This window comes from Bartonella tamiae Th239, from assembly GCF_000278275.1.
Classification (GTDB): Bacteria; Pseudomonadota; Alphaproteobacteria; order Rhizobiales; family Rhizobiaceae; genus Bartonella; species Bartonella tamiae.
Window position 1 is genome coordinate 1482077 of record NZ_JH725147.1, and the last position, 57671, is coordinate 1539747.

Sequence of the window (57671 nt, forward strand, 5' to 3'; positions counted from 1 at the left end):
ATTTTTCTTTATCCCAATTATAGGTAAGTTCTAACTCAGGAGCTTTATGATTCTTTGCCGTATCAACATCTTCGTCAGCAGCAAGATAGACAAGTGTAAAGCGTCCTTTTTCATTTTCAATGCGGCGTGTTTCTTTTAATCCAAAGATCGTGCAATAAAATTCCATTGATTTATCAAGATCTTCTACTCTAACCATTGTGTGCAAATAACGCATTGTGACCTCTTCATTTAAGTTTTGTATCTGGTTTGATTTTAGCTCTTTTTTAAATAATTCTAAATGACCATTTAGAATACTCACAAGGATTTTATAAAGTTTTTTACGACAATATGGGGAAATCTTTTGTAGACACTTGCGTGTTTGTACGTGATCACTGTTTACTCTTAAAAAGAGAATCATGTCAATCAAATGACATAATAAAGCATAGTCATTAAAAAGTTGAATCATGACTTTTTACATTGATGGGATTAGGCGGATTATGGTGAGCAAGGAAAAATCGCAAGACTATCTTTTGTCTCAAGATAGCTCTGATCTTAAAAAAGATGCACTTGACACCAATGACGTCATTGAAGTGAGTGGTGCGATTAAATGGTTTGATGTTAGCAAAGGATATGGTTTTATTGTACCAGACATTGCCAATTTGGGTGATATTTTGCTTCATATCACAGTTATGAGAAAAGATGGTTTTCAAACTGCGCTTGAAGGCGCACGTATAGTTTGTTTCGTTAAAAATGGCGAACGTGGTTTACAAAGCATAAAAGTTAAATCTATTGATTTATCAACTGCTATTCATCCATCACAAATTCCTGCAAAAACTCATGTGGTTGTTACTGCTGAAAGTGGTCTAGAGCGTGCTATTGTCAAATGGTTTAATCGTGAAAAAGGTTTTGGGTTTTTAACGCGTGGAGAAGGAACTGATGATATCTTCATTCATATGGAAACCTTGCGCCGATTTGGGTTAGCGGATTTGCGTCCTGGACAAGTTGTGCTTGTACGTTATGGACATGGTGAAAAAGGTATTATGGCTGCGGAGATTCATCCTGATATTGCAACACCCTTTTCAACGCATTAAAGTCTTTAATTTGACTTAATACATGTTGTTTCCTATGTGAACTTTTAGGGATTGTATCAAATTTTATAACAGGCGAATGCATATGCGCTTAATTTTTTGGTTTATTTTAGGTTTTGTAATTTTTGGTTTTTCACCTTCGCTCGCACAAGAACCAATGCATCTTCCTATTGATGCAAAGCCTTTAGTCATTACTACACCTAAAGGAAAATTTTCCTATGATCTAGAAATTGCTTTCACATCAGAGGAATCTGCTGCGGGGTTAATGTATCGTATAGATTTTCCTAAAAATAGAGCAATGTTGTTTAAATTTTCTAATATGCGAGTCATTGATATGTGGATGGCCAATACGCCTCTTCCATTAGATATGCTCTTTATTAATGAAAAAGGAAAAATCGTTGCCATTGCTGAAAATACAGTACCTTATTCCACTGATATCGTATCTTCCGGTGTTCCTGCAGCTTTTACAATTGAACTGAATGCAGGTGAAGTCAATGATAAACAAATAAAAGAAAACCAATATGTTGACCATCCTGCTATTTGTAATCCTTGTGAGGTGACACAACAATGAGCGTTGAAGATGTTGAATATTTTGATCATGATGGTTTTAAACTCGCGTTTCGCCAAAATGGAGATGGTGACCCAATTTTATTAATTCATGGCTTTGCGTCTTCTTCACTCATTAATTGGTATTCACCCGGGTGGTTTCGTACTTTAAATGAAGCGGGATACCGTGTGATTGCAATTGATAATCGAGGTCACGGACTTTCAGATAAAAGCCATGATCCGTCGGTTTATCTTCCTGAATTTATGGCAAATGATGCTTTAGCATTGCTGAATTATTTAGGAATAAATAAATCCCATGTTATGGGATATTCTATGGGTGCACGTATTAGTGCATTTATGTGTTTACACTCTCCTAGTCTAGTAAAAAATGTTATTTTTGGTGGTTTGGGTATCGGAATGGTGACTGGGGCAGGGCATTGGGAGCCTGTTGCCAAGGCATTATTAGCAGAAAATATTGAAACCATTGATGATCCTCGTGGTCTGATGTTTCGTAAATTCGCTGATAGAACGAAAAGTGATAAACAAGCATTGGCGGCTTGTGTCATAACATCAAAAAAAGAGCTTACTGCTGAGCAGGTTCATTCAATCAAACAGCCGGCCCTTGTTGCGGTTGGATCATTAGATGAAATATCAGGTGAGGCAGAACCATTAACTGCGTTACTGCCTCATGGTGAAACACTTGTTATTCCTAATCGAGACCATATGTTGGCTGTTGGGGATCCCATATATAAAAAGGGTGTCATTGAGTTCCTATCAAAACATCCCTTATAAATTTAAGAATATTACTAAAGGAGATACAAAGTGTCTGCGATTGAACATGAAACGGTTGATCGTGATCATATTTCAGTATGGACACAGATTAAAAATGAAGCGCTAAGCGCCAGCCAAGCAGATCCAGCTCTTTCTCCATTTTTTCAAGATGCAATTCATAAGCATGAAAACTTAAGCCAAATGATTGCTGGTCGTGTTGCTGCACGGTTATGGACACGAGAGTTAAGTGAAGAAAGATTATTTCAAATTTTTGTTGAGCAAACAAATAATATTCAGGACTTTGAAGCAAGGTTAATTGCTGACATATTAGCCGTATATGATCGCGATCCCGCCTGTCATCGCATGGTTGAACCAGTACTTTATTTAAAGGGCTTTTTAGCTATACAAGCGCATCGTTTTGCACATAGTTTATGGCATAAGGGGAGAAAAGATTTAGCATTGTTTTTACAAGGTAGATCCTCATCTGTTTTTCAGACTGATATTCACCCTGCAGCTGTATTTGGAAAGGGTATTTTTCTTGATCACGCAACGGGATTTGTTGTTGGAGAAACGGCTAATATCGGTAATAATGTATCAATATTGCAAGATGTCACACTTGGTGGAACAGGAAAAGGAAGTGGCGATAGACATCCAAAAATTCGTTGTGGCGTTCTAATTGGAGCTGGTGCAAAGGTTCTTGGAAATATTGAAGTGGGAGATTGTGCAAAAATTGCTGCTGGCTCGGTTGTATTAAAGCCCGTTCCAGCAAATGCAACCGTTGCAGGTGTACCAGCAAAAATGATCGGTGAATCATATAATGAAAAACCTGCTTTAAGCATGAATCAAAATTTAGAAGAATGAAATAAAACGCCTTAACTTCTTTACATCAGCGATAGAGTATCTTATCAGGCATACATATCTTAAGAAATTAACGAATTAGGAGAAAGCCATGAATCCAGAAGAAATTAAAAAGCTTGATTCCTATTTTAAGCGCGTTTTTCAAAATCTTTCACTACACGTTAAAGCACGTCCACGTAAAGATGACTCGTGCGAAGTTTATCTAGGAGATGAATTTTTAGGAATTGTTTATCGTGATGAAGATGAAGGTGAATTGTCCTATAATTTTTCAATGGCCATACTTGATATTGATCTTGACGAATAGAAAATAGAAAATACAAATATAGTGTAACAAATAAGTTATTAGACACTTTTTTCATTTAGATAAGTTTCAATGACCGAAAGCTGCTATATCCATTTCTTGCAATAATGATGTGATCATGTATTGCAATGCCTAAAGCATTTGCCACATCTTTAAGTCTGTGGGTCATCGAAATATCTTCTTGCGAGGGAGTGGGATCTCCTGAGGGATGGTTATGAACAAGAATAATCGCAGAAGCTGAAAGTTGTATTGCACGTCGTACAACCTCTCTTGGGTAAACAGGTGTATGATCAACAGTTCCCGTTTGTTGTATTTCATCGGCAATGAGTCCATTCTTTTTGTCAAGAAATAAAATCCGAAACTGTTCACGTGTTTCATGTGCCATTGCTGCTTTACAATATGCAATGACTTTATCCCATGATGAAAATACATCTCTTTTTCTAAGCTCTGAACGATTAACACGTTCAGCAATCCCTGCGATTATTTTCAAATCTTTAGCAACAGCTTCACCACAACCCTCAACTTCTAGTAAAAGAAAATAATCTGCTCCAAGAACATCAGCAAGACTTCCAAAACGTTTTATCAATGCTTTGGCAAGCGGTTTTGTATCTGCGCGTGGTATGGAACGAAACAGTAATAGCTCAAGATATTCATAATCGGCTAAACCAATGCCGTGGGTCTCAAAATAACGATTTCTTAACCGATCGCGATGACCCTTATGAGGAGAAATTATTGTGCTTTTCTTACTCGATAATTTTTTATTTATTTGATAATTTAATTCGCTTTCTTTTGCATTAAAATCTGCTGACAAAGAAAAGGACCCGCTTTCAGCAAAGGCATTTTTATTGCGGTTTTTCTTCATATTGATATAACCTTTTAAATGTTCCGATTTGGTACAAAAAAAGTATTTTTAGGAGAAAGTGTAAATATTTCACATCCGTTTTTCGTGACAGCTAAGGTATGTTCATATTGGGCAGTCAGAGAACGATCGCGTGTCACTGCCGTCCAACCATCATTTAATACTTTTACACCAGGTTTACCCAAATTTATCATCGGTTCAATCGTAAACATCATACCTTCACGCAATTGAATACCGTCACCAGGTCGACCGAAATGGAGAATATTTGGTGCATCATGGAACAATTGTCCAATGCCATGCCCGCAAAAATCTTGAACGACAGAACAACGTTCAAATTCAGCGTAGTTTTGTATCGCCGCACCGATATCTCCCGTCGTTGCACCCGGTTTTACAGCTGCAATACCACGCATTAAGCTTTCATGTGTAACTTCAAGGAGACGTTCTGCTGCACGTTTAATCTGACCGACTGGATACATACGACTGGTATCACCGTGCCAGCCATCTAAAATAAAAGTGACATCGACATTAACAATATCACCATCTTTTAAAGCTTTATTATCTGGAATACCATGACACACAACATGATTAATTGATGTGCAGCAAGAATGAGTATATCCACGATAATTTAAATCTGCAGGAAGTGCACCTCGATCTGCACCAAAGGCAAAAACAAAATCATCAATTTCTTGGGTTGTTGTCCCAGGTTTAATAATTTCCACCAAAGCGTCAAGACATTCAGCGGCTATGCGTCCTACTTTGCGCATTCCTGCAAAAGCTTCTTCATCGAACAAACGGATTTGTCCATTTTGTTTTGGGAGTGCTTTTTTATAATCGACGTAATTGGTCATGTATTTTTCTGTTCTCTATTGTGGTTATTGTTGTATTGGTTTTAGTTTTTGTATCGTTAATATTTCAAATTCTCTTTCAAATTATATATCATCATGCTCGATACATTCATTTTTTTTAATGTTCATAGCGAAATAATCTCATAACTATTTCCTCATGCCAATAATTAAAATCAACATATATGACTTTTGAATAAAAATTTTACCATGAGCTTGTTTTTAGATTTGTCTTTTAAGATCGTCATAAAAATATCATTTGTAAATAAATTCAGTTTTATTCTATCTGTGTTAATGCCTTTTTTATTGATCATACTTAAGGAAGAGCAAAATAAGAATTATGAAATAACGGATTGAAACATGGCAGGCACAAATAAAAAACAAAAAAATATAGAAAATGGTCCTGTAATTATTTTGGTAGAACCGCAATTGCCTGAAAATATTGGTATGGTAGCTCGAGCAATGGCAAATTTTGGGCTTTCTGAATTGCGTTTGGTCAACCCACGCGAAAAATTTCCTAATGCAAAAGCTACAGCCGCTGCAAGTAAAGCGGATCATATTATTGAAAAAACCAAATTATATGAAAATTTACGAGATGCCATAAGTGATATGCATTATGTTTTCGCAACAACTGCACGTGAACGGGATAGTTTTAAACCTGTTAAAAGCGCTGTGGAAGCTGCGCATTATTTGCGTTTACTTGCAGAAAAAAAACAAAAAACGGCAATACTATTTGGTCGTGAACGCTGGGGACTCAAAAATGAAGAAATAAGCTTGGCAGATGAAATCGTAACATTCCCAGTCAATCCAGCTTTTGCTTCGCTTAATATTGCACAAGCGGTATTATTGATGTCCTATGAATGGATGAAATCTGGTTTTGACGTTGCATCAGAAACAGTTTTTCGTGCTCCTTTAATGCCAACATCACAAAAAGAAACATTGCACAGTTTTTTCAATCAAATCGAAAATGCACTGGATATACGTGGTTATTTTCGACCAAAAGAACGTAAAAAAGTGATGGTTGAAAATTTACGCTCGGTATTAACACGTGCACAATTTAGCGAAGCGGAAGTTCGCTTGTTGCGTGGTGTTATTTCATCATTAGATCATTTTTCACCAAAACTTCCTCGTGGATCGGGTGCACCTGAAACCAGAAAACGCAAAATTCAACATAATAACGAACATGAATAAAAGACCTATTTTATTTTTTGATAGTGGCATTGGCGGTTTAACGGTTTTACGCGAAGCCCGAATTCTTATGCCTGAAAAACGTTTTGTTTATGTTGCTGATGATGCCCATTTTCCTTATGGTGCATGGAGTGAAGAGAATTTAACAAAACATATTCTTTCTCTATTTCATATTTTGATAGAAAAATATTCACCAATTTTATGTGTTATTGCATGTAATACAGCATCGACAGTTGTCTTAAGTGAATTACGTCAAACATTTCCTTCTATTCTTTTTGTCGGAACTGTCCCCGCGATTAAGCCTGCCGCTGAACAAACCCTTTCAGGGCTTATAACGGTATTAGCAACAACTGGCACAGTTAAAAGAGCCTATACGCGCGCACTTATACAATCATTTGCAAATCAATGTGATGTCCAATTGGTAGGCAGCGAAAAATTGGCAAACTGCGCTGAGCTTTATTTACGCGGTGTTCCTTTAGACAAAAAAACTCTAAAAGATGAAATTGAACCATGTTTTATTCATAAAAAAAATAAAAAAACTGATATTATAGTCCTAGCGTGTACACATTTTCCATTTTTAATTCATTCATTTCGAAAAATTGCACCTTGGCCTGTCGATTGGATCGATCCTGCTGAAGCCATTGCAAAACGCGTAAAATCGTTACTGATGAAAAATGAAAGAGAAAACACTTTATTTCATCATGAAGATCTGGCTTATTTCACCTCTCACCATAATGATTATGCGACAATACGTTTGCTTTATGGCTTTGGTTTGAAATGCGATTGGTGCGCTTGACTTTTGAAATAAAGAAAATTATTAAGACATCTTGTATCAAGATTGTCTTATACAAATTCATTAAACGTGTCCCGTGTACAATCGTGCAAAGCGTGCGCTGATTGTTCTGTCAGTCTTTTGTTTAAAAAGACAGAGGAGGGTGCGTTTCCTTAAAGGTAAGATTTCTTATCTTTTTATTTTTGAGAAGGAAATGCGATGAGCAAGCGCGAATCTGCAAAATATAAAATTGACCGACGTATGGGTGAAAATATTTGGGGTCGACCAAAATCTCCAGTTAATCGTCGTGAGTATGGACCCGGTCAACACGGACAACGCCGTAAAGGTAAACTTTCTGACTATGGTGTTCAGCTTCGTGCAAAACAAAAGCTTAAAGGCTTTTATGGCGATATTTCTGAAAAACAATTTCGTAAAACTTATGAAGAAGCAATTAGACGTCGTGGTGATACTGGCGAAAATCTCATTGGACTTTTAGAATCACGTCTTGACGCAATTGTCTATCGTTCAAAATTTGTTCCAACTATTTTTGCTGCACGCCAGTTTATAAACCATGGACATGTGAATGTTAATGGTAAGCGGACAAATATTCAATCTTATCGTTGTAAAGCCGGTGATGTGATTGAAGTCCGTGAAAAATCCAAACAGTTAGTCCTTGTTCTCGAAGCAACACAATTGGCTGAACGTGATGTACCAGATTATATCGACGCTGATCATAATAAGATGGTTGCGACATATTCACGAGTTCCTTCATTTTCTGACGTTCCTTATGCTGTGCAGATGGAACCAAATCTGGTTGTCGAATTCTATTCACGTTAAACATTTTGAATCGTGATGATCTATACAGGGAGCTCACGCTCCCTGTTTTTGTTTGTAAGAAATTTAATGTTTGAAGGGAAAAAACATGAATGCATCGTTTGATGTAAATGCTCTTGTTGATGGATGCCATCCAATGTTTTATGATGTTCCTTCAACAGTTGAATTTAATAAATTGCGTAAACGTATTTTAAGACATGTTCGGCAAGCTTTTGAAGATTTTTCAATGATAAAGCCCGGTGAGAAATGGCTTATAGCTTTATCAGGTGGCAAAGATTCCTATGGTTTGCTAGCTATTTTACTAGACCTTAAGTGGCGTGGTTTTCTGCCTGTTGATCTTTTGGCATGTAACCTTGATCAAGGACAACCAAATTTTCCCAAACATATATTGCCAAATTATCTTGAAAAATATGATATTCCATATCGTATTGAATATCAGGACACTTATTCTGTTGTTACGGATAAACTTACTGAAAGTCAGACTTATTGTTCACTTTGTTCACGTTTGCGTCGTGGACATCTTTACCGTGTTGCACGTGAAGAAAATTGTTCTACATTAATCTTAGGTCATCATCGTGATGATGCATTGGAAACTTTTTTTATGAATCTTTTTCATGGTGGACGTCTTGCTGCAATGCCTGGAAAACTTTTAAATGATGAAGGTGATATTACAGTATTGCGTCCTCTGATTTATACGGCAGAAGAAGATATGGAAAAATTTTCACAGGCAATGAATTTTCCTATCATTCCCTGTAATTTATGTGGAAGCCAAGATGGTTTACAACGCAACATAATGAAAGCAATGTTAAGCGAAATTGAAAAAAAGATGCCTGGACGTAAAGACACGATGATACGTGCTTTAACAAATGTACGTCCAAGTCATCTACTTGATAATAAGCTTTTTGATTTCAATTCTTTATAAAATTTCATTTTTAATAAAATATATCAAAGATTAATACCCCAAAAAGTTTAATCTTTTTTCGGTATATTGTCGTTATTAATTAAATGGACTGATTGGTTAAACAAACGTCCGTTTTCAGCAATAAGAACTAAAATCACTGCAACACTTCCTAAAATGAAAAAGCCTGCAGCTATAGGAATTGTTGACCCATTAAATTGTTGACCAATAATAAATCCAAGTCCAGCACCAAGTACCGTTTGTAGAAATCCAAAAACAGACGAGGCTGTGCCTGCAACTTTGCCTAATGGTTCCATAGCAAGAGAATTAAAATTAGCGCCCATACCACCGAATGAAAACATAATGATAGTGAATAAAATCATATAAAAAACAAAGGGGATATTTCCACCAGCAATTATAGACCAAATAAACCAGATAAAAGATGCAAAGCAAAATATCATCAATAAAACGTGAGAAATGCGCCGCATACCATATTTTCCGACAAAACGTGCATTCAGAAATGCTGATAACGCTTGAAATGTTGCAACAGTTGCAAATGCTAAAGGAAACCAAACACCTAATCCATAAATGCCATTATAAATTTGTTCTGCCGTATTTAACGCAGCAAAAAGGCTACCAAGCAACACAGAAAAGGCTAGCGTATAACACAAAGCTGCCCGATTAGATATAACAACCCATAGTCCTGTTCCAACAGAAGAAAATGTCAAAGGACGCTTTTCATAGAGTGTTTCAGGAAGACGAAAATAAACCCAAAAAGTTATGATTACACCCGCAACTGCCATAAAAAGAAATATGAGTTGCCAGTGTTCAAATATCATAATTGCTTGACCTGTAGCGGGGGCAATAATTGGAACGATCATAAAAACCATCATCACGATGGACATGACTTCAGCCATTTTTCGTCCATCATAAATATCTCGAACAATCGAAACCGTTAATACGCGAGTTGCTGCGGCCCCAACACCTTGAATGGCACGTAATACTAAGAGACCCGCAAAACTTGGAGCAAATGCGCAAGCTGCTGAAGCTATCGAATACAATATTAAACTTATTATGATTGGTATACGACGCCCAAATCGATCACTTATAGGACCCAAAAATACCTGTGAAAATCCAAAGCCAACAAGATAACAAAAAATAATATAATGGTGATCATTAACGCCAGTCACATTAAGACTTCGCTTAATTTCTCCCATAGCCGGTAACATGATATCAATCGCAATGGCATTGGTTGCCATTAAAACTGCAATCATAATGACAAACTCTATATAACCAAGTCGGGCTTTTACCGAATTTATGTGATTTTGCTCAGAAGATAATTGTGACATTAGAATCCTCAAAATGAAAAAAGGCCGATCTAAGATCGGCGCTTTTCATTCATAATATTATTTGTAAATAATTTCATGTTATAAGTGTATTAGACTGTTTTAACAGTAATTCCATTTTCTTCAAGTAACTTTTGCAGTTCACCTTCTTGAAACATTTCTCTGATTATATCACAACCACCAACAAATTCACCTTTTACATAAAGTTGCGGTATTGTTGGCCAGTTGGAATAATCTTTAATTCCTTGACGCAATTCATCTGACGTTAAAACATTGATCCCTTTATAATCAAGTTCTAAGTAATCAAGTATTTGAACGACTTGGCCTGAAAAACCACATTGTGGGAATCCGGGCGTGCCTTTCATAAATACAACAACGTCATGAGATTTGACTTCATTATCAATAAATTCACGGGCGGCACTCATGTTTTTTTCCTTTCATCCCTCTCATTATAATTTTTCTTCAACCTTATAACTAATTATGCTTTTCCAATACTTATCACAAGAGCACTAAAATTATTTTTTAATCAGGAACACTGGTTTGTAAGGCAAGCGCATGTAAAATACCGCCCATATTTCCTTGAAGAGCATCATAAACCATTTTATGTTGTTGAACACGATTTTTACCTCGAAAGCTTTCCGAGATAACTTCAGCAGCGTAATGTTCTCCATCACCAGCTAAATCACGTATCGTAACGATGGCATCAGGTATGCCTTCCCGAATGAGTTTTTCAATAGCATGCGCTTCCATAGCCATAAATACTCTCCTATTTAAATTATTTTTGATTGATAGTGCGATACAATTTATTCGGCATCCATATAGTTTGGAAACCATTTTTCATAGGAATCTATTAGTTCTGATATGGAAAGATTAAAATAATGTTCAACTTGGAAAGAATCACCTTTGACTTTTCCCATATTTGAATAAGTAATATTATTTTTTTGTGCTTCTTCTTTAAACGTGGACAAATTGTTGGCCTTGATTGCAACAATGTAACGCGACTGGTCTTCTCCAAACAATTCTGCATGTGGAGGCGTTTTTCCTGATAATTTTATATGTACACCTTTACCTGAGTGAATCACCATATCTGCTAAAGCAAGAGCAAAACCACCATCCGATAAATCATGACATGCATTCACTAAACCTGATTGAATCAAATGCCGCACAAATACACCATGTTTTTTTTCGAGAGCAAGATCAACACAAGGTGCAGTGCCTTCATTTTTATGCAAAATATCTCGTAAATAAACGGATTGCCCAAGATGAGATCCACATGCACCAATCAATATAATTATATCTTCATCTTGCATTGCATCGATTTTTGCCATTTGGGTCCAATCAGACAACAATCCAACTCCTGCCATTGTTGGAGTTGGTAATATAGCCTCACCATGTGTCTCATTGTAAAGTGAAACATTACCTGAAACAATCGGAAAATCGAGGTCTTTACAAGCTTCAGCAATGCCTTTAATCGCAAAAACCAGTTGTCCCATAATTTCAGGTTTTTCAGGATTACCAAAATTAAGATTATCACTAGAAGCAAGAGGAGTAGCACCCGTGGCACAGATGTTGCGCCAACATTCTGCAACGGCTTGTTTGCCTCCTTCATAGGGATCAGCCTCACAATAGCGCGGTGTCACATCAGAAGAAAAAGCCAATGCTTTATGTGCATGACCATCAACACGAATAACACCAGCATCACCGCCTGGTTTTACTAAACTATTCCCCTGAATTAGCGTATCATACTGTTCATAAACCCAACGCCGTGAGCTGTTATCAGGGGAATGAAGAATATTTAGTAATGCTTTTCCAAGATCATCGACCTGCTGTACCTTTTCATTAGATAGATCTTCAAATGTTTTTGGTTCAACCCATGGGCGATCATATTCAGGCGCTTCATCACCTAAATCCTTAATAGGAAGATTGGCAACTTCTATACCTTGATGAAAGACACGAAACCTTAAATCATCTGTTGTTTTTCCAACTACAGCAAAATCCAAGCCCCATTTATGAAAAATATCTTCGGCTTTATCCTTTAACTCAGGTTTTAAAACCATCAACATGCGTTCTTGGCTTTCTGAAAGCATCATTTCATAAGCCGACATATTATCTTCACGCACGGGAACTTGATCAAGGTTAAGTTCAATACCTAAATCACCTTTTGCTCCCATTTCAACAGCTGAGCAGGTAAGACCAGCTGCGCCCATATCTTGAATCGCAATGACAGCACCTGAAGCCATTAATTCTAAACAAGCTTCTAAAAGACATTTTTCTGTAAATGGATCACCAACTTGAACAGTAGGACGTTTTTCTTCAATCGTATCATCAAATTCTGCAGAGGCCATTGTGGCTCCACCGACACCGTCACGACCTGTTTTCGCTCCTAAATAGACTACAGGAAGGCCTACACCTTCTGCTTTCGAGTAAAAAATAGCGTCCGTTTTAGCAATTCCAGCTGCAAAAGCATTAACTAAAATATTGCCATTAAATCTTTTATCAAAATTAACTTCACCACCAACAGTTGGAACCCCAAAAGAGTTTCCATAACCACCAATACCAGAGACAACGCCTGAAACAAGATGTTTCGTGCGAGGATGGTTAGGATCACCAAAGCGCAAGGCATTCATTGCAGCAACAGGACGCGCTCCCATCGTAAAAACATCGCGCAAAATACCACCAATACCAGTCGCTGCTCCTTGATAAGGTTCAATAAAAGACGGATGGTTATGACTTTCCATTTTAAAAACGACGCAATCCCCATCACCTATATCAACAATACCAGCATTTTCACCTGGACCTTGAATGACGCATTTTCCTGTTGTTGGAAGCGTTTTTAACCATTTTTTCGACGATTTATAAGAACAATGTTCATTCCACATTGCTGAAAAAATACCGAGTTCTGTAAATGTCGGTGTACGGCCAACCAACTTTAAAATTCGCTCATATTCATCTTGCTTTAAACCATGAGCGGCAATGATTTCAGGGCTAATCACAATATCATTATTTACGCTCATTGATAAAATCTCCATCGAAATTTAAGATTTTGAACATCGATCATCACCTTTAACCCATCGTGTGAGGTCATTTGCAATATTTTTGCCAAGCGGGCTATGTAACAAAGGACCATAAGAACTGACAACCGTAGGATTTCCTTGTGCTTCAACAACAAGTAAAGGCCGTTGATCAGGATTTTCATAAGGCACTAAAAGGATACGCGGTCGTCCTGAATATGATTGTAATTCTGGAGCCAAACGGTATGAATGAAAAATATCCTTGTCATTTATGAACCAACATTTATTTGCTGTGAATGCAATATGCTCCATCGTTGTAAGCGGTGATTTTTGACTTGTTAATTCTATTTGACCAATATCCGATATGTTACAAGCATTTAAAAAAAACACCAAAAACAAAACAGGAATTACATTTAATCCATAAGTCTTCACGCAGCCACCCCTAAAGCGCCAGCAAACAAAGCCCGACCATCTTTTCCGCCATGCGCTGCATCAATCAAATTTTCAGGATGAGGCATTAAACCTAGGACATTACCATTTTCATTGGTAATTGCCGCAATATTATTGATAGAACCATTGGGATTGGTTCCTTCTATATATCGAAAAACAACCTGTCCATTTCCTTCAAGTCGTTTTAAAGTCTCTTCATCAGCAAAATAATTTCCATCATGATGTGCTACTGGACAACGTATAATTTGTTTGTGTGTATAACCGCGTGTAAAAGCTGTATGCGCATTGGTGACTTCTAGCTTTATTTCTCGACATACAAATTTTAAAGAAGCATTTCTCATTAAAGCGCCTTTTAAAACACCTGCCTCTAAAAGAATTTGAAATCCATTACATACGCCCATGACTTTAACGCCTTGTGCCGCTTTTTCTATAACTGCACGAATAACAGGCATTCGCGCGGCAATTGCACCACATCGTAAATAATCTCCATAGGAAAAACCACCGGGAATAACAATCAAATCAACATCAGGGATTGTTGTTTCTGTTTGCCAGATTTGCAATGGCTTAATACCCGTTATTTCATGTAACGCAGTAATCATATCACGATCACGATTGAGTCCAGGTAATTGAATAACGGCTGTTTTCATGGCAAAATTCACCTAAAGTATATCAATATGATAGTTTTCAATAACTGTATTGGCTAATAATTGTTCACACATCATAGTAAGTTGTTCATGTGCTTTTTCTTTTGGCATGTCATCTAAAATGATATGAAATACTTTTCCTTGCCTTATCGATTGCACATGTTGAAACGCCAAACTTTGCAAAGCATCGCCGATTGCTTTTCCTTGTGGATCAAGAACACCATTTTTAAGAGTGACGCTAACTCTTGCTTCCATTTGTTTTTCCTCATTTATAATCATTCGTTAAGCCAAATGTTTTATCACTTTACAAGAACTGGTCCTGATGGACGAGGAGGCTCATTTTCATTCATAATTCCAAGACGACGCGCAACCTCCTGATAAGCTTCAACAAGCCCCCCCATATCACGACGAAAACGATCTTTATCCATTTTTTCTTTAGTATGAATATCCCATAAACGAGCAGAATCAGGTGAGATTTCATCCGCAAGAACAATACGCATTAAATCACCTTCCCATAAACGACCAAATTCCATTTTAAAATCAACAAGTTGAATACCCACACCTGTAAATAGGCCAGATAAGAAGTCGTTAATACGTATAGCAAGCTGCATAATATCTTCAAGTTCTTGCGGTGTTGCCCATCCAAAAGCAGTAATATGCTCATCTGAAACCATGGGGTCATCAAGTTCATCTTTTTTATAATAATATTCTATAAGAGCTTGCGGCAAAAGAGTTCCTTCAGCAATACCTAAGCGCTTTGAAAGCGAGCCTGCTGCAACATTACGAACTACAACTTCCAAAGGAACGATCTCAACTGCTTTTATGAGTTGTTCTCTCATATTCATACGCTTAATAAAATGTGTAGGAATTCCTAATCGATCCAATTGCATAAAAATATATTCAGAAATTCGATTGTTTAAAACGCCTTTTCCATCAATAATTTCATGTTTTTTGGCATTGAACGCAGTCGCGTCGTCTTTAAAAAACTGAATATATGTACCAGGTTCCGGACCCTCATAGAGGATTTTTGCCTTGCCTTCATAAATACGGTGGCGACGATTCATCTTGTCTCTCTATTTTAAAGATATATTGGAATTGTCTTATTTAGTAACCTAAAAGGGAATCATTCACAATGATTGCTTTCATTCTACACCGAATTTTTATATCGGGCATTTTTACTTTTTTACAGAATTAAAATATAATACTTAAAGACAGTAAAATAATGTGCATCATAACAATAGTAAAATAGGAGTAAATTTGATGGTTTCCATGAAAGAGCGTGAAGCGGCGTATGAAAAAAAATATGTCTTGGATGAAGAATTACGCTTTAAAGCTGATTCTTATCGTAATCGCCAGTTAGGATTATGGGCTGCAAAACAACTTGGTAAAACAGGTGAAGTAGCAGAAGATTTTGCCAAAAAAATTGTAATGATCGGTATTGAAAATGGACAAGAAGACGGTGTTGTTGCGACAATTTTAAATTCTTTTCACGAATCAAATCATCCAATGAATGAAAAAGAATTACGTGAAAAAATGGAACAATTTATGCAAGAAGCCTTATCGCATTTTCAAAGTATTAAATAAATCCATAAATGATAGTTTTTACTTTACCGAATGGCTTAAAAAGTTCCACTTAATGTTTGAAAAGATAATGAGTGCAATATTTACAATATTCTACTCATTACAAATTTGCTATAAATTGAGAAAAAACCATAAGCCCCTCAGGCCATGGGCCATGTCCTGAAGCAACATTTATATGGCCTGATTCTCCAGCATCTAAAAATAAGGCACCCCAATCATTTGCAATATTTTTTGCAACATTGAATTCACAATAATCATCATTTTGGCTTGCAATGACAAGTGAAGGAAATGGCAGTTTATTTGTTGGATAAGGACCAAAAGTCATCAAATGTTTTGGTCTAATGGCTGGATTAGCAACATCGGGCGGAGCCACTAAAAAAGCACCACTTATTTTCTTTGCAATGCGAGGAACAGCATGAATGACAGTAGGAACGCCCAAAGAATGAGCAATAATCACTATGGGCTTTTGTGCTACAGAGACAGCCTTTTCTAATTCATAGATCCAATCTTGCCGAACAGGTTTTGACCACTCTGCCTGTTCCACACGACGTGCAGTTGAAAGTTTACGCTCCCACCGTGTTTGCCAATGTTCAGGTCCTGAACCTGTATAACCAGGCACAATAAGAATATCGAGCTGATTTGCTTTCATTAAAATTCCTCAACGTTAGCATCGAAATTAACGTAATTATAATATGATTTGTTTACTGAACTGATAAAGAATATTATTCTCATTCATCAGCAAAAACACGTTGAAATATCGTATCAATATGCTTTGTATGGTATGCAAGATCAAATTTTTCACGTATATCATCTTCACTCAAAACATTACGAACATCTTTATCTGCAAGAAGTTCATCCAGAAAATCTTTGCCTTCTTCCCAAACCTTCATAGCGTTTTTTTGTACTAAACGATAAGCGTCTTCACGACTAACACCTGCTTGCGTTAATGCGAGTAAAACGCGCTGAGAATGAACCAAACCACGAAATTTATTCATGTTTTTTATCATCGTTTCAGGATAAACAAGCAATTTATCAATGACAGTGGTTAAACGAACAAGTGCAAAATCTAAGGTAATCGTTGCATCTGGACCGATAAAACGTTCAACGGAAGAATGAGAAATATCACGCTCATGCCACAAAGCTACATTTTCCATCGCTGGTATTGTGTAGGAGCGGACCATGCGTGAAAGACCAGTTAAATTTTCTGTTAAAACAGGATTACGCTTATGTGGCATGGCTGATGAACCTTTTTGCCCCGGAGAAAAATATTCTTCAGCTTCTAAAACTTCTGTTCGCTGAAGATGTCTAATCTCAACAGAAAGACGTTCTACACAAGATGCAATAACACCTAATGTTGCAAAAAACATTGCATGACGGTCACGCGGTATCACTTGTGTGGAGACTGGTTCCGGACGCATTCCTAAAGCTTTTGCAACATGCTCTTCAACGCGCGGATCAATATTTGCAAAAGTACCGACCGCACCAGATATCGCACAAGTTGCTATCTCTTCACGCGCTGCAACAAGACGGCTGCGACATCGAGAAAATTCGGCATAAGCCAAAGCTAATTTAACCCCAAATGTTGTTGGTTCAGCATGAATTCCATGACTACGGCCGATCGTAACTGTTTCTTTATGTTCAAAAGCGCGTTTTTTTAAAGCAACAAGAAGATCATCCAAATCTTTTATAAGCAGATCAGACGCCCGCATTAATTGAACATTGAGAGTTGTATCCAAAACATCTGAGGATGTCATACCCTGATGGACAAAGCGTGAATCAGGACCTATAAATTCAGCTAAATGAGTTAAAAAAGCAATGACATCATGCTTTGTCACAGCTTCAATTTCATCAATACGATCAACATTGAATTTTGCAGCTTTCCCTTTTTCCCAAATAGTCTTTGCAGATTCTTTTGGAATGACGCCAATCTCTGCAAGAGCATCACAAGCATGAGCTTCTATTTCAAACCAGATGCGATATTTCGTTTCTGGTGACCAAATAGCAACCATTTCGGAGCGAGAATAACGCGGTATCATAGTCTAAATCCTTATATTGCAAGATGAATAGCTTTACGTAAATCTTCAATGCGTTTTTTATAGATCTGTTTATCAGCATTTTTATAAATTGCAGAACCTGCAACAAAAACATTTGCGCCAGCTTTTGAAGTAACACCAATTGTGTCATTTGTGATGCCACCATCGACTTCAAGATCAATAGGGCGTTGACCAATTAGTGCGCGAATTTTTTTTATTTTTTCAACTGTTTCTTTAATAAAACTTTGCCCACCAAAACCGGGATTTACTGTCATAACCAATATAAGATCAACGTAATCCAATAAATAATCAATATGATGTTCAGAAGTACCTGGATTAAGAGCAATACCAGCTTTTTTCCCTAAGGCTTTAATTGCTTGTAAGGAACGATGAATATGCGGTGTCGTTTCTGCATGGATTGTAATAATATCACTGCCTGCTTTTGCAAAAGCCTCCAAATAAGGATCAACAGGTGAAATCATCAAATGAACATCAAAAATAGCAGATGTTAAAGGGCGAATAGCTTTTATAACCTCCGGACCAAATGTAATATTGGGTACAAAATGTCCATCCATCACATCAATATGAACCCAGTCAGCACCTGCTTCAATAACATCTGTGACTTCTTTTCCTAATTTTGAAAAATCAGATGCAAGTATGGAAGGGGCAATGATATCTTGTCGCGGCATTATTTTCTCCTGCTATCAGTGTCTCCTAACACGACACTCTCATAGATTAAACAAAAATTTAATGTGTTCCACATTGCAGGAAGGTTTTATTATAAGTAATAAAGATATTAAATGTCATTTTTACTAAATGGGCATTAAAGTGAATAAAGGCTATATTTTTTTAGTGAATGTATGCCCTTGAAAGATTATGAAAGTTCTATAAGTCAAAATAATGACAAAAGAAATAAATAAAAGTTTAAAAAAAGATTGCTCAATCCCAAACGTGTCTTCGCAAGATTATCGCGATGCAATGAGTAAGTTTGGCGCAGCAGTTCACCTTTTGACGACAGATGGTAAAAGTGGTAAGCGTGGTGTTACAATATCTGCTTGTTGTTCTTTATCAGATGAACCACCAACAATTTTGGCATGTGTCAGACGTCAAAGTGAAGAAAATCAATTATTTATTGATAATGGCCGGTTTTGCGTCAATACATTGTCTGGGCACCATCAAGAGCTTTCAAATATATTTGCTGGAAGAGGAAAGCTAAGCCAAAAAGAGCGTTTTCATAAAGCCGAATGGACAACGTTAATAACTTCTGCACCCGTTCTTAGTGATGCACCACTTTCGTTGGATTGCCAATTGGTAAGTTGGCATGTTCACGCGACACATTTTGTTTTGATTGGTGAAGTTGTCGCTCTTCAAAAACACGCTTCAAAAAATGTGCTTCTATATCTGGAAAGAGACTATAAAACATTACCATTAAATGATTAAAATTATTTTTTTGCCACATCACGTGCAACATCACCACTTCGTTTAAGTTTTAAGCCCAGAACAGGAACAAGATCATCATTTATTTTTACAGATACTGTAATATTCATCGAGTTTTGATCTTCTAATCTTGCAAGCATAGCGCCATTTAATTTATTTCTATTTAAACCAAAAACCATATGATCATTACCAATTTTTCCCGAAACAATGTCAACCCCATCGCCTTTTGCGCCATCATTAAATGCACCGCGAAATCCTGTTGTATGTTTTGTAACAGTCGCTTTCATTGGTTGTGAAAACACACCCAATCGGCAATTTCCATCTAAAATCAAACCTGCATTTTCTAATTGTGAAATACCAGCAAAGTTGCAGATAAATTTTGATCCTTTATATTTACCAGCTACAACTTCTCCCGGACCGGACCATTTTCCTTCAATTAAACGAAAAAAATCCGCATCATCATCCGCTGCAAAGGTTTGTCCAATAAATGACAAAGTCAGGAAAACAAGTGCCAAACATAACGCATAAATATTTTTCATAGATAATAGCCTATAGATGATAACTCAAAAGAAGAAGCAATTTATAACATTTTCAATTATTAGTAAAAATGGTTAACAGTTAGTTTTTATAAATTATATTTTATAGTTTTTTTGATTGCTATCAGAATGAAAACCGACGAGATCACTTGTAAAATCACTTAATCCGGGTCGCTTTTGACCACTAAAAGGAAACGGTCGCAACACATCCATTGTTGCAATACCAATGCGTGTTGTAAGTAAACCATTGACAACACCTTCACCAAGCCTTGCTGAAAGACGTCTGGCTAAACCTTGACCAATAAATTGTTGAACCAAACCATCTCCAACAGCAAGCGTCCCTGTGACGGCAAGATGAGTTAAAACACGCCGAATAAGAGAAAAAAAGCCAAAACGTCCAGGACGTGCTCCGTATAGTGAAGCTAAACTGTGGATTAAACGTGTTGTTTCGTATAAAACATAAGCAAGATCAACAATTGCTCTTGGACTGACTGTGGTTACTATTGAGACACGTTTGGCAGACTTTAAAATTAATTTACGTGCCTCACGATCAAGAGGTGATAATATATGATACTCAGCGAGATGTATAAGTCCTTTACCATCAATAATATCTTCTTTATGACTTTCCATTTCTTGTCTTCCCTTTGACGTGTAAAGGGTATGACTTGTATATAGAATTAGTTCATCGACTGCTTTTCTTGCTAAGGACATATCGTCGTTAAGCACCGCGTTCATTGCATTTTCTCTAATTTTATCAACAGAACGTAATCTAAAAATTCCCCTAATTTCACTTAATATAAAAATAATAAGAGAAAACGCCGCAATAATTGTTATACTAAGTGCCACCCAACCCAAAGCTTCGTATTGTAAAAATAGACTACGAACTATGGATTCTGCCCATAAGCCAAGAGCAAATATAAATAAAATTGAAAAGCTTGTTAAGAATAGTTTACCCCAACCAAATCGCTTTAAACCTTTATCGGCTTGCAAAATGTCAATCGTATCAAGTGTTTGTATGTTTTCATTTAAAAAGGGATCAGAGAGTTCATCTTTTATATGGCTGAAATCCTGTATTGATTTTGGCTTACGTTGCGTCATGATAGATAATCTCCCAATAAGAATTGCATGGCACGATCAAGCCTTATATGAGGAAATGAAGATTTTTTATCTATTTTTGGAGGCCGAAAATTGACAAAATTCAGATGATTTTTCCAATTTTCATTTAATAATTGCTCTAAGGAATTTGGTAAATCACCCGGGAAAATAGCCGTTTGTGTTGTTCCGTCAAACTGTGTACCCGCTATTGTTTCATGCGGCATGGGAGTTCCAATAACAACGGGTAAATTTTCATTGTGTTGTGTACTCAACCCTTCTCTTGTTGTCCGTATCGAGGCAATGGCTAATGATTCTGTTTTTGTTCCATTGAGCTTTGCATATGCAATGGCTTTTGCAACAATTTCACTCGTAATTGTTTGGAGATTATCGTGATTTTCATGATGAAGATGATCTGCTTTTGTTGCTGCAATCAATAAACGATCTATTTTATGTTGCCATAAACTATGAATCCAATTTTTTTTACCCAATCGAAAACAATGCAATATTTCACTTAATGCCTGTTCCATCTCAAGAACTGAATTTTCGCCAGCATTCATGGCTTGTAAGGCATCTATAAGAACCACTTGACGATCAAGTCTTACTATATACTCACGAAAAAATGGTTTTATAACAACGCTTTTATAAGCCTCATAACGTTGCTCCATAATATCAGCAAGTGAATTTTTAGTTATTCGTTTGTCATCAAGATGAGGTAATGGACAAAAATTTAGAACCTGTGCTCCATCAAATTGTCCAGGGATAAGAAAGCGCCCCGGCGACAGGGAAGAAAATGATAAATTATCATTTTTGGCAGATTTTAAATAGTCTTTAAACTTTGTCGAAAGATTGTCGATCTCATCTTCTTGCGCATTTTTTAAAATATTGATTGTTTGAACATGTGCCAACCATTCATCTGCATGCTTAATATGATTGGATGATCGTGCTCTTTCAATCGCCTCGCGGCTAAAATCACGATAGCTTTTGTATAAAAGTGGAAGGTCAAGAAGCCATTCCCCTGGATAATCAAGAATATCAATTGTTAATTTGTTTCTTGATGTAACATTAAAAATAGATGGTTTGGGCGTATAGTGAAGTTCAAGGCGCAGTTGTGATAGTGAGCGTGTTGATTGTGGCCATATTTGATCATTCATTAAAGCATTTAAATGTTTTTCATACTCAAATCGTGAGACTTTATTGTTAGGTTGTTGTCCAAGCGTAACTTTTGTAAGGCGACCTTCTCTGACAACTTCAAACATTGGCAAGCGACCATCACGTAAAAGATTTTGTATGAATGCTGTAATAAAAACTGTTTTACCAGCTGTAGAAAGACCGGTCACACCAAGTCGAATGGTTGGGTTGAATAAATCAGAGGCGCGATCTGTAACACTATCCCACGCAATTAAGGTTTCATCTTTGATTGTTGTAAAAGACAATAGCACTCGCTTTCTCGTCTTTGTGTTATTTCCAAAGCCAATTGATTAAAGAGTGTTTTTTATAATTCACTCTATAATAATGATAAACATAAATATAGCAAAGATATATTAATTCAAATTGTGCATGTGATTAGGAGTGATTAAATTATCAAGAAAACATGTTTTTTCTAAAATTATTTTTTTTTAAATAGTGTTAATAATGCAAAATTTGCTGGTTCAAAAACAACTGGAAAATCTAAATGTGAACCTTTTTGATCCCATAAATGTTTAAACGTTTCAGTGATGGATGTATTTTGTCCAATAACAAGTAAATTGAAATCATCTTCTTTAAAAATAAGACTTTTTAATACGATTGGTATATTGATCAACATTGCCATCGCAAAGTGTCTCGACAAACATCACATCACTGATTTTTTCAATATGCAAATTTTCAAAGGTTTAGCGTTTTCTCAATGAGGGGGAACAAAGAACGTGAATAAATGATGGGACTTTTTTAAAATAAAACATCCGATTTTTTGTGCATTTTTTATCCCAATTTGTCAAAGAGGTTGGTAAAAATCACTTAAAAAAGAATTGGCTGGTAAGGCTTCACCATGACGCAAAAGACCTATTGTCTTTTTCATAGTATTACTCATTATCGTCAAACCGTTGCTGCTGATATTAAACATACTCGTGATAAATGTTCTTCTTAAATTTTATCTTATAATGCACATTATAAAAAGTGCTATGTTGAAAAAGTAAAAAAAATTTCTCTTTTATCTTGTATTGCATCATTTGACACAATATAGAGAATCGCACCTACCATATATGGAGGGTTAGGGCGATGAACGATAAAAATAAACTCGACTATCATCCCAATGAAGATGAACCTTTCATGAATGAAAGGCAAAAAGCTTATTTTCGCGCTAAATTAATTGCATGGAAAAATGATATTTTGCGAGAAGCGCGTGAAACACTCGAAAACTTACAAGAAGAAAATGCAAATCAACCAGATTTAGCAGATAGGGCATCTTCAGAAACGGATCGTTCTTTGGAATTACGTGCACGTGACCGTCAGCGTAAACTCATTTCAAAAATAGATGCAGCACTTGAGAGAATTGATGATGACACTTATGGTTATTGTGAAGAAACAGGCGAACCCATAAGTTTAAAGCGTCTTGATGCTCGCCCCATTGCAACATTATCTCTTGAAGCGCAAGAACGCCATGAAAAAAGAGAAAAAGTTTATCGAGATGATTGAAATAAGAACGCCTTAAATAATTTTATACTTATTCAAGGCGTTCAATTAACAAAAATAACTATAAAAATAATGAGATTATGGATAAAATTTCAAAAAATTTTATTTATGATTTTTCTGTTTTAATGGCTTCTTGTAATTCACTTTCAAACATACGATCAAAATCCTCCCCCAGATTTATATCCGTTTGTCTACTCGTTTCATTAAACGAGAATTTTGGTTCTCGCCTGCCATCAATTTTGGCTGTAACAATATCATCTCTTATACGATCAGGTATTTGTGGATTATACGCCCCTTTATTCAAATTGTTATCTTTTATATCCGTTGAACGACTTTGTTGTGGATGTGTTTGAAGATTATTTTGCTTTTGCTGCGTCATCACATGACTATTATTACGTATGAAGTGTTGATTTTCTTCTTTAGGAGAATATGTCGTGTGGGGTTCATGGGTCTTTTGTGAGTTACTTGACGCTGCATTGTCTAACACAGCAGATAATTCTGACTCTCTTTGATTAAGGATATGATCATCCTGTCTATTTGTCACAGAAAATGATTCTGTTTTTATTGACCGTTTATTCAATTCATTTGATGAGTATTGAGAGGACGGTTCAACAATGTTTGTTTCAATTACAACATCATTATGACCACCAATTAAAATAAGATGCTCAACATTATCGCGGCGCACCAAAACCAAACGACGCGTGTGATCAACAGCCGCTGCGTCACGAATGGACAATCTCGGCGTACGAGATTTTCCTCCAATAACAAAAGTTCCATTATTTATTTTTCTTAAAATTGCAAGCGTTACAAAAATGGCAATAATAACAACAACAAGAACCAATAAACTTATAATAACATTTGCGGCTGATGTTCCAATCTGGTTTGCTAACCAGCTATGCATAATATTTTCTCCTATTTTATAAACTTTAATATAGTATTTTCTTAAAATGATTTATAGAGCGAGAACATGGCATGATAAAGGTGAAGAACTCTGTTTCGTTACAAACTTATATTTATAAAGTTATAAAATTTTGTCACCGTAAAAAACTATTTTTAGCCGCATCAAATCTTCATGTCTTTTATAATTTAGGGCATTATACATCAAGAATCATTTATGTATAAAAAGGCTTTGATAATATATGAGCATGCCAAAATATAAAGATCAGACACAAAATTATACATCACGCTGGATTTTTTTTTTAAAAATCGGCATTTTATTTCTGTTAATCATGTCTTGCTTCTTTTCGTTTGCGACTTTTTTAAAAAACGATCTTATGTTCAATACGCTTTCTATGTTGTTGTTCTTTACTTTTGCTCTCATAGGATTTTTATGGCTTCTTCATTTTTCTTTAGGATTAAAAAAAACAAAGTCTGAAAAAAATAGTGATAAAAGTAATTTCCATCTCTTCAATATTCTTGATGATCCTATTCTTATAACAAATGAACGTGACACCATTTTATTTTCAAATGATGCTTTTAAAACCTGGAATTCAAATCATCATTCTCACCGTTTTTCATCTTTATTTACCAATAACACGAAGGCTGAAATTGCGCTTTATCAATTAAAAGTCAAAGCGCTTCGAAATGAATATGCACAAGAAGAAATCTGTCTTGAACATTCAGACTTTTTAAAGAACTCTATATTTTGTGGTAATATTTTAAATGTAAGCGTACGTTCTTATAGGGACGCAGAAGAATATATTCTTATTTGGCGTTTTTCAAAAGTCAAAAATTTAAATATTGAAAGTAATACAACTATAAAGAATTTTCAATATGTATACGATCATTTTGACCAAGCACCGGCAGGATTAATGGTGATCGATAATACAGGGATCGTTCAATATATTAATACAACACTTGCTTTATGGCTTCATATCGATAATGAAACAATTCATCATCAGAAAATACATATTAATAAGCTTTTTACTTTCAAAACATTTATAGATGAACACTATGAAATTTCTGATGATTTTAAAAATATTAAAACTTTAAAAAATGGCTTTCTAAAATCAAAAGATAAGCAAACTCCACCCGTTTTTTTGCAAATTGTTGCGATAGAAGAATATGAACAAAACGATCATATTATTTACCGTTTTGTCGTCATAAATTCATCTTCGATGACAAATAAAAAAAATAGAATTTCTGATGACACGCAATTTTTGTTCAACATTATAGATCATATACCCTTTGCTATGGGTGTATTAAATACTAATAAACAACTCATATATAGCAATAAATTTTTTCAAGATTTGTTTGATACGAGCTTCAAAAAAAACAATCTGATAGAAATTCATGAAATTTTGTCGTCGCAATCTTGTCATCAAATTGATCATATCTTTGAAAATTTAAAAACGAAACAAATATCTTCACAATGGTATGAGACCACATTTGATAATGACCGCCATTTAAATTTTCATATTTTTAATCTTTTTTTTGATAACTATAAAGAAAGTGATGCGATTGCTATTCTATCAGTTCAAGAAAAAACAGAACAAAAAAGAATTGAAGATAAGATGGCTGAAGGTCAAAAAATGCAGGCTGTTGGTCAGCTTGCTGGCGGCATCGCGCACGATTTTAATAATGTTTTAACGGCTATTCTTATGTCTTGTGATTTGCTTTTAGCAAGTCATCGTAGTTCAGATCCTACACATGCTGACCTTATAAATATTAAAAATAACGCTAATAGAGCAGCATCACTTGTTCAACAATTACTTGCTTTTTCAAGAAGACAAACTTTGCGTCCTGAAGTGGCGGATTTAACAGATCTTCTGTCTGATATTCGCGCTTTACTTATTCCATTATTAGGCAGTCATACCCAATTGAAAGTCGTCCATGGACGTGATTTATGGCGCGTTAAGGTTGATTTGTCCTCCTTTCAGCGTGTCGTGATGAATTTGGTTATAAATGCGCGAGACGCAATGCCAGATGGTGGTGTTGTTCATATTAAAACATCTAATATGAAAGCTGAAGACACTAAAAAATTACATTACAGCTCACTTGAACCTCATGACTATGTTGTTATTGATGTTCAAGATACAGGCACAGGAATTCCAAAATCTATTCAAGAAAAAATGTTTGAACCATTTTTTACAACTAAAGAAGTGGGTAAGGGTACTGGGCTTGGGCTTTCCATGGTTTATGGTATTGTGAAACAAACAGGCGGTTTTATTTACTGTGATAGCATTGAAGGGCAGGGGACTACTTTTCGTATATTTTTGCGCCGTTATACACTTTCACCAGCAGACGAACATTCCAATAGTCCAAATATAAAAATCGATGTTCCTTTTAAAAATGAAAAGGATTCCACCATCAATAAAAATACAGATTTGTCTGGTTCGGCAACAGTATTATTAGTTGAAGATGAGCATGCGGTGAGAATGGGCGGTGTGCGCGCATTACAATCTCGTGGATATCAAGTATTAGAAGCAGAAAATGGTGTGGAGGCACTTGAAATACTTGAAGAAAATAATGGAGCTGTTGACATTGTTGTGTCGGACGTCGTAATGCCCGAAATGGATGGACCAACATTATTAAGCAATATGAAACAAAAATATCCTGATATAAAATTCGTCTTCGTCTCAGGTTATGCTAAAGACGCTTTCGCAAAAAGTTTACCTAAAGATGCTGTATTTGGTTTTCTTTCTAAGCCTTTTACATTAAAACAACTTGCTCTAAAAGTTAAAGAAACGCTAGAAGAATGATGTGAGTAAATGCTCTATGCCATACGTAATAACAAATGAGCTAGAGCACGTGTGAACTCTTAAAATAGTCTACAACATAATATAAACCGAGGAGGATCATTTTATGAAACATTTTCTTATATCTACAGTGTCAGCTATCGCGCTTCTAGGATCAGGACTTATTTCGTCAGCTTATGCCGATATTACTCTTGGTTTTATAGGCCCTGTTACAGGACCTGTCGCTGCCTATGGAATTCAGGTAGATAATGGTGCAAAAGTGGCCATTGATGAAATTAATAAAAAGGGCGGCATAAATGGTGAAAAACTGGTTTTAAAGGTTTTTGATGATGCGGCTGATCCAAAACAAGCCGTTTCCGCAGCCAATCAGGTGATAGGTGAGGGAATATTATATGTTGTTGGCCCTGTCACATCAAATTCTGCTTTGCCCGTATCGAATATTTTAGATGAAAATGGCATTTTGATGATTACACCATCATCAACAGCACCAGAATTGTCTTCACGTGGTCTTTGGAATATTTTACGTACAATTGGACGTGACGATCAACAAGCTGATTATGCTGCTGATTTTTATGTCAAAAATTTTAAAGATAAGCGAATTGCTATTATACATGATCGCGCTACTTATGGCAAAGGTTTAGCTGATGCTTTTAAAACAGCACTTAATCGTGCTGGTGTTGAGGAAGTGTATTATGGTAATATTACACCAGGTGAGAAAGATTATAGTAGTATGGTGACACGTCTAAAACAAGACAATGTCGACTATATTTATTTTGGTGGTTATCATCCAGAAGCGGGTTTGCTTTTAAAACAATTACGCGAACAAGATGTGGAAGCAAAATTAATCGGTGGGGATGGTTTAAATACATCTGAACTTTGGTCTATCGCAGGTAGTGCAGCAAATGGCACAATGTTTACTAATTCCATTGATGTAAGCAAAAATCCACTCGCTCAAGAAGCAATTAAAGCTTTAAATGATCATTCTATTCCTGCAACAACATTTACTCTTAATGGTTATGCGGCTGTGCAAGTTTTAGCTTATGGTTTTGAAAAAGCTGGAGCAACAGATGATCCTGAAGCCGTTATCGAAGTGATTAAATCAGGTGACTCTATACCAACCACAATTGGTGAAATTACTTATGGTGAGCCTGGCGATATCACTTCAAAAGTATTCTCAATGTATCAGTGGGATAATGGAAAGATCGTCTCCGCTGAATAAAATAAAAATTTACCTTATTATTTATACGATATGTGATCAGTTGAAAGACTGATCACCATATGTCGCTATAGTATATTGAAAGAATATCGTGTAGTGATGGAACGATTTTAATAAGATTTTATATAAAACAATAATTGATTTAATTTCATTAAATAATTTAAAATTGTATATTCTTTAGTGTTTTATACGATCATATATTCATAACGTAATTATTAGATTTCATATTGAGTTTAGTATATTTGTATGACTTAAATATACAATTTACAATTTTTCATCAATGCTTAAAGAAAAATTGAGAAATCAATAATATGCAATAGTGATAATATAACTCTGAAATATAAAAAAAGTTATAGAGAATCATTAAGCCTATCATTATTACTGAGATGCGTTATCCATTGAGATTTCTGATATGATGGTGGGCGTGACAGGGATTGAACCTGTGACCCCTACAATGTCAATGTAGTGCTCTCCCGCTGAGCTACACGCCCATCAAATGATGGTTGCATACACCACAACATAGTGGGAACGTCAATCCTCATTTTATAAAAAAACATAAAAATCGTATTTAAAATAACAGTTGTTTTATTTTTTATGCTGCTATCAGCATTTTTTCCACTTCAGAAACCAATTCACGCAAATGAAATGGCTTTGATAAAACTTTTGCATCGCGTGGCGTATTACTATCAGAATTAAGTGCCACAGCTGCAAAACCAGTAATGAACATGACTCGAAGGTCAGGGTCAATTTCTGTAGCCCTTCTTGCCAGTTCAATTCCATCCATTTCAGGCATGACAATATCTGTCAAAAGTAAAGAAAAGGGTTCTTCTTGTAGTCTTTCATAAGCGCTCACACCATTATCAAAATGGGTAACTTCGTAGCCAGCTTTTTCTAGCGCTTTCGCTAAAAAGCGACGCATATCATTATCATCTTCAGCAAGCAAAATACGTTTCATGGCATCGTCCAATTTTAGTAATTATATTAAGAGCAAACCTCTTTCCTTCTTATAATATGGAATATATGTAAAAAAAGCTATAATATCATTTTAGGCTTTTTGATTGTATTAATGGTTAATCATTGGTTGTAATAAGGCTTAATAATGCGTTATAGGAAAATGATTTTTTACGGAATCTAAAATGCCTTTTGAAGAAATTCCTGTTTTTGATTATACTGAACCTGCTCAATTACGTGTTCCATTTCTTTTTAATTCACCTCATTCGGGTAGAATTTATCCTCAACACTTTCTTCAAAACATAGCACTTGATAGTTTTACCATACGTATATCTGAAGATAGTTATGTTGATCTTCTTTTTAAGGATGTCATAAAATTAGGCGCGTGTTTTATGATGGCAAACTATCCGCGTTCTTTTATTGATATTAATCGACGTGCTGATGAACTTGATCCAGAAATGTTTGAAGATCTATTACCTGAGTCTGTTCCTTCTCCATCAATACGCGTGCTAGCAGGTCTTGGTACGATCCCTAAAATCGTCGCGACAAAACTGAATATTTACAATAAGAAACTGTCTGTTTCAAATGCGATTAAACGTATAGAAAATTATTACACACCATATCATGTTAAACTTAATCAAGTTTTATTGAAACTAAAAGATCGTTTTGGATTTAGTGTTCTCATTGATTGTCATTCCATGCCAAGTAATCTGAAATATTTTGAAGGTAAAAAGCAACCAGATTTTATCCTTGGAGACCATCATAGTCGTTCCTGCGCTTCATCTTTTACGCAATTTGCGGCTGCACTATTAGAAAAAAAAGGGTATCAGATCAGTATTAATCAACCCTATTCGGGCGGTTTTATAACGTCTCATTATGGCGCACCATTCAATAATATTCACACTTTACAAATAGAAATTAATAGATCGCTTTATCTTAATGAAATGACATTAGAAATACATCAAGGTTTTCAACAATTACGACAGGATCTTATGACTTTTTGTGCCGATCTCATGTCTTTCCCTGAAGATGAGTTAATGACTTATCAAAGTGCCGCCGAATAAAATGAAAAGCATGTTTTTTACGAATGTTGACCATATAGGCGTTGCTGAATATTATAAAAATATAATGATAATAAAAAAACGCCATTATCCTTTATAAAATATGCATAAACTGAGATGACTTAAACATGGCTGGACAAATTGACTTTAATTTTTTAATAAAATTAGCACAAGTTGCGTGTGAAACAACGCTCCCTCATTTTCGACAAAAAATTCTTGTTACAAATAAAGAAAAAACAAGTTTCGATCCTGTTACAATTGCTGATCAAGAGACAGAACGTCGTTTGAGAGAAATTATTCATAGCTATAGATCTGAAGATAGTATTATAGGTGAAGAGTTTCCGAATTACGAAGGATCAAATGAGTATCAATGGGTTATTGATCCCATTGATGGAACTCGTTCCTTTATTTCAGGTTTGCCAATTTGGGGAACTTTGGTTGGAGTGCAAAAAAATGGAAATGCACTTATTGGCATGATGGTTCAACCTTTTACAGGTGAAATTTTCTACACGTGTGGACAAGGGGCTTATTATTATTCATTGATGAATAAAACACAAAATCGATTAAAGGTCCGAAATTGCGTCACTATAGATGAAGCTATTCTCTTTACAACAGCCCCAGAACTATTTTTAGGACAAGATAAAATACTCTTTAATAAGTTAAAAAAAAGTGCAAAACTTACCCGTTTTGGAACAGATTGTTATGCTTTTGCAATGCTTGCAGCAGGACATGTCGATCTCGTTATTGAGGTGGGATTGAAACCATACGATATTATGGCTTTAATTCCGATTATCAAAGAAGCTGGAGGGGTCATAAGTCAATGGAACGGTGAAAAGGCAGAATATGGTGGCAATATTATAGCGGCTGCCACTCCCAAACTGTATGCAAAAGCGTGTACACTTCTTAATTCTTAATCGTCTGATTATTTTATGAAAATTATTATTATTTAAATAGTATATTAGCATATAATTTTTACATTATCACCTTAGCTTAGAACCCATTCATTTTATTAAATGATATGAGAAAGTTTATTTTATAACGAGGGTTTAAACGCTAATAAAACATGACTATCTTCACAGCTCTTCGAAAATTCTCAATGCAAAATTTTCTGTTTCTAAAATACTAAATAATAGATTCAATCATCTTTGTTCGTAAGGTGACCTCGAATTCATTTATCCGTTTATCACTTTCTTTCTTATATCGATTTACTATTAGTCATGTCATTTTAATATAATTATGGGTTGTATTCCTAAAATAATATAAAGAAACGTAAATTTATAAACGTTTAAAAATAATTATAGCATTACATTCTTTTGTTCTTGAAAAGATGACTATCCATAACCAAATAGAATTTGTAACCGCCGATCTTGGGGTTTCAATGACATGGATGGTCTGCCTTACATGGAGATTATTCAACGTAAAATTTTTAAAGTCGCTCAAAAGGAGGACTCAAACATGCGTCAAGTAGACTTTACACCATTATATCGTTCAACCGTAGGTTTTGATCGAATTTTTAATATGTTTGACTCACAAACACAGCTTGAAAGTGCCCAAACATACCCACCTTATAATATTGAACGTTTAAGTGAAAATTCTTATCGTATCTCTATGGCAGTTGCTGGTTTTTCAGAAAAAGATATTGATATAGAAGCCCATCGTAATCAATTAACGATCAAAGGTGAAAAAGCACCGGAAAATGATGATCAATCAGGTGATTTTCTTTACCGAGGAATAGCAGCAAGAGCGTTTGAAAGACGTTTTCAACTTGCTGATCATGTTGAAGTCACAGGAGCAAATCTTCAAAATGGTTTGTTGCATATTGAACTTAAAAGAGAAATACCTGAAGAAATGAAACCTCGAAAAATTGAGGTTGTGTCCAATGTATCCTTAAACAAAGGTAAAAAATCTCAAAAGAGCCAAATTGAGATGGAAGCTGCTGAATAAATAAATTTAATAATAAATGAGTTAAAGGCACAAAGATTCTTTGTGCCTTTTTTATTTTTCACTTTATGACCTATTTTACAAAAATTTAGTTTTAAAATTTTATAATATTATAATATCAAGTAACTATTATTTATGTTATAAAATTTATAAATAATTTATAATATAATTTAATTTAAACTTATAAATTTATAATATAATTTTAAAATGATTGATTATGTCTTGATCGTTTAGAATTATTCTGACATAGAAAAAAAACGGTTGTCTTTTACAAGATCAAACACTTCAAAAGTGTCGCGAATGTCCTTGTGTCATTGCTTATAAAGATGACGTGATTTAATAATATCGAGAATATGAGTTATAAAAATGCATAAAAATAATAATTTTAGTAATAATCATTATTTATTTGATAACTTATTGCAAGAAAATTTAAATGTCGCTCATAAATCCTCTTTTGGCTTACCTGAATCTCAAGGCTTATATTCATCTAAAAATGAACACGATGCTTGTGGTGTTGGCTTTATAGCTCATCTTAAAAATCAAAAATCGCATAAAGTGGTTGAAGACGGATTACAAATGCTGGAAAACTTAACCCATAGAGGTGCTGTTGGTGCGGATCCACTAATGGGTGACGGAGCTGGTTTACTGGTTCAAATACCAGATCGTTTTTTTCGTGAAATTATGGCATTAAATAATATTCAATTGCCCATTAGCGGTGACTATGCTGTTGGTCATATTTTTATGCCACAAGATGATGCAATGCGTTTGCATATTGAACAAATCGTAAAAGAAGTTATTAGCCTTGAAGGTTTAAATTTTATTGCTTTTCGTCATGTTCCCGTTGATAATTCTTCTTTATCAAAAGCCCCCGCCATTGCCGCAACAGAGCCTGTCCACCGTCAGGTTTTTATTGGACGTAACCGTTCTATTGAATCCGATGAAGCGTTTGAACGTAGATTATTTGTGCTTCGTAAAGTCATTTCAAATCGTATTTTTCAAGAAACGGGAGGAAGAGATAATGGGTTTTACATTGTATCTCTTTCAGCACGAACCATTGTCTATAAAGGCATGTTTTTAGCCTATCAAGTAGGTGCTTATTATAAAGATCTTCAGGATGAGCGATTTGAAAGCGCTATTGCTTTGGTGCATCAACGCTTTTCTACCAACACATTTCCATCATGGAAACTTTCTCATCCCTATCGCATGGTTGCACATAATGGTGAAATCAATACTTTGCGCGGCAATGTGAATTGGATGGCGGCACGTCAAGCATCTGTCGATTCTGAATTATTTGGAAATGATATTTCAAAATTATGGCCAATTTCTTATGAAGGTCAATCGGATACAGCATGCTTTGATAATGCATTAGAATTTTTATATCAGGGTGGTTATTCTCTTGCGCATGCTATGATGATGCTCATACCAGAAGCATGGGCAGGGAATGGTTTGATTAGCCAAGAAAGACGATCTTTTTATGAATATCATGCAGCATTAATGGAACCATGGGATGGCCCAGCTGCTGTCGCATTTACTGATGGCTATCAAATTGGCGCGACATTAGACCGTAATGGTTTAAGACCTGCTCGTTATATTGTCACCGATGATGATTATGTTATTTTGGCCTCTGAAGCAGGCGTCTTGGACGTTGAAGAAAAGAAAATTATCCGTAAATGGCGGTTGCAACCAGGACGGATGTTGCTTATCGATTTGAATGAAGGACGCATTGTTTCTGATGAAGAGATTAAATCTCAAATAGCCTCAAAATATCCTTATCAAGAATGGTTACGAAATACGCAACTTATCTTAGAAGATCTTGCACCCGTTGAACCAAGATCATTGCGTAAAGATGTTACACTCCTTGATCGCCAACAAACCTTTGGTTACACGCAAGAAGATACTAAATTGCTACTTTCCCCAATGGCCACGACAGGTCAAGAACCCATCGGGTCAATGGGGGTTGATACACCTATTTCTTCCATGTCTGATAAGCCAAAGCTTCTTTATAGTTATTTCAAACAAAATTTTGCTCAAGTCACCAATCCTCCGATTGATCCTATTCGTGAAGAATTGGTTATGAGTCTTGTATCTTTTATTGGTCCACGACCAAATATTTTAGACCTAATTGGCACATCAAAACGCAAACGTTTAGAGGTCCGTCAACCGATATTAACAAATGTTGATTTAGAAAAAATCCGTGCAATTGGTCAAACGGAAGACCGTTTTGATACAAAAACACTCGATATTACATATGCTGTTCAAGAAGGTGCAGAAGGCATGAATGGTGCTATTTTGCGTCTTTGTGAACGTGCCGAAGCTGCCGTTCATGGCGGTTATAATATTATAATCTTATCCGATCGCCAAGTTGGGCCAGATCGCATTCCAATTCCTGCATTACTTGCTACTGCGAGCGTGCATCATCATCTAATTCGAAAAGGATTGCGGACATCTGTTGGTTTGGTCGTAGAAACAGGTGAACCAAGAGAAATCCATCACTTTTGTTGTCTTGCAGGTTATGGTGCAGAAGCAATCAATCCTTATCTCGCATTTGATACACTGATCAATATGCATCAAAATGGTGAATTTCCCAAAGAAGTGTCTGAAAAGGAAGTTGTTTCACGTTACATTAAATCGATTGGAAAAGGTATTTTAAAAGTCATGTCCAAAATGGGCATTTCAACATATCAATCCTATTGTGGAGCTCAAATTTTTGATGCTGTTGGTTTAAAACAGTCTTTTATCGATCAATTCTTTACAGGCACATCAAGTGCTATCGAAGGAGTGGATTTAAAAGAAATTGCTGACGAAACAGTTGCACGTCATTTAGCCGCATTTAGTGATGATCCACTTTTAAGAAATGCTTTAGATATTGGTGGTGAATATTCTTATCGTATTCGTGGTGAGGCACATATATGGTCGCCCGATGCTGTTGCTGATTTACAACATGCTGTGCGAACATCTAATCCAAAAATTTTTACGCAATATTCTAAACGTATTGATAGTCAATCAACACAAGCAAAAACCATCCGCGGTCTTTTTCACATTAAAACTGCACAAGAGCGTGGAGCAAAAGCAATCTCTATTAACGAGGTTGAGTCAGCTACTGAAATTGTTAAGCGTTTTTCAACAGGAGCGATGTCTTTTGGATCCATCTCACGAGAAGCGCATACAACACTTGCTAGAGCAATGAATACGATTGGTGGAAAATCAAACACTGGAGAAGGAGGGGAAGAGCCAGATCGTTTTTATCCGAGCCCAGATGGACGAGCAAACATTGAACGTTCAGCAATTAAGCAAGTGGCCTCGGGTCGATTTGGTGTGACGACGGAATATCTTGTTAATTCAGATGTCATTCAAATTAAAGTTGCACAAGGAGCAAAACCAGGTGAGGGAGGTCAATTGCCAGGACATAAGGTTGATGCGATCATCGCTAAAACACGGCATTCGACGCCTGGTGTTGGTTTGATTTCACCACCACCACATCATGATATTTATTCCATTGAAGACCTTGCGCAGCTCATATACGATTTAAAAAATGTAAATGAAAAAGCAAATATTTCAGTAAAGCTTGTTTCAGAAGTAGGTGTTGGTACTGTTGCCGCAGGTGTTGCAAAAGCGCGTGCTGATCATATCACTATCTCAGGATATGATGGTGGCACAGGGGCTTCTCCCTTAACGTCTTTAAAAAATGCAGGGTCCCCTTGGGAAATGGGATTGGCTGAAACACAACAAACACTTGTTCTCAATGGCTTGCGTTCACGTGTTGCCTTGCAAGTTGATGGAGGTTTACGTACAGGTAGAGATGTAGTCATTGGAGCTTTGCTTGGTGCAGACGAATTTGGATTTGCAACTGCTCCTTTAATTGCATCTGGTTGTATCATGATGCGAAAATGCCATTTAAATACTTGTCCTGTAGGCGTTGCAACACAAGATCCTGTTTTGCGTAAACGCTTTAAAGGTACCCCCGAACATGTCATTAATTTCTTTTTCTACTTGGCTGAAGAAGTGCGAGCTTTATTAGCTGATATGGGATTTAAACATCTTAATGATATTATTGGTCAATCTGACCTTTTGGATAAGCAACCTGCAATAGAACATTGGAAAGCTCAAGGGCTTGATTTTAGTCGTATTTTTTATAAACCAGATGCTGAAAAACGCGAAATCTACCATACAGAACGTCAACAACATCCAATTAATGATATTCTTGATCGACAATTAATCGAAAAATCCTTAGCTGCTTTAAATAATAAAACACCCGTTACATTTGAAACAGCAATTCGTAATGTCGATCGATCTGTCGGAGCAATGCTGTCAGGAGAATTGGTACGTCGTTTTCGCCATAACGGACTTCCTGATAACACAATTTCCATTCAATTTAATGGAACAGCAGGTCAATCTTTTGGCGCATTTTTAGCCAAAGGCATAAGTTTTGAGTTAATTGGGGCTGGAAATGACTATGTTGGCAAGGGTCTGTCAGGAGGTAAAATTATTGTACGTCCTCCCGAAGAATCAACAATTGAAGCCCAAAATTCTATCATTGTCGGTAATACAGTTTTATATGGAGGCGTTGAAGGTGAATGCTACTTTAATGGTATTGCTGGTGAACGTTTTGCTGTTCGTAATTCAGGAGTTGCTGCTGTTGTTGAAGGTGTAGGCGATCATGGTTGTGAATATATGACTGGTGGCGTGGTTGTTGTCATTGGTCAAACGGGGCGAAATTTTGCTGCTGGTATGTCTGGTGGTGTTGCTTATGTTCTTGATGAAAATGGTGATTTCTCCGCACGTTGTAATATGGCAATGGTTGAATTGGAACCTGTACCAGAAGAAGATGATATTTTAGAGAAATTACATCACTTAGGCGGTGATATTATGCACAAAGGCCGTGTTGATGTCTCCGCGAATATGACAAAACATGATGAAGAACGTTTAGTCCAGATGATCTCTAATCATCATCATTATACAGGGTCAAAGCGTGCAAAAGAAATTCTTGATCATTGGGAAGAATTTCGTTCAAAATTTGTGAAAGTCATGCCGGTTGAATATCGTCGTGCTTTGCAAGAAATGGAACAAATGCGGGTTGGAACAGCCACGCAATAACCTAAATCCGCTTATCGCTATTATATTGAAATAGGAAACAAAAAATGGGAAAAGTTACCGGTTTTCTGGAGATTGATCGTCAATCCCAAAAATATCAGCCTGCATCGGATCGGATTCGTCATTTTAAAGAATTTGCTATTCCTATGAATGATGATGAAGTACAAAAACAGGCTGCCCGTTGTATGGATTGTGGTATTCCTTTTTGTCATGGTTCAACTGGATGTCCAGTACATAATCAAATTCCTGATTGGAATGATCTTGTCTATCAAGACAATTGGGAAATTGCGATCAACAATTTGTTTTCCACAAACAATTTTCCTGAATTTACAGGTCGTATATGTCCAGCACCATGTGAAGAAGCATGTACGCTTAATTTAGAAGATGTTCCAGTAACAATAAAAACAATTGAGCAAACATTGGCCGATAAAGCTTTTGCTTTAGGGTATTTAAAACCACAATCAGCCAAAGAAAAAACAGGAAAAACAATCGCCATCATTGGCTCGGGTCCTTCAGGCTTGGCTGCTGCACAACAGCTTTCAAGAGTTGGTCACAATGTTCATGTGTACGAAAGAGAAAATCGTCCAGGAGGGCTTTTACGTTATGGAATTCCAGACTTTAAAATGGAAAAATATCTTATTGATCGTCGAATTATGCAAATGGAAGGTGAGGGCGTAACATTTTATTGTAATGTTCACATAGGAACGGATCAATCGATAGATAATCTATTACAAAGCTATGATGCGGTTCTTTATTGTGGCGGCGCTGAAATGCCTAGAAAAGTTGACATTCCCGGTTCTCATTTTAATGGTGTTTATGATGCAATGCCGTATCTTGTACAACAAAACAAACGAGTGGGGGGAGAATCAATAGAATCCACAGGTTGGCCTTCTCAACCAATTTTGGCGGAAGGAAAGCATGTTGTTGTTATTGGTGGGGGTGATACGGCATCTGACTGTATGGGCACAGCATTTCGTCAAGGTGCTGTAAAGGTTACCCAATTGGATATTCGCCCTAAACCACCTGAACGTGAAGATAAATTAGCCGTTTGGCCTTATTGGAGCACAAAAATGCGTATTTCAACCAGTCAAGCAGAAGGTGCTTTACGTGAATTTCAGGTAGCAACTCTTGAATTCATCGGTGATGAAAATCATCTGACCCATGTAAAATGCTGTCAGGTGGATGAAAAGCGTTTACCAATAGAAGGAAGTGAGTTTTATATCACTGCTGATCTTGCTTTTACTGCTATTGGTTTTTCTGGTCCTTTTGAACATGGTGTTTGCCAACAGTTAGGGGATCGTTTGAAAATGAAAACAAATAGTCGTGGGGCTCGCTCTGTACTTGCTAATGATAGAGATTATCAAACCTCTGTCAAAAAACTTTTTTGTGCTGGAGATGTCAGAAGAGGACAATCATTAGTTGTCTGGGCAATTCGTGAAGGGCGGCAAGCTGCACGATCAATCGATGAATTTTTAATGGGAAAAACATTGCTTCCTCTATAAACGGTATGGGCTTAGATAAGATTCCATATTAACATGATAAATGTCGAAGCGAATAAATTTAAGATAAAAATATGAAATGTCTAAAAAATGGTCGGAGCGGCGGGATTCGAACCCACGACCCCTTGACCCCCAGTCAAGTGCGCTACCGGGCTGCGCTACGCTCCGAACCGACAAAAGACCTAATTTACTGAGATTATAAAGGCAAGTAAAAAATTCATAATAAAGATGAAAACTAATGAACAAATATTGATTTTTAACATTTGAATGAAGATAATATTAAAGCGAACTTTATAAATATAGGTTTTATTATTTCCATTTGATAATGCTGAAGATTTCTTATAAATAAGGGCACGAATAAAACATCATTCGCACCCTCTTGTTTGATCATAACGATAAGATTTCATTCTTATTTGGAATGTTTCTCTAAAACAGCAGCAACATTTTTTTGTCCACGATTTTTTGCATGATCAAGAGCTGTCATACCTTTTTTATCTTTAATTGAAGCATCTGCTCCATGATCAAGTAAAAGTTTGGTTATCTCGACATATTTTTTGCTACCATCACCCAAAATAACTGTTTCTAAAAGTGCAGTCCATCCAAGATTATTGATGTGATCAACGTCAACACCAGCTTCTAATAATGTTTTGACTGTTTCCACATGACCGCGTTCACAAGCAGGGATCAGTGCAGTTCCACCATAACGATTAACACTCTTTAAATCTGCACCATGTTCAAGTGTCATTTTTAGAATTTCAAGATGTCCACGCGCTCCAGCGTAGAGATAAGGGCTATCTTGAATACCATCTTTTGCATTAACATCAGCACCAGCTTGTATCAGCATACGTGCAATATCGACATCATTCTCATGTGTCGCAATAAGCAAAGGTGTTGCACCACTTCTATCACGTTGCTCTAAAGAAGCTTTAGACTTTATAAGTGCTTCAACACCAGCTTTATCGTGTTTTTTAACAGCATCAATCAATGATGCATTATTTGTAGTGTTTTGAGCGTTCACCATTGTTGCTCCTCCTGCAAGCATCACTGACATAGCTATCGATAAGACCGCCGTTTTCATTGTTTTTTTAAGCATTGAAAATTCCCTTTTGTTAAAAGCTTTTTTAATAATTAGATTAAATAATGAAAATATCAAGGCAATGATATTTTTTTAAAAAATTAATAGTTAATTTCATATAATTATTGAATATGCTTATTGTATTTAACTAACTTAAAAACATTAAATAGCATAAATTTTTAATTTCATCTTTAAAAACGGATTATATATCTTATCACTTTTTAAAATATATCATGGATGTTCGTTTTTTTTGCTATCATCTATTTTCTGATCAGACGTTGATGCTGACTTTATATAAGCAATGAGATCGTCAATATCATCATCGTTTTGCAATCTTACTGTAGCCATTCTAGTACCTTTAATCATAGCGCGTGGATTATGAAGATATGTTATTAAATTTTCTCGATCCCACATTAAACCATTCTCACCTGCATTGGTCATAGCAGGTGAAAAGTTATATCCTTTTAAGGAACCTGCTTGTCGTCCAATGACGTTTAATAAAGTTGGTCCGACTTTATTGTTTGGTTTATCAATATTATGACAGACGCTACACCTTTTAAAAATTAATTTTCCTTTTTCAATATCAGCTGAAAAAGCATTATTTAAAAAAAGACACGATGATATTAATATAAAAAAAGTTAGCCAATAGCGCATATGAATTTCCTGCAATCACATTGCACTTACAAAAATATTCACTTATTATTGTGATCGTCTTGTTATCAATGTGATTATATCGTATTTTATAAGTTCTTTATTTATTATCATTGAGATCAAAGATAAATCAATGTTTGTATTTGCTACATCTTGACGCGCCAAATAGCGCTTACCATATAATCTTAAAATTATTTAACATGCAAAAGAGCTTAAAATGGGTCGTTTTTCAGTTATTACTTTAACACAAGCCGCACAAAACCGTGTAGTGGAAATTATGGAAAATAATAACGTTCACGGCATCATTATTGGTGTTAAAAAAGGCGGTTGTGCGGGAATGGAATATACAGTTGATCTTGCTACAACAGACATTAAAAATGCCGACATTGTCGAATTTGATAGGGCGCGTGTGTATATTGCCCGTGAAGCTGTTCTCTTTCTTTTAGGTACACAAATGGACTATGAAATAGGAACATTAAGGACAGGTTTTGTGTTTAATAATCCTAATCAAACTTCAGCTTGTGGCTGTGGTGAATCAGTAGAAATTCGTCCTGCATCACAAAGCGCATTAGAAAATGTAACGTCATCAACATAAAATTTTGTATCGAAATAGTGAAGATTTAAACTTCCATTTTTTTACATTTAAAATATTTTTTTGATTTAAATATTTTTTTTGCGTCTTTCCAAAGAATCAACATGTCTTCTAGAGATGTTTCTTCAAAGGTAGTTTTTTTATCATTTAAATAATTTTCGATATAATCAAATCGAGAACGAAATTTATGATTGGTTCGATTTAAAGCATCATCTGGATCTATTTCTAATTTGCGTGCTATATTAAGAAGAGCAAAATAAGTATCGCCGAATTCTTCCAATATAGTATCGTGATCTGAAGCAGAAATAGCCTCTTTCAATTCATAAATTTCTTCTTGAAATTTATTGATAAAGGATTGAATATTGTCCCACTCAAACCCAACTTTTGCAGCCTGATTAAGAAGTTCAACCGATTCTTTTTGTTTTGACTGTGCTGTTTTGACACTTCCTAAATACCCATTAGGCGTGTCATCATTTAGTCCTAATTTAAGTCGTCTTTCGCGTCTCATATGCTTTTCATATTGTTTAACTTCTTGCCAATATTTTTTATGCTCTTCTTCTGTTAAATGATGATTTGATCTCAATAAATGGGGATGACGACGAATAAGTTTTGCAGTTATTGAATAAACGATATCGCCAAAATCAAAACTTTTTTCTTCACTGGCAAGAGTTGCATAATATACAATTTGTAACAAGAGATCACCAAGTTCTTCACAAAGATCATCCCTATCATGACGATGAATTGCATCAATAACTTCGTAAACTTCTTCCAATGTATAGGGAATAATAGTCTCAAATGTTTGCTTCTTATCCCAAACATATCCATTTTCAGTATCTCGCAAAATCGATAAGATCTGAAGCAAAACCTTAATGTCACGAGATGGTTTCATTGTATTATCTGACATAAAATTGCACCCAATTTTCACTCTTGCGTTGCTTTTTAATCAATAGCATAAGATAAATATAATGAATGATAAAAAGGACATCATATGAATATTTTGGTAACGGGTGGAGCTGGATATATTGGTTCACATTGTTGTGTTGCTCTTCTTAATGCAGGCCATAATGTTGTCGTTATTGATAATTTTGATAACAGTCACCCTGAGGTCCTAAGGCGCATAACACACATTACTGGAAGAATCATTCATAATGAATCAGGCGACATTCGTGATAAGAATTTTGTCGAAGCGGTTATTGAACGTCACAACTGTGAGGCTGTTCTTCATTTTGCTGGACTAAAGTCCGTTGGTGAATCACAACTAAAACCAGAAGTATATTATGACTGTAATGTGATCGGTAGCTTACGTTTATTACAAGCAATGAAAGCCAAAAATGTTAAAAAATTTGTTTTTTCCTCTACTGCAACTGTGTATGGAAAACCAAAATATTTACCTTATGACGAATTGCATCCATTAGCACCTGAAAGTGTTTATGGCCGAACAAAGCTTTTGGTTGAAAACATGTTAAATGATTTTTATACAGCTGACCCAACCATGGCAATTTCTGTTTTACGCTATTTTAATCCAGTAGGTGCACATGAAAGTGGCCTTATTGGAGAAGACCCTAAAGGAATTCCAAATAATCTTATGCCTATCATAGCCCAAGTATCTTTAGGAAAACGAGATAAGCTTATGATTTGGGGCAATGATTACGATACAAAAGATGGAACAGGCATTCGTGACTATATTCACGTTGAAGATTTAGCAGAAGGGCATCTAAAAGCTTTAGAAGCCTTAGATAAAACAGGTATGTCGACAATTAATTTGGGAAAAGGGGAGGGATATAGCGTTCTTGACGTTATTCATGCTTTTGAACATGTATCCAATCGTAAAATCCATTATGAGATAGCCTCACGCCGTCAGGGAGATATAGGCGAATTTTATGCTGATCCGACTTCAGCCGAAAGATTATTACAATGGAAAGCAACAAAAGATCTTAAACAAATGTGTTTTGATATGTGGAATTTTCAAATAAAAAATCCAAACGGATACGAATAAATTTAATATTTGAAAAACATTTTTTTGATAAAAAAAATATATTTTTTAAAAATTCATATTATGCAAGATTTTGTATTATGACTTGTTTTGTCATATTTATAATTACTCACCCCAACGTTTATGAAACCACATCCATTGACTAGGATATTCACGAACCCATTCTTCAACTATATCGTTAAGTTTTTGAGCTGTTTTATTCATATCAATTTGATTATCTTCACAAAATGATAATTCCATACGTTCATAAAGTTCTAAGCGATATCTTCCACCGGGCAAACGTATGCAACGCGCTGGATAAACATCACAATCATATTGTCGAGCGAGCTTAATTAATAATGGATTGGTTTTTACAGGACGTTTAAAGAAAGTTCCTTTGATACCGCGTCGAAACTTTTGATCGACCAACATACCAACATCATCACCATCAGCTAACTTCCCTGCTAGTGCCCAAGCCGCACCTGCTTTCGATGGCACAAGATGCCCCATTTGAGTCCGTCTAGATTTTAATACTCTTTTGGCAATATAAGGATTATTAGGCGGACGAAATAAAGCCGTTACATTAAGACCAAAAGTTGCTGCACATATTGGCAAAAGTTCAAAATTACCAATATGGGCAGTAAAAAAAATATGAGGTTTTTTTTCTTCTTTCAAGCGCAAAAAAATATCAATTCCTTTGACTTCAACCAATCCGGGTTTATCTGCATTTGGGTCAAAATCAAAAATTTGATCTAAGAAAACATATTCAGCAAAAAGCCGACCCATATTTTCCCACATTTCGAGTGCTGTTTGTCGTATCCATGCATCATCTTTTTCAGGATAAGCTCGACGCAAATTATCAAGAGCTACAGTATGACGTGAAGAAAAACGTCCAAAAAAACGTGCAAACCAACAAAAAAATGCAATACCCACTTGAGCAGGAAATAATTTAACAAAAAAAATTATACTCGCAACGCAATGCGCCCAATACCAATTCCAAATGGATTTTAGCTTGTGTTTTAAGCGAAATATTAAAAGTTGAAATCGCATTGTCACAATTAATCAATTTTCAAAATAATTTTGCCGAACACATCACGGCTTTCCATGCGTCGTAAAGCCTTATCAATATCATTAAAGCCCACAACCGTATCAATCACAGGATAGACGAGACCTTGTGCCATCTTTTGCATTGCATTGGACATATTTTCCATACGACATCCAAATGACCCAAATATTTTTAGTTGTTGTTGAAAGAGTTGCATTAAATTCATCTGTGTTGACACACCTGATGTTGAACCACATATTACAAGGCGTGCGCCGCGTTTCATACAAAGCATTGATCCTGCCCAAGTATCCGCACCAACATGCTCAAAAACAACATCAACACCTTTTTTCTTTGTTAATTTACGAACAACACCTTCAAATCGATCTTCACGATAATTGATAACATGATCCGCGCCAAGTTCTTTAGCTTTTTCTATTTTATCATTGGAACCAACTGTCGTAATAACGGTACACCCCATTTTTTTTGCAAGCTGAATAGCTGCCGATCCAATGCCTGATCCACCAGCTTGTATTAATATGGTCTCACCAGGTTGAAGTTGTGCATTATCAAAAAGCATATGTTCAACTGTTCCAAATGTTACAGGAGCAACGGCAGCTCCTATCTCATCGCAATCGGGAGGTGCAGGCACTAATAAACGTGCAGGCAAATTAACGGACTCACATGCAAAACCATCAAGATGAAAGCCATGAACGCCACTTACATGAGTGCACAAATTATCACGGCCTTCACGACAAGATTTGCAAAGACCACAGGTTTGGGCACCATAAATTGATACAATTTGTCCCTTTTGTAAATGTGAAACGCCTGAACCGATATCTTCAATGATTCCTGAAGCCTCAGCACCAATTGTTAAAGGCATTTTGCGTTTGGCAAAAGCCATGCCACGCCATCCCCAAACATCAATATGATTTAAAGCAACAGCACGAATACGAACCGTCACTTCACCATGTTGTGGAGCATTAGGAGCTGCAATTTCAGTTACTTGCAAACGCCTATCGTCGAGCAATTGTAATGCACGCATCCTTACATCCTTTTAGATCCGCTAATTCATTTTTTTTAATTAGCCTTTATAGGCCGTTATGACAAGGCTACTGTTTTGGCCACCAAATCCAAAAGAGTTGGACAAAACATTTTGTACTTTAGCTTTTCTTGCATGATTAGGCACAACATCAAGTTGAATTGACTCGTCTGGTTCATCATAATTAATGGTAGGAGGCAAAATACCTGTTTCTATTGTCAGTAAAGAAAAAACAGCTTCAATAGCACCAGCAGCCGTCAAAGTATGACCAATCATTGATTTGTTCGATGACACGGGTAGATTTTTCAAACGATCGCCAAACACAGTTGATAAAGCAAGATATTCCATTTTTTCATTTTCTGGCGTTGATGTACCATGAGCATTGACATAGTCAATTTCATCAATGTTTAATCCCGCATCATTAAGAGCAGCTCTAACAGAGCCTATTGCAGGTGAGGCATCAGGCTTAGAACGGGTACGATGAAAATCATCAGCAGTTTCACCACATCCGGCAAGAATTCCAAGAATTTTAGCGCCTCTATCAATAGCGCTTTCAAGAGATTCAAGAACAAGAGCTCCAGAACCTTCTGCCATGACAAATCCATCGCGACCTTTACTAAAAGGTTTCGATGCTTTTTCGGGATATTTATTTTGCGTTGATAATGCTGATAAAAGAGAAAATCGAATAAGAGCTTCCGCAGAAACTGACCCATCAGTACCAATTGTTAATGCACGTGTTGTTTCACCTCTCCTAATCGCTTCAACACCAAGCTGTATGGCTGTTACGCCAGATGCACAAGCTGTTGAAAGCGTAATGGGTAATCCCGTTGTACCAAAGTGTTCCTTTAAACGCTCTGCGATATAACCAAATTGAGTTGTTTCAAAAAGATCTTCGTGAGTATTATTGCGGCACTCTTTTAACAATTCTTCATAAGAAGCACCTTTATCTTTATCAGCATTTTCATCAAGTAAAAAACGCGCTTTCCAATCCAATTCAACCGGAGGAGAAGCTAAAAAAAGTGGTCCATCAAAGTGCTTTTGATCAAGTCCAGATTGTTCCAAAGCTTCTTCACCAGCCAAAACTGCAAGTTTTTTTGACAAAGCAGAAGCACCAATTGTACTTTCATCCAAAAAATCAACAGTACCTGCAATTTGCGTATATAAATCTTGAATAGGAAATCTCGTAATTGTATGAATACCAGAAATGCCTTTGGTTAATTTATCCCAGTTTTCAGCTTTCCCTTGTCCAAGTGAACTCACGACACCTGCACCAGTTATAGCGACGATTGGACGTCCTAGATGATCGGTATATTTACTCATCATAAATCCTTAGGCGACTTTTAATTTCGCCATACCTTCAGCCCTATTCATACCTACCATCGAAATAAATACATTTTGAATAGGTTGAATATGCTGTTTTTCTATAGTGTTTAAAGCTGCAAATGCTTCTTTTTTCTGTACTGCAATAGCAGCAATTGCTAATGCTAAAGGAAATTGAGCTTCTCTTAAATGTCCAAATGCACTGGTTATTCCACGATAAGTCAAATTTGTCTGCTCTAAGAATTGTTGTTCTTCTTGAGTGATTTTTTTCAATCCAGATGCTGCTGATATGAAAAAATCAGCTTGAGTACCAAATTTTTGATACATCAATGATAGAGCATCAAGAGTCGAGTTTTTTTTACGATTGATCTGATCGGTAATAATTCCTTCTAGTTCAGCATAGATTTTTGCGCCACGTTTTAGAGCATTTTCAGCCTTCTCTAAAACAAGAAACACACCACCAGACCCAGAAATCAATCCACCACCTTCACTTTTTTCACGATCCCAAACTGAGCTCCAACCATGACGACTTAATGAACCTGCAAGCTCTTGGCCTAACAGCATATCATAATGTTCCGCATTATAAGAACCACCAACCAAAGCGTGGGTACTTTGACCAGAACGAATGCGTGAATAAGCAATCTCAATTGCTGAAAGACCACTGCCTTCTTCACCCATAAATGTGCGAGAAGATCCTGTAACCTTGTGAACAATTGCAATGTTACCGGCCAAAAGATTTGAAAGTTGCGCTAAAAATAGGGTAGGTCGGAGTTCAGAAGAGAGCATGTGATTAAGTAAAACACCACGCTCTTGATGATGACGAGCGGCTTCTAAAATTTGCGAGTCCACGTTTATATCACGCTCACCGCCACCTGCAGCAACAATCATATCCATTGTAGATGTTAAGGCTTCATCGCCTTTTATTCCAGCATCTTCAAGAGCAAGTCCCGCCGCATATGTTCCCAAGCGCTGCCATGTTTCCATTTGTCGTTGATCGCTGCGTTTTGGAATTTGTAAGTTCCAATCAATCTCACCGATAGGATGAACTGTGTAAGGTGAAAATCGATTTTCGTCGATACGTGGTTTTAATGGCACACTATTTAAACGTTCCCAGTGCTCTTCAACACCTTCACCTAAAGAACTTATCAGTCCTATGCCAGTTATAACGACTTTATGATTTTGCATGACTTTAATCGATTATCCAGCGTGTTTGGCCGAAACAAGTTCATCAATTTTTGCACAAAGGTTTTTTAAAACAAAATATTCATCAGTTGGGACTTTGCCATCATTTACTTCTTGTGTCCATTTTTCCAATGGAATTTTGATTCCAAAAGCTTTATCTATTGCAAAGACAATATCAAGAAAATCAAGACTATCGATCCCTAAATCATCGATTGTGTGGCTTTCAGGCGTGATTGTATCACGATCAATTTCACTTGTTTCTGCGATAATATCGGCAACTTTGTCAAACGTAGAGGACAATGTGCAATTCCTTTATATTGTTTACGGGCTCATTATGAGCCTTGTTCAGAATCTATCTAGCCTCTTTCTTATCTAAAAAAAAGGGCAAATGAAAATTTTAAATAGGTTTCACATATTAAAACACAAGAGTCGCTTGATATTTGAATCATAATATTAAGGCAATATTAATTCAACATTACAAGATATAACTACACTTAAAGCCACAATTAATTTTTATGAATATTTTTTTTATTGGCTTCTAAAACCGCTAATGCGGTCATATTTACAACGCCTCGCGATGTTACTGAAGGTGTTAATATATGTGCGGGTCGAGCCGATCCTAATAAAATCGGTCCAACATGCAATGAATCAGTTAAATTCTTAGTCACATTTAATGTAATATTTGCGGCATCAAGATTAGGAAATATAAGCAAATTAGCTTCTCCTTTTAGACGAGAAGATGGCAAAACTCTATCACGCAAAGTTTGTGAAAGAGCAGAATCGCCATGCATTTCGCCATCAGATTCTAGATCTGGAAAATTTTTTGCAACAATTTCAGCAGCATGGCGCATTTTACGCGCACTTTCGCTATTTTTTGAGCCAAAATTTGAATGAGATAAGAAGGCAGCTTTTGGTGTTATTCCAAAACCGCGAATTTCTTCAGCTGCTAGCGCAGTCATTTCAGCAATCTCTTGCGCAGTTGGATCAACATTGACATAAGTATCTGTTAAAAACAAAGTGCCTCTTTGTGAAATAAGAAGGCTTAACGCAGAAAAATGGCTTACTTTTTTGTTTAAACCAATGATTTGCTCAACAAGTTGCAAGTTGCGTTCAAACCGACCACCTAAACCACAAATCATAGCATCTGCTTCATTTCGCATGACGGCAAGTGCAGCAATTGCTGTTGTCGATGTTCGTACGATTGTGCGTGCTCCTTCAGGTGTGACACCCGCACGCCCTGTGTAATGTAAAAAAAGATCCACATAATCGCGATAACGCGGATCATCTTCAGGATTGATAATATCAAAATCTACTGATGGCTTAATACGCAAACCAAAACGTTTAAGTCGCGTTTCAATAACACTAGGACGCCCCACTAAAATAGGAATTGCAGTTTGCTCTTCAAGAACGACTTGTGCAGCGCGCAAAATGCGTTCATCTTCTCCATCCGCATAAATTACACGTTTTGCAGCGGCTGATTTTGCAGCTGCAAAAACAGGCTTCATAATAAGTCCAGAACGGAAAACAAACTTGTTTAATTCATCAAGATAGGCTGACATATCTTGTATAGGACGAAGAGCCACACCCGTTTCCATAGCAGCTTTTGCAACTGCAGGGGCAATGCGTAAAATAAGACGTGGATCAAAAGGAGAAGGAATGACGTAATCAGGACCAAAACTTGGCACTTCACCTGAATAAGCGCGTGCGACAACATCTGAAGGTTCTTCTCGAGCAAGAGCAGCTATTGCATATACAGCTGCTGCTTTCATTTCTTCGTTTATTGCAGTTGCACCGACATCTAAAGCACCACGAAATATATATGGAAAACATAGAACATTATTTACCTGATTGGGATAATCAGACCGACCCGTACAAATAACCGCATCAGCAACAACAGCTCGTGCATCTTCTGGCATAATTTCTGGACTTGGATTTGCCAAAGCTAAAATCAATGGTTTTGAAGCCATTTTTTTAAGCATTTCTGGCTTTAAAACGCCTCCAGCGGAAACACCTAAGAAAACATCTGCACTATCAATAATCTCATTCAGCGTTCTTGCATTGGTTTTTTGAGCATATGCACTTTTCCACCGATCCATCAAAACTTCGCGGCCTTCATAAACGACGCCTTCTAAATCGCTTACCCATATATTTTCTCGTTTTGCGCCAAGACGAACCAAAAGATTTAGACACGCAAGTGCTGCTGCTCCTGCTCCAGAAGTCACAATTTTTACATCTTCAATTTTTTTACCCGCAAGATCTAATCCATTAATAATGGCAGCTCCCACGATAATTGCTGTACCGTGTTGATCATCATGAAATACGGGAATATTCATTTTTGCCCGTAATTGTTCTTCTACCTCAAAACATTCAGGTGCTTTAATATCTTCAAGATTGATGCCGCCAAATGTTGGTTCTAACGAACTGATTGTACTGACTATATTCTCAACATTTTGTGCATCTATTTCAATATCAAAGACATCTATATTCGCGAATTTTTTAAATAGAACAGCCTTGCCTTCCATAACTGGTTTTGAAGCAAGTGGTCCAATATTGCCAAGACCCAAGACAGCAGTCCCATTTGAAATGACGCCCACTAAGTTTCCGCGTGATGTATATTGTGCCGCACTATCAGGATCACCACTTATAGCCAAACATGGAGCAGCAACGCCGGGGGAATATGCAAGTGCTAGATCACGCTGATTACCCAATGGTTTTATAGGTTGTATTTCTAATTTTCCAGGTTTTGGATATTGATGATAAAATAATGCTGCTTTTTCAAGCTCAGCACGTTTCAGGTCTTTTTTTTTGTTATCTGTCATATTTGTCTCATTTCAAAATGCACTAATATAGGCACCGCCGTCTAAAATAATGTTTTGTCCAGTAATAAACCCAGACTTCTCAGAACAAAGAAATGTACAGGCGTGGCCAAATTCGTCAGGCTCACCAAAGCGTTGTGCAGGATTTTGTTTTTTGCGTTCTTCGATAAGATCATGATTGATCGAATTTTCCTTTCCGCCATTAACGTTAAAGGTCTTCAACAACCGATCTGTTGCGAAGGGTCCAGGAAGCAAATTATTAATAGTGACATTATCACGTACAACTGTTCGTGCAATACCTGCTAAAAAAGATGTCAAACCCGCACGTGCACCTGAAGACAGGTCAAGTCCTAAAATTGGTGCATAAATCGATGTAGAAGTGATATTAATAATTCGTCCGAATTTTCTTTCTCTCATACCGTCTATAACCGCTTGTATAAGTTCAATCGGCGTGACCATGTTTTGTGTAATCCCTGAAAGAATTTTATTGCGATCAAGTTCTTTGAAATCACGTAAGGGAGGACCGCCATTATTATTAATGAGAATATCTGGTTGCGGACATTTTTTTAATAATTCATTTTGCCCTTCAAAAGTTGACACATCAGCAACAACGACATTCACTTCAACATGACATCTATCGGTAATTTCTTTTGCTGTTGACTCTAATGTTTCTTTTGTTCGTCCATTTAGTGTGACACTGCATCCTTCATCTGCTAAAGCAATAGCGCATGCTTTACCAAGCCCCTTACTTGATGCACAAATGATAGCATGACGTCCTTTAAGTCCTAAATCCATACCACTTGCTCTCCTCGAAAATGCCCGTTATAAGATGGTCAAATTGTTTAACTATTATTTTAATGTCCTATAAAATAAAATGGATATTCATATATTATTTATTAAATATGCTATAACATTAAGTTAGTGTAGAGTTTGAAATAGATAAAATATACACGAAATGGTGACCTGAAATCATTTATTATTATTTGTTAATTTGATGTTTTTTCAATATATGGCATCATAAATTATGTGAATATAGTGGACGCGTGAATGAGTGATCAACAAAAGCAAAAATCACAAAAAGAACGTCATAAAGCATCGGTTGAACACTCTGTCGCAGATGGTTTATTAACAATAAAATGTTATGGGTATTGGAATACCCATACAGTTCAACTTATTGACGATGATTTGCGCAAAGTTGAAAATACCCGTTGTGAGCATGTTGTTATCGATGCAACGCAAATGCATGGACTGGATACCTCTGGTGCTTGGATGCTTGATCGACTTTACGTCAAATTTAAACAGAATAATATTCCAGTCAAACTAAGTGGCGCAAAAGATTCGTGGCATTCACTTTTAGAAACAGTGGGGCAAAGTTTTAATAATAAAGACGAAACAAGGCAGAAGCCGAAATCTCTACTTCACGTCCGATTTTTTGAATTTTTTGGTATTCACACTTTGAATGCATTGCGTGATTTAAAATTAGCCATGCATATTCTTGGCGCGACAATTAGTGGTGCACAAACAAAAAAAGGACGAGGGTCAGGCATAAGTCTTCCTGCTTTGGTTACACAAATTGATCGGATGGGTGTTGGTGCCATTCCAATTATTGTATTAATGTCTTTTATTGTTGGCGCAATTATTGCCCAGCAAGGTGCTTTTCAATTAAGAACTTTTGGAGCTGAAATTTTTGTCGTTGATTTGGTGAGTATATTAGTTTTTCGAGAACTTGGTGTGCTTTTAACAGCAATTATGATTGCAGGACGTTCTGGTAGTGCAATTACAGCTGAAATAGGTTCGATGAAAATGCGTGAGGAAACTGACGCATTGCAAGTTATGGGGTTAAATCCTATTGGCGTATTGGTTTTTCCACGTTTGGTTGCTTTAGCCATTATACTTCCTTTACTTACAGTAATTGCTGATATTGCAGCGATTTTAGGTGCAGCATTTGTCTCAAAAGTATATTCTGGCATTGCTTATGAAGCATTTATGAACCGATTATATGATGCTGTTTGGACAACAACGTATTTTGCAGGATTAATAAAGGCGCCTTTTATGGCACTTATTATTGGTATTATTGCATCAGTAGAAGGCTTAAAAGTTGGCGGAAGTGCTGAATCTTTAGGGCAGCGTGTAACATCTTCTGTCGTTCGTTCAATTTTTGTTGTTATTGTCATCGATGGTTTTTTTGCCATTTTTTATGCGGCCATTAATTTTTAAAAGGGGTTTTGGTGAATCAAAATAAAAAAACACAATCAGCCCTAGATCTCGATACAAATACCGTTATTTCTGTGCGTGATGTGACCGTTCAGTTTGGTGATAAAAAAGTTTTAGATGGGCTTGATCTTGATATTCGGCGCGGTGAAATTCTTGCATTTATTGGTCCATCAGGGGCTGGTAAATCTGTTTTAATGCGTACAATATTAGGATTAAATAAAAAAGTTTCAGGTCAAATTAAAATACTTGGCCAAAACATCGATCAAATAAATGATCAAGAGCGCGTTGAAATCGATATGAGAATGGGTGTTTTATTTCAACACGGAGCACTTTTTTCTGCATTAAATGTTTTAGAAAATATTCAAGTTCCGATGCGTGAATACCTCGATATTTCACCAAAACTCATGGATGAATTAGCGCGTTTAAAAATTTCACTTGTAGGGTTAGAGGCCGATACAGCCGAAAAATATCCTTCAGAATTGTCAGGTGGCATGATAAAACGCGCTGCTTTAGCACGCGCCTTAGCTCTTGACCCTCACATTGTGTTTCTTGATGAACCAACATCAGGTCTTGACCCTATAGGTGCAGCGGATTTTGATGAGCTCATTGCAGATTTGCGCGATACTATGGGATTAACCGTTTATATGGTTACGCATGATTTAGATAGTATTTACTCAGTCTGTGATAGAATAGCAGTTCTTGGACACAAAAAGGTTATGGTTGAAGGCACGATTGAAGAAATGTTGAAAGTTGATGATCCTTGGGTTCAGTCCTATTTTCAAGGAAAAAGATCACGTCAAATGGTACCTTCGCAACAACGCCGAAGTGCTCAACTAACAAAAGAGGCGGCAAAACAAAATGGAAACTAAAGCTAATTACGTGAAGGTCGGTGTATTCACCGTTACAACGCTTATCGCTGCATTTTTAATTGTTTTTTATATTTCTGGCTTGTTTGAATCACGAAACTTGGAACCTCTTGATGTTCGTATTCCAGGTTCTGTAAGTGGTCTTGGTGAAAGCAGTCAGGTTTTTTTCAATGGGATAAGAGTAGGTACGGTTCGTCGCTTAACTTTGGATGAAAGCAATCCCAATATGGTAATTGCAAAAACTGAAATAAATGGAACAGTCCCTATTACACGTTCCACTGTTGCAACACTTGGTTTCCAAGGTTTAACAGGATTAGCTTTTATTGAATTAAAAGGGGGGAGTCTCAATGAGCCTAATCTTTTAGAAGAAGCCGAGCGTGATGATACGGTGGCACGTATTGATGCAGATCCATCAACATTCAATAATCTTTTAGCAACAGCACAAGATATTTTTGCACGTGCGAACTCAGCACTTGAAGAATTGGAAGGCTTTATTAAGGATGTTCGTGATCCATTAACACAAACTGTTGAAAATACACGGGATTTCTCGAATACACTTATCAACAATAAAGATAATGTTCAAAATATAATGAATGATACCAGCCAAATGATGAAGCGTTTGAATACAGCATCTGAAAAAGCCGATTCTATTATGGCTAAACTCGATAGGATGTTGTCACCAGACAATAAAAATAGTGTTGTTGTCCAAGCGCAAAAAACATTAACATCTATACAAGATGCGGCTGACACTCTTAATCAGCACATTGGACCTATTGCTAACAATTTAGAACGTTTTTCAGGCAAGGGATTGCGCAATGTTGAAGCGCTTGTCAATGATAGCCGTCGTTCTATTGAACGTATTGAGCAGGCAATTACAGATTTGGAACGCGATCCACAACGTATAATTTTTGGTGGAACAGGTAGCGTTCCGCAATATGATGGGAGAACACGTCGATGAAAACGACAAAAACCATTGCCCTTGTTAAATTTGCATTATTCACTCTTATATCAACAGGGTTCGTATCTGCATGCAGTTCCCCCCCTCGTGATACATTTGATCTGACTGTTAATCGTTTTACAGCACCAACAAATAAAACACACAAAAATATTCAAATATTAATAGCCAAACCTGATGCTGTAAAAGCTCTTGATGGTCAAGATATCGTTATCCGTCAAGGTGGAGCGATCGCTTATTTAAAAAAAGCACAATGGAGCGATCGTCTTCCTAATCTTATTCAAGCGCGTCTTGTGCAAGCATTTGATAATAGCAATCAGTTTGGTGGTGTTGGTCGTCCAGGTGATGGGTTGGCTATCAATTATCAAATTTTGACTGATATAAGATCTTTTGATGTTGAAGTAGGAAATAACCAAAAAATCGCGAATATTGAAATAAGCATCAAAATTATGGATGATCGTAATGGAAACATTCGTGCCTCTCGGATCTTTAGATCTCAATCTGGCGTCATTGGTGTAGAAAATAATCAATACGCACATGCATTGGATACTGCTTTTTCGGCACTTACTATCGATATAGTAAATTGGGTAACCTCAGCTCTTTAATAAATATAATATTTAAAAAACAGGCGGAAAAGTTGAATGCTTTTCTGTCTTTTTTATGTGGATTTATAATATTAAATTTATACAAACATGTATTCTGAAAATCATGTATGAATATTCATTTTATAAATATCACGTGTATCATATGTTTGTTCAACTTATAAGCATTATAAGCATCAAAATCAAAAATCGATTATTAAAAATACGATTAAAACTTTCAACCAAAACGTATTAAATATCCATATTTTTCATTATGAATAATGATGTAAATACCATTTTTTTTAAAAACTTCTAAAAAGTGAAAGGGAACCTTTTATAAGATTCCCTTTAAACTTATTGTTTTGATTTAACCATTATTTTGGTTTTATTGAATACGTCCGCTAGCGTGTGCGAGCATCGTATATACTTTTCCAGTATCTGACGTAAGATAATTTCTTACAGCATTTTTTCCTCTACCATCTCTGGAAACTTCACGAAGTAATTTTTCAAAGTCTGCAATATATTGATTTACAGAACGACGAAAATCATGATCGGAACCATATTTTTGTTTAATTTTTTCAAAAGTAAGTTGTCCATCAAATGTGTATAATCGTTGAGTATAAATATTGCGTTGTCCACGGCGATAATGACCCCATAAATCAACAGCAGCATCATGATCAATAGCACGAACGATATCAACAGAAAGTGAGTTGAGTGATTCAACAACATGATCTGCTGTTCTTTCTTTTCTTACTTTAGTCACGGTTGAATCGCGAAAATCATCATGACTAGAAGCGCGGGCTAATAGATTTGAAACCCAACTATCTCGTGCATTTTTTATCTCAAAACTATCATTTACTTTATCATACTCAGTGGAGCGCTCATTTGAACGTGTAAAAAAAGATTTGCTTTTTTTAAATGGTTTTTCTTGGTTTTGAAACGTAGGACGAGAGACACCTAAATTTGTCGCATTGTTTTGCATCACCGTAGATAATTCTTTCAATACGTTAATTTGATCCTCAACCGCATTGCGCATGGCTTGCGTGGATTCAAGCGTTTGATTTGGTAAATCACCTATAGTTTTTGCTAAATCGCCACTTGTTTTTGAGAGTTCAGAACGAATTGCTTGCGCTGAACGACGTAATTCTTCTGTTGCTCCTGAAAATTTTTCTGACGCATTCCCTAAAGTCTCATTTAAGCTATGTTGAATTTTCTCTGCATATTGACGAGCACCTTTATCTGTCTGTTGCAAAGCACTGCTGATGATATATTCATAATGAGACACTACTTGATTGATCTCTTCAGACTTTTCAACCAAAGCCTTACTCAATTGCTCTAACATCTCATGTTTGTCTTCTAATGTTGTGTTCAGTGCAAATTGAGAACGATGAATAAGATCAGCCGCATGACTTAAAATTTCTGCATGTTGTTCTAATTTTTGGCTCATTTCACCGATTTGAGCATAAGTATTATTTGAAAGTCCCTGCAACATTTCAACATTATTGCTGAGCATAGTATTCGATTTTGTTAAATGGTCGATCACATTGCTAGTACTATTATAAAACTGATTTGCAGTATTGTTAAATTGTCCGTCAATATTTTGAATAGAAGAAATAAGAGAGTTCGTATTTTCACTCATATCACGTGCTGACTGATCCATTTGTTGAAGCAATGCAGATACGTTCCCCATCAAATCATTCTTAACAGATGATACAACTTGTATTGTCTCTGAACTGCGTTTAGCAAATGCATCCATTAAAGCTTTATTTTCTGCTTGTATTCTTTTTTCAGCATCTTGTGCAACTTGATGGATTTGACTGCCAAAATGATTAGCCAATGACCCGAGCGAAGTACTTGTTTGTTTTGCTGCTTGACTAAGATTTTGTGCAACATCTGATAGCTGTTCAACGCCACCAGTAATATGGGTGGTTGCATCATTTACAACAGAAGTTAAATTTTGACCAATCATCGACATCTTATCGCCAATATTCATTTCAATTTTTTCTACTGTTTCATGCAAGAGATATGAACGTTCAGCTAAAGATTGTTCCATCGAAGATGCGGAAGTTTGAATTGCAGTATTAAAGCGTTGTGCTTGTTCGCCTATCAGTGTTTCAATACGTGAAATTTCATCATGTACAGATAATGATAAAACTTGTCCTGCCTG

At 36.2% G+C, this 57671-nt stretch carries 56 protein-coding genes and 2 tRNA genes (2 of these 58 running past the window's edge); 25 read left to right on the plus strand and 33 right to left on the minus strand.

Going from position 1 to position 57671, the window contains the following annotated elements:
• Positions 1-214, minus strand: the beginning of a protein-coding gene (gene gloA, locus ME5_RS06665; RefSeq protein ID WP_035000194.1) for a lactoylglutathione lyase. It extends 227 nt beyond the left edge of the window; the window shows 214 of its 441 coding nt (coding positions 1-214); the start codon lies at positions 212-214; its stop codon lies beyond the left edge, outside the window.
• Positions 215-476: 262 nt separating this feature from the next.
• Between gloA and ME5_RS06670 the strand changes: the two genes are divergently transcribed.
• The 5 genes from ME5_RS06670 (at position 477) to ME5_RS06690 (ending at position 3546) form a co-directional block, all read left to right on the plus strand.
• Positions 477-1070, plus strand: a complete 594-nt coding sequence (locus ME5_RS06670; protein ID WP_008039576.1) for a cold-shock protein — start codon at positions 477-479, stop codon at positions 1068-1070.
• Positions 1071-1152: 82 nt separating this feature from the next.
• Entirely contained in the window at positions 1153-1638 is a 486-nt protein-coding gene (locus ME5_RS06675; RefSeq protein WP_008039578.1) for a DUF192 domain-containing protein, read from the plus strand.
• Positions 1635-2405, plus strand: coding sequence for an alpha/beta fold hydrolase (locus ME5_RS06680; protein ID WP_008039579.1), 771 nt, complete (start codon positions 1635-1637; stop codon positions 2403-2405). Before ME5_RS06675 ends, ME5_RS06680 begins: the two co-directional genes overlap by 4 nt.
• 30 nt (positions 2406-2435) lie before the next feature.
• A complete protein-coding gene (cysE, locus tag ME5_RS06685; protein WP_008039580.1) occupies positions 2436-3245 on the plus strand; it encodes a serine O-acetyltransferase in 810 nt (269 codons plus the stop codon).
• Between the two features lie 88 nt (positions 3246-3333).
• The gene (locus tag ME5_RS06690; RefSeq protein ID WP_008039581.1) at positions 3334-3546 is read left to right on the plus strand and encodes a DUF3126 family protein; all 213 of its coding nucleotides are present in this window, start codon (positions 3334-3336) and stop codon (positions 3544-3546) included.
• 55 nt (positions 3547-3601) lie between these two features.
• On the opposite strand, the gene radC is transcribed toward ME5_RS06690, so the two are convergent.
• Both radC and map read right to left on the minus strand, forming a co-directional pair.
• Entirely contained in the window at positions 3602-4405 is an 804-nt protein-coding gene (radC, locus tag ME5_RS06695) for a RadC family protein (protein ID WP_008039582.1), read from the minus strand.
• Positions 4406-4419: 14 nt separating this feature from the next.
• The gene (gene map, locus ME5_RS06700) at positions 4420-5250 is read right to left on the minus strand and encodes a type I methionyl aminopeptidase (RefSeq protein ID WP_008039583.1); all 831 of its coding nucleotides are present in this window, start codon (positions 5248-5250) and stop codon (positions 4420-4422) included.
• Positions 5251-5604: 354 nt separating this feature from the next.
• On the opposite strand from map, the gene ME5_RS06705 reads away from it, so the two are divergent.
• The 4 genes from ME5_RS06705 (at position 5605) to ttcA (ending at position 8960) form a co-directional block, all read left to right on the plus strand.
• Entirely contained in the window at positions 5605-6435 is an 831-nt protein-coding gene (locus tag ME5_RS06705; protein WP_008039585.1) for an RNA methyltransferase, read from the plus strand.
• The gene (murI, locus tag ME5_RS06710) at positions 6428-7228 is read left to right on the plus strand and encodes a glutamate racemase (protein WP_008039587.1); all 801 of its coding nucleotides are present in this window, start codon (positions 6428-6430) and stop codon (positions 7226-7228) included. Before ME5_RS06705 ends, murI begins: the two co-directional genes overlap by 8 nt.
• Before the next feature lie 195 nt (positions 7229-7423).
• A complete protein-coding gene (gene rpsD / locus ME5_RS06715; protein WP_008039589.1) occupies positions 7424-8041 on the plus strand; it encodes a 30S ribosomal protein S4 in 618 nt (205 codons plus the stop codon).
• An 85-nt stretch (positions 8042-8126) separates the two neighbouring features.
• Entirely contained in the window at positions 8127-8960 is an 834-nt protein-coding gene (ttcA, locus tag ME5_RS06720) for a tRNA 2-thiocytidine(32) synthetase TtcA (RefSeq protein WP_008039590.1), read from the plus strand.
• Positions 8961-9007: 47 nt separating this feature from the next.
• Here the strand turns inward: ttcA and ME5_RS06725 are convergent, their stop codons facing one another.
• The 8 genes from ME5_RS06725 to purC form a co-directional block, all read right to left on the minus strand.
• Positions 9008-10285, minus strand: coding sequence for a multidrug effflux MFS transporter (locus ME5_RS06725; protein ID WP_008039591.1), 1278 nt, complete (start codon positions 10283-10285; stop codon positions 9008-9010).
• Between the two features lie 89 nt (positions 10286-10374).
• Complete coding sequence (gene grxD, locus ME5_RS06730; protein ID WP_008039592.1) at positions 10375-10707, minus strand: Grx4 family monothiol glutaredoxin; 333 nt, start codon at positions 10705-10707, stop codon at positions 10375-10377.
• A gap of 97 nt (positions 10708-10804) precedes the next feature.
• Complete coding sequence (locus ME5_RS06735; protein WP_008039593.1) at positions 10805-11038, minus strand: BolA/IbaG family iron-sulfur metabolism protein; 234 nt, start codon at positions 11036-11038, stop codon at positions 10805-10807.
• Positions 11039-11085: 47 nt separating this feature from the next.
• Complete coding sequence (purL, locus tag ME5_RS06740; protein WP_008039594.1) at positions 11086-13296, minus strand: phosphoribosylformylglycinamidine synthase subunit PurL; 2211 nt, start codon at positions 13294-13296, stop codon at positions 11086-11088.
• Between the two features lie 21 nt (positions 13297-13317).
• Positions 13318-13725: a hypothetical protein gene (locus ME5_RS06745; protein ID WP_008039601.1), complete on the minus strand. Its 408-nt coding sequence runs from the start codon at positions 13723-13725 to the stop codon at positions 13318-13320.
• Complete coding sequence (gene purQ, locus ME5_RS06750; protein WP_008039606.1) at positions 13722-14390, minus strand: phosphoribosylformylglycinamidine synthase subunit PurQ; 669 nt, start codon at positions 14388-14390, stop codon at positions 13722-13724. The genes ME5_RS06745 and purQ overlap by 4 nt, the downstream gene beginning before the upstream one ends.
• Before the next feature lie 12 nt (positions 14391-14402).
• Complete coding sequence (gene purS, locus ME5_RS06755) at positions 14403-14642, minus strand: phosphoribosylformylglycinamidine synthase subunit PurS (protein WP_008039608.1); 240 nt, start codon at positions 14640-14642, stop codon at positions 14403-14405.
• Between the two features lie 44 nt (positions 14643-14686).
• Entirely contained in the window at positions 14687-15451 is a 765-nt protein-coding gene (gene purC / locus ME5_RS06760; RefSeq protein ID WP_008039610.1) for a phosphoribosylaminoimidazolesuccinocarboxamide synthase, read from the minus strand.
• A gap of 196 nt (positions 15452-15647) precedes the next feature.
• Between purC and ME5_RS06765 the strand changes: the two genes are divergently transcribed.
• Complete coding sequence (locus ME5_RS06765) at positions 15648-15971, plus strand: DUF1476 domain-containing protein (RefSeq protein WP_008039612.1); 324 nt, start codon at positions 15648-15650, stop codon at positions 15969-15971.
• 97 nt (positions 15972-16068) lie between these two features.
• On the opposite strand, the gene ME5_RS06770 is transcribed toward ME5_RS06765, so the two are convergent.
• The 3 genes from ME5_RS06770 to rpe form a co-directional block, all read right to left on the minus strand.
• Complete coding sequence (locus ME5_RS06770; protein WP_008039614.1) at positions 16069-16617, minus strand: alpha/beta hydrolase; 549 nt, start codon at positions 16615-16617, stop codon at positions 16069-16071.
• 79 nt (positions 16618-16696) lie between these two features.
• Positions 16697-18004, minus strand: a complete 1308-nt coding sequence (gene purB / locus ME5_RS06775; protein ID WP_008039619.1) for an adenylosuccinate lyase — start codon at positions 18002-18004, stop codon at positions 16697-16699.
• 11 nt (positions 18005-18015) lie between these two features.
• Positions 18016-18690 carry a ribulose-phosphate 3-epimerase gene (gene rpe, locus ME5_RS06780; RefSeq protein WP_008039625.1) on the minus strand — a complete coding sequence of 225 codons (675 nt, stop codon included), beginning with the start codon at positions 18688-18690 and terminating at the stop codon, positions 18016-18018.
• 211 nt (positions 18691-18901) lie between these two features.
• Between rpe and ME5_RS06785 the strand changes: the two genes are divergently transcribed.
• Entirely contained in the window at positions 18902-19441 is a 540-nt protein-coding gene (locus ME5_RS06785) for a flavin reductase (protein ID WP_008039626.1), read from the plus strand.
• Between the two features lie 2 nt (positions 19442-19443).
• On the opposite strand, the gene ME5_RS06790 is transcribed toward ME5_RS06785, so the two are convergent.
• From ME5_RS06790 to ME5_RS06805, 4 genes are all read right to left on the minus strand, one after another.
• Positions 19444-19977, minus strand: a complete 534-nt coding sequence (locus tag ME5_RS06790) for a hypothetical protein (protein WP_008039628.1) — start codon at positions 19975-19977, stop codon at positions 19444-19446.
• A gap of 93 nt (positions 19978-20070) precedes the next feature.
• Positions 20071-21072: a YcjF family protein gene (locus ME5_RS06795; protein ID WP_008039630.1), complete on the minus strand. Its 1002-nt coding sequence runs from the start codon at positions 21070-21072 to the stop codon at positions 20071-20073.
• Positions 21069-22508 (minus strand): YcjX family GTP-binding protein, encoded by a 1440-nt coding sequence (locus ME5_RS06800; RefSeq protein ID WP_008039632.1) that lies wholly within the window; start codon positions 22506-22508, stop codon positions 21069-21071. The genes ME5_RS06795 and ME5_RS06800 overlap by 4 nt, the downstream gene beginning before the upstream one ends.
• Before the next feature lie 167 nt (positions 22509-22675).
• Positions 22676-22879, minus strand: a complete 204-nt coding sequence (locus ME5_RS06805; RefSeq protein ID WP_008039633.1) for a hypothetical protein — start codon at positions 22877-22879, stop codon at positions 22676-22678.
• Between the two features lie 446 nt (positions 22880-23325).
• Between ME5_RS06805 and dksA the strand changes: the two genes are divergently transcribed.
• Complete coding sequence (dksA, locus tag ME5_RS06810; protein ID WP_008039636.1) at positions 23326-23742, plus strand: RNA polymerase-binding protein DksA; 417 nt, start codon at positions 23326-23328, stop codon at positions 23740-23742.
• 103 nt (positions 23743-23845) lie between these two features.
• Here the strand turns inward: dksA and ME5_RS06815 are convergent, their stop codons facing one another.
• The gene (locus ME5_RS06815; RefSeq protein WP_008039637.1) at positions 23846-24640 is read right to left on the minus strand and encodes a flagellar biosynthetic protein FliO; all 795 of its coding nucleotides are present in this window, start codon (positions 24638-24640) and stop codon (positions 23846-23848) included.
• 238 nt (positions 24641-24878) lie between these two features.
• Here ME5_RS06815 and ME5_RS06820 point away from each other — a divergent pair, with 238 nt between their 5' ends.
• A complete protein-coding gene (locus tag ME5_RS06820; RefSeq protein ID WP_008039639.1) occupies positions 24879-27440 on the plus strand; it encodes a response regulator in 2562 nt (853 codons plus the stop codon).
• A gap of 103 nt (positions 27441-27543) precedes the next feature.
• On the plus strand, positions 27544-28656 hold the full coding sequence (locus tag ME5_RS06825; RefSeq protein ID WP_008039640.1) for a branched-chain amino acid ABC transporter substrate-binding protein: 1113 nt from the start codon (positions 27544-27546) through the stop codon (positions 28654-28656).
• Between the two features lie 413 nt (positions 28657-29069).
• Here ME5_RS06825 and ME5_RS06830 read toward each other — a convergent pair.
• Together ME5_RS06830 and cpdR are read right to left on the minus strand one after the other, a co-directional pair.
• Positions 29070-29144, minus strand: a tRNA-Val gene (locus ME5_RS06830).
• Positions 29145-29245: 101 nt separating this feature from the next.
• On the minus strand, positions 29246-29608 hold the full coding sequence (gene cpdR, locus ME5_RS06835; protein ID WP_008039641.1) for a cell cycle two-component system response regulator CpdR: 363 nt from the start codon (positions 29606-29608) through the stop codon (positions 29246-29248).
• 181 nt (positions 29609-29789) lie between these two features.
• On the opposite strand from cpdR, the gene ME5_RS06840 reads away from it, so the two are divergent.
• From ME5_RS06840 to ME5_RS06860, 5 genes are all read left to right on the plus strand, one after another.
• A complete protein-coding gene (locus tag ME5_RS06840; protein WP_008039642.1) occupies positions 29790-30668 on the plus strand; it encodes an N-formylglutamate amidohydrolase in 879 nt (292 codons plus the stop codon).
• Between the two features lie 125 nt (positions 30669-30793).
• Positions 30794-31579: a histidinol-phosphatase gene (gene hisN, locus ME5_RS06845; protein WP_008039643.1), complete on the plus strand. Its 786-nt coding sequence runs from the start codon at positions 30794-30796 to the stop codon at positions 31577-31579.
• Positions 31580-32120: 541 nt separating this feature from the next.
• Entirely contained in the window at positions 32121-32609 is a 489-nt protein-coding gene (locus ME5_RS06850) for an Hsp20 family protein (RefSeq protein WP_008039644.1), read from the plus strand.
• A 363-nt stretch (positions 32610-32972) separates the two neighbouring features.
• Positions 32973-37700 carry a glutamate synthase large subunit gene (gene gltB, locus ME5_RS06855; RefSeq protein WP_008039646.1) on the plus strand — a complete coding sequence of 1576 codons (4728 nt, stop codon included), beginning with the start codon at positions 32973-32975 and terminating at the stop codon, positions 37698-37700.
• A gap of 44 nt (positions 37701-37744) precedes the next feature.
• Complete coding sequence (locus ME5_RS06860) at positions 37745-39199, plus strand: glutamate synthase subunit beta (protein WP_008039648.1); 1455 nt, start codon at positions 37745-37747, stop codon at positions 39197-39199.
• Between the two features lie 88 nt (positions 39200-39287).
• On the opposite strand, the gene ME5_RS06865 is transcribed toward ME5_RS06860, so the two are convergent.
• From ME5_RS06865 to ME5_RS06875, 3 genes are all read right to left on the minus strand, one after another.
• Positions 39288-39364 (minus strand) — tRNA-Pro (locus ME5_RS06865).
• A gap of 241 nt (positions 39365-39605) precedes the next feature.
• On the minus strand, positions 39606-40289 hold the full coding sequence (locus ME5_RS06870) for an ankyrin repeat domain-containing protein (RefSeq protein ID WP_008039651.1): 684 nt from the start codon (positions 40287-40289) through the stop codon (positions 39606-39608).
• A 213-nt stretch (positions 40290-40502) separates the two neighbouring features.
• Complete coding sequence (locus ME5_RS06875) at positions 40503-40925, minus strand: c-type cytochrome (RefSeq protein ID WP_008039656.1); 423 nt, start codon at positions 40923-40925, stop codon at positions 40503-40505.
• Positions 40926-41139: 214 nt separating this feature from the next.
• Here ME5_RS06875 and ME5_RS06880 point away from each other — a divergent pair, with 214 nt between their 5' ends.
• Complete coding sequence (locus ME5_RS06880) at positions 41140-41517, plus strand: iron-sulfur cluster assembly accessory protein (RefSeq protein WP_008039657.1); 378 nt, start codon at positions 41140-41142, stop codon at positions 41515-41517.
• Positions 41518-41542: 25 nt separating this feature from the next.
• On the opposite strand, the gene mazG is transcribed toward ME5_RS06880, so the two are convergent.
• A complete protein-coding gene (gene mazG / locus ME5_RS06885) occupies positions 41543-42418 on the minus strand; it encodes a nucleoside triphosphate pyrophosphohydrolase (protein WP_008039658.1) in 876 nt (291 codons plus the stop codon).
• Between the two features lie 84 nt (positions 42419-42502).
• Between mazG and galE the strand changes: the two genes are divergently transcribed.
• Entirely contained in the window at positions 42503-43510 is a 1008-nt protein-coding gene (gene galE / locus ME5_RS06890; protein WP_008039659.1) for a UDP-glucose 4-epimerase GalE, read from the plus strand.
• A 102-nt stretch (positions 43511-43612) separates the two neighbouring features.
• Here the strand turns inward: galE and ME5_RS06895 are convergent, their stop codons facing one another.
• The 7 genes from ME5_RS06895 to ME5_RS06925 all read right to left on the minus strand — a co-directional run bounded on the left by ME5_RS06895 (position 43613) and on the right by ME5_RS06925 (position 51683).
• On the minus strand, positions 43613-44542 hold the full coding sequence (locus tag ME5_RS06895) for a lipid A biosynthesis lauroyl acyltransferase (RefSeq protein WP_196793516.1): 930 nt from the start codon (positions 44540-44542) through the stop codon (positions 43613-43615).
• A gap of 2 nt (positions 44543-44544) precedes the next feature.
• Entirely contained in the window at positions 44545-45573 is a 1029-nt protein-coding gene (locus tag ME5_RS06900; RefSeq protein ID WP_008039661.1) for a zinc-binding dehydrogenase, read from the minus strand.
• Between the two features lie 39 nt (positions 45574-45612).
• Positions 45613-46890, minus strand: a complete 1278-nt coding sequence (locus tag ME5_RS06905; RefSeq protein ID WP_008039662.1) for a beta-ketoacyl-ACP synthase — start codon at positions 46888-46890, stop codon at positions 45613-45615.
• A gap of 9 nt (positions 46891-46899) precedes the next feature.
• Complete coding sequence (locus tag ME5_RS06910; protein ID WP_008039664.1) at positions 46900-48075, minus strand: beta-ketoacyl-ACP synthase; 1176 nt, start codon at positions 48073-48075, stop codon at positions 46900-46902.
• A gap of 12 nt (positions 48076-48087) precedes the next feature.
• Positions 48088-48372, minus strand: coding sequence for an acyl carrier protein (locus ME5_RS06915; RefSeq protein ID WP_008039668.1), 285 nt, complete (start codon positions 48370-48372; stop codon positions 48088-48090).
• Positions 48373-48578: 206 nt separating this feature from the next.
• Positions 48579-50891 (minus strand): NADP-dependent malic enzyme, encoded by a 2313-nt coding sequence (locus ME5_RS06920; protein WP_008039671.1) that lies wholly within the window; start codon positions 50889-50891, stop codon positions 48579-48581.
• A gap of 12 nt (positions 50892-50903) precedes the next feature.
• Positions 50904-51683, minus strand: a complete 780-nt coding sequence (locus ME5_RS06925) for an SDR family oxidoreductase (protein ID WP_008039672.1) — start codon at positions 51681-51683, stop codon at positions 50904-50906.
• 252 nt (positions 51684-51935) lie between these two features.
• Between ME5_RS06925 and ME5_RS06930 the strand changes: the two genes are divergently transcribed.
• Genes ME5_RS06930 through ME5_RS06945 form a run of 4 tightly spaced genes read left to right on the plus strand, consistent with a single transcriptional unit; the run spans position 51936 to position 55528 of the window.
• Positions 51936-53105: an ABC transporter permease gene (locus ME5_RS06930; RefSeq protein WP_008039681.1), complete on the plus strand. Its 1170-nt coding sequence runs from the start codon at positions 51936-51938 to the stop codon at positions 53103-53105.
• A gap of 11 nt (positions 53106-53116) precedes the next feature.
• Complete coding sequence (locus ME5_RS06935) at positions 53117-53971, plus strand: ABC transporter ATP-binding protein (RefSeq protein WP_008039683.1); 855 nt, start codon at positions 53117-53119, stop codon at positions 53969-53971.
• Complete coding sequence (locus tag ME5_RS06940) at positions 53961-54926, plus strand: MlaD family protein (protein WP_008039685.1); 966 nt, start codon at positions 53961-53963, stop codon at positions 54924-54926. The genes ME5_RS06935 and ME5_RS06940 overlap by 11 nt, the downstream gene beginning before the upstream one ends.
• Positions 54923-55528, plus strand: a complete 606-nt coding sequence (locus ME5_RS06945) for an ABC-type transport auxiliary lipoprotein family protein (RefSeq protein ID WP_008039691.1) — start codon at positions 54923-54925, stop codon at positions 55526-55528. Before ME5_RS06940 ends, ME5_RS06945 begins: the two co-directional genes overlap by 4 nt.
• A gap of 361 nt (positions 55529-55889) precedes the next feature.
• Here the strand turns inward: ME5_RS06945 and ME5_RS06950 are convergent, their stop codons facing one another.
• A protein-coding gene (locus tag ME5_RS06950; protein WP_008039692.1) for an apolipoprotein A-IV repeat region-like domain-containing protein crosses the window boundary here: on the minus strand, positions 55890-57671 show its final stretch. The gene runs 3171 nt beyond the window's last position; the window shows 1782 of its 4953 coding nt (coding positions 3172-4953); its start codon lies beyond the right edge, outside the window — the gene reads right to left on this strand; it ends in the stop codon at positions 55890-55892.

Excerpts from the sequence above, each read along its gene's own strand:
- ME5_RS06670 (WP_008039576.1), top strand. The coding sequence starts at position 477 with ATGGTGAGCAAGGAAAAATCGCAAGACTATCTTTTGTCTCAAGATAGC.
- ME5_RS06675 (WP_008039578.1), top strand. The coding sequence starts at position 1,153 with ATGCGCTTAATTTTTTGGTTTATTTTAGGTTTTGTAATTTTTGGTTTT.
- ME5_RS06680 (WP_008039579.1), top strand. The coding sequence starts at position 1,635 with ATGAGCGTTGAAGATGTTGAATATTTTGATCATGATGGTTTTAAACTC.
- ME5_RS06690 (WP_008039581.1), top strand. The coding sequence starts at position 3,334 with ATGAATCCAGAAGAAATTAAAAAGCTTGATTCCTATTTTAAGCGCGTT.
- radC (WP_008039582.1), bottom strand. The coding sequence starts at position 4,405 with ATGAAGAAAAACCGCAATAAAAATGCCTTTGCTGAAAGCGGGTCCTTT.
- map (WP_008039583.1), bottom strand. The coding sequence starts at position 5,250 with ATGACCAATTACGTCGATTATAAAAAAGCACTCCCAAAACAAAATGGA.
- ME5_RS06705 (WP_008039585.1), top strand. The coding sequence starts at position 5,605 with ATGGCAGGCACAAATAAAAAACAAAAAAATATAGAAAATGGTCCTGTA.
- murI (WP_008039587.1), top strand. The coding sequence starts at position 6,428 with ATGAATAAAAGACCTATTTTATTTTTTGATAGTGGCATTGGCGGTTTA.
- rpsD (WP_008039589.1), top strand. The coding sequence starts at position 7,424 with ATGAGCAAGCGCGAATCTGCAAAATATAAAATTGACCGACGTATGGGT.
- ttcA (WP_008039590.1), top strand. The coding sequence starts at position 8,127 with ATGAATGCATCGTTTGATGTAAATGCTCTTGTTGATGGATGCCATCCA.
- ME5_RS06725 (WP_008039591.1), bottom strand. The coding sequence starts at position 10,285 with ATGTCACAATTATCTTCTGAGCAAAATCACATAAATTCGGTAAAAGCC.
- grxD (WP_008039592.1), bottom strand. The coding sequence starts at position 10,707 with ATGAGTGCCGCCCGTGAATTTATTGATAATGAAGTCAAATCTCATGAC.
- ME5_RS06735 (WP_008039593.1), bottom strand. The coding sequence starts at position 11,038 with ATGGCTATGGAAGCGCATGCTATTGAAAAACTCATTCGGGAAGGCATA.
- purL (WP_008039594.1), bottom strand. The coding sequence starts at position 13,296 with ATGAGCGTAAATAATGATATTGTGATTAGCCCTGAAATCATTGCCGCT.
- purQ (WP_008039606.1), bottom strand. The coding sequence starts at position 14,390 with ATGAAAACAGCCGTTATTCAATTACCTGGACTCAATCGTGATCGTGAT.
- purS (WP_008039608.1), bottom strand. The coding sequence starts at position 14,642 with ATGGAAGCAAGAGTTAGCGTCACTCTTAAAAATGGTGTTCTTGATCCA.
- purC (WP_008039610.1), bottom strand. The coding sequence starts at position 15,451 with ATGAATCGTCGCCACCGTATTTATGAAGGCAAGGCAAAAATCCTCTAT.
- ME5_RS06765 (WP_008039612.1), top strand. The coding sequence starts at position 15,648 with ATGGTTTCCATGAAAGAGCGTGAAGCGGCGTATGAAAAAAAATATGTC.
- ME5_RS06770 (WP_008039614.1), bottom strand. The coding sequence starts at position 16,617 with ATGAAAGCAAATCAGCTCGATATTCTTATTGTGCCTGGTTATACAGGT.
- purB (WP_008039619.1), bottom strand. The coding sequence starts at position 18,004 with ATGATACCGCGTTATTCTCGCTCCGAAATGGTTGCTATTTGGTCACCA.
- rpe (WP_008039625.1), bottom strand. The coding sequence starts at position 18,690 with ATGCCGCGACAAGATATCATTGCCCCTTCCATACTTGCATCTGATTTT.
- ME5_RS06785 (WP_008039626.1), top strand. The coding sequence starts at position 18,902 with ATGACAAAAGAAATAAATAAAAGTTTAAAAAAAGATTGCTCAATCCCA.
- ME5_RS06790 (WP_008039628.1), bottom strand. The coding sequence starts at position 19,977 with ATGAAAAATATTTATGCGTTATGTTTGGCACTTGTTTTCCTGACTTTG.
- ME5_RS06795 (WP_008039630.1), bottom strand. The coding sequence starts at position 21,072 with ATGACGCAACGTAAGCCAAAATCAATACAGGATTTCAGCCATATAAAA.
- ME5_RS06805 (WP_008039633.1), bottom strand. The coding sequence starts at position 22,879 with ATGGCAATGTTGATCAATATACCAATCGTATTAAAAAGTCTTATTTTT.
- dksA (WP_008039636.1), top strand. The coding sequence starts at position 23,326 with ATGAACGATAAAAATAAACTCGACTATCATCCCAATGAAGATGAACCT.
- ME5_RS06815 (WP_008039637.1), bottom strand. The coding sequence starts at position 24,640 with ATGCATAGCTGGTTAGCAAACCAGATTGGAACATCAGCCGCAAATGTT.
- ME5_RS06820 (WP_008039639.1), top strand. The coding sequence starts at position 24,879 with ATGAGCATGCCAAAATATAAAGATCAGACACAAAATTATACATCACGC.
- ME5_RS06825 (WP_008039640.1), top strand. The coding sequence starts at position 27,544 with ATGAAACATTTTCTTATATCTACAGTGTCAGCTATCGCGCTTCTAGGA.
- cpdR (WP_008039641.1), bottom strand. The coding sequence starts at position 29,608 with ATGAAACGTATTTTGCTTGCTGAAGATGATAATGATATGCGTCGCTTT.
- ME5_RS06840 (WP_008039642.1), top strand. The coding sequence starts at position 29,790 with ATGCCTTTTGAAGAAATTCCTGTTTTTGATTATACTGAACCTGCTCAA.
- hisN (WP_008039643.1), top strand. The coding sequence starts at position 30,794 with ATGGCTGGACAAATTGACTTTAATTTTTTAATAAAATTAGCACAAGTT.
- ME5_RS06850 (WP_008039644.1), top strand. The coding sequence starts at position 32,121 with ATGCGTCAAGTAGACTTTACACCATTATATCGTTCAACCGTAGGTTTT.
- gltB (WP_008039646.1), top strand. The coding sequence starts at position 32,973 with ATGCATAAAAATAATAATTTTAGTAATAATCATTATTTATTTGATAAC.
- ME5_RS06860 (WP_008039648.1), top strand. The coding sequence starts at position 37,745 with ATGGGAAAAGTTACCGGTTTTCTGGAGATTGATCGTCAATCCCAAAAA.
- ME5_RS06870 (WP_008039651.1), bottom strand. The coding sequence starts at position 40,289 with ATGCTTAAAAAAACAATGAAAACGGCGGTCTTATCGATAGCTATGTCA.
- ME5_RS06875 (WP_008039656.1), bottom strand. The coding sequence starts at position 40,925 with ATGCGCTATTGGCTAACTTTTTTTATATTAATATCATCGTGTCTTTTT.
- ME5_RS06880 (WP_008039657.1), top strand. The coding sequence starts at position 41,140 with ATGGGTCGTTTTTCAGTTATTACTTTAACACAAGCCGCACAAAACCGT.
- mazG (WP_008039658.1), bottom strand. The coding sequence starts at position 42,418 with ATGTCAGATAATACAATGAAACCATCTCGTGACATTAAGGTTTTGCTT.
- galE (WP_008039659.1), top strand. The coding sequence starts at position 42,503 with ATGAATATTTTGGTAACGGGTGGAGCTGGATATATTGGTTCACATTGT.
- ME5_RS06900 (WP_008039661.1), bottom strand. The coding sequence starts at position 45,573 with ATGCGTGCATTACAATTGCTCGACGATAGGCGTTTGCAAGTAACTGAA.
- ME5_RS06905 (WP_008039662.1), bottom strand. The coding sequence starts at position 46,890 with ATGAGTAAATATACCGATCATCTAGGACGTCCAATCGTCGCTATAACT.
- ME5_RS06910 (WP_008039664.1), bottom strand. The coding sequence starts at position 48,075 with ATGCAAAATCATAAAGTCGTTATAACTGGCATAGGACTGATAAGTTCT.
- ME5_RS06920 (WP_008039671.1), bottom strand. The coding sequence starts at position 50,891 with ATGACAGATAACAAAAAAAAAGACCTGAAACGTGCTGAGCTTGAAAAA.
- ME5_RS06925 (WP_008039672.1), bottom strand. The coding sequence starts at position 51,683 with ATGGATTTAGGACTTAAAGGACGTCATGCTATCATTTGTGCATCAAGT.
- ME5_RS06930 (WP_008039681.1), top strand. The coding sequence starts at position 51,936 with ATGAGTGATCAACAAAAGCAAAAATCACAAAAAGAACGTCATAAAGCA.
- ME5_RS06940 (WP_008039685.1), top strand. The coding sequence starts at position 53,961 with ATGGAAACTAAAGCTAATTACGTGAAGGTCGGTGTATTCACCGTTACA.
- ME5_RS06945 (WP_008039691.1), top strand. The coding sequence starts at position 54,923 with ATGAAAACGACAAAAACCATTGCCCTTGTTAAATTTGCATTATTCACT.